Here is a 57,444-nt window from a genome sequence, read left to right on the forward strand (position 1 = left end):
GATCGACTGGCGCCAGCAGCGTCTGCCATTGATTGGCTTCGAGGCGGCGTGTGGCGGTGAGACGCCGTGTGGCGAGCGGGCACGGGTTGTGGTGCTCAATGCCTTGGGCGACACCGGGCTGCGTTACCTGGCGCTGCTGCTGCAGGACATACCGCGCTCGTGCAAGCTCGACAGCCAGCTGAATTATGTGGATGTGGCGCTGGGGCGCCTGGAACTGGCGGCGGTGCAGGTGGGCGAGCAGGTGGCGCGGGTGCCCGACCTGGCCGGGCTGGAAAGGCTGGTGCGTGACGCGGAACTGCAACCTGAGCTTGGGTAGGATGTACGGCAAAGGGCCCTTTCGCGGGCACGCCCGCTCCCACAGGGGCAGTGGATAACCTGTGGGAGCGGGCGTGCCCGCGAAGAGGCCATCAGCATCACATCAGGAACCCAGCCCACCTCAGGAGGTCTGTGTTTGCATGTATTACGGTGAACGCTTCAACGCCTGGACCCACCTGGTTGGTGCTGTCCTGGCCTGCATCGGTGCCATCTGGCTGATCGTGGTCGCAGGCCTGCAAGGCGACCCCTGGAAGATTGTCAGTTTCTCCATCTACGGCAGCACGCTGTTGTTGCTGTACAGCATCTCCACCCTGTACCACAGCACGCGTGGGCGGGCGAAGGTGATCATGCGCAAGCTCGATCACCTGTCGATCTACCTGCTGATCGCGGGCAGCTACACGCCATTCTGCCTGGTCAGCCTGCGCGGCCCCTGGGGCTGGAGCCTGTTCGGTGTGGTCTGGGGGTTGGCGGTTATTGGCATGCTGCAAGAAATCAAGCCGCGCTCCGAGGCGCGAATCCTGTCGATCATCATCTATGCGGTGATGGGCTGGATCGTGCTGGTGGCGGTCAAGCCGTTGCTACAGTCACTCGGTGGCGCCGGCTTTGCCTGGCTGGCTGCCGGCGGAGTGTTCTACACCGTGGGTATCATCTTCTTTGCCTTGGACAGCCGCTTGCGCCACGGGCACGGCATCTGGCACCTGTTTGTGATTGCCGGCAGCCTGCTGCACTTCGTGGCGGTGTCGTTCTATGTGCGCTAGCTAGAAGTCGCCCCACAGTTGCTGTGCCACCGACAGCGCAACCACTGGCGCAGTCTCGGTGCGCAGCACCCTTGGGCCGAGGCGTGCAGCATGGAAGCCGGATGCCTTGGCCTGTTCGACTTCGGCCTCGCTCAGGCCGCCTTCGGGGCCGATCAGGAAGGCCAGGGTGGCAGGCTTTTGGTGGCTGGTGAGCGGCTCGGCTACCGGGTGCAGCACCAGTTTCAGCTCGGCCTTGGTACTGCCCAGCCATTCGGCCAGTGTGACTGGCGGGTGGATGACGGGCAGGGTCGAGCGGCCACATTGTTCGCAAGCGCTGATCGCCACCTGGCGCCAGTGGGCCAGGCGCTTGTCGGCGCGCTCGTCTTTCAGGCGCACTTCGCAGCGTTCGCTGACGATCGGGGTGATTTCGTTGGCGCCCAGTTCGGTAGCCTTCTGGATCGCCCAGTCCATACGCTCGCCACGGGACAGGCCCTGGCCGAGGTGAATGTGCAGGGGGGAGTCGGCCTGGCCGGGCAGGGCCTGGTCGAGGCTGACGCGTACGGTTTTCTTGCCCACTTCAAGCAACTGGCCGAGGTATTCCTGGCCGCTGCCGTCGAACAGCTGCACGGCAGCGCCGGGGGCCATGCGCAGTACGCGGCCGATGTAGTGGGCCTGGGCTTCGGGCAAATCATGCTCGCCAAGGCTCAGGGGGGCGTCGATGAAGAAGCGGGACAGTCTCATGGGTTTGCTCGGTAGAAGAGAGGCGCAGATCCCCTGTGGGAGCGGGCGAGCCAGCGAATCAGGCACCGCGGTGTCTGGCAAGGGCTTCGCCCTTGTTCGCGGGCTCGCCCGCTCCCACAGGGAAAGTGGTGTGGCGGGTTTTCGAGGGTTAGCCCGGGTCGCGGAAGTCGGGGTGGAAGTTGGCCGGCACGGCAACGCTCACGCTGTCCCGGGTAGCAATGTCGATGCCTTCGCTCGCCACCTCGGCCAGGAAGTCGATCTGCTCCGGGGTGATCACATACGGCGGCAGGAAGTACACCACGCTGCCCAACGGGCGCAACAGGGCGCCACGGGTCAGCGCATGCTCGAACACTTTCAGGCCGCGCCGCTCCTGCCACGGGTAGGCAACCTTGCCAGCCCTGTCCTTGACCATCTCGATGGCCAGGGCCATGCCTGTCTGGCGGATCTCGGCCACATGCGCGTGATCGGCCAGGTGCGCGGTGGCACTGGCCATGCGCGTGGCCAGGGCCTTGTTGGCCTCGATCACGTTGTCCTGTTCGAAGATATCCAGGGTCGCCAGCGCTGCAGCGCAGGCCAGCGGGTTGCCGGTGTAGCTGTGCGAATGCAGGAACGCGCGCAGGGTCGGGTAGTCGTCGTAGAACGCCTGGTACACCTTGTTGGTGGTCAGGCAGGCGGCCAGTGGCAGGTAACCGCCGGTCAGGGCCTTGGACAGGCACAGGAAGTCCGGGCGGATGCCGGCCTGTTCGCAGGCGAACATCGTGCCGGTGCGGCCGAAGCCCACGGCGATCTCGTCGTGGATCAGGTGCACGTCGTAGCGGTCGCAGGCTTCGCGCAGCAGCTTGAGGTACACCGGGTGGTACATGCGCATGCCGCCGGCACCCTGGATCAGCGGTTCGACGATCACTGCCGAAATACTTTCATGGTGCTCGGCCAGGGTCTGCTCCATGGCCTGGAACATGTTGCGCGAATGCTCTTCCCAGCCCATGCCTTCCGGGCGCAGGTAGCAGTCCGGGCTGGGCACCTTGATGGTATCGAGCAGCAGCGCCTTGTAGGTTTCGGTGAACAGCGGCACATCGCCGACCGACATCGCGGCGATGGTTTCGCCGTGGTAGCTGTTGGTCAGGGTGACGAAGCGCTTCTTGCCTGGCTTGCCGACGTTCTGCCAGTAGTGGAAGCTCATCTTCAGCGCCACTTCGATGCACGACGAGCCGTTGTCGGCATAGAACACCCGGTCGAGCCCGGCCGGGGTCATGGCCACCAGGCGCTCGGACAGCTCGATCACCGGCTGGTGGCTGAAACCCGCCAGGATCACGTGTTCCAGCTGGTCGACCTGGTCCTTGATGCGCTGGTTGATGCGCGGGTTGGCATGGCCGAACACGTTCACCCACCAGCTGCTCACCGCGTCCAGGTAACGCTTGCCTTCGAAGTCCTCCAGCCACACGCCTTCGCCGCGCCTGATGGGGATCAGCGGCAGCTGCTCGTGGTCTTTCATCTGGGTGCAGGGGTGCCACAGGACCTTGAGGTCACGTTGCATCCACTGATCATTGAGGCCCATGGGCACTTCTCCTGGCTTTGCGGCGTGGTTCGACCGCGTAAGCCTAAGCAATGGCGCAGGGCAGGACAACTGTCGTGGCTCAATGCCGGTTGGTGCCGGTCCATTCGAGGCGGCGAATGTGTACGGTGCCGGCCTGTGAAGTGGAGATGGTCAGGCGCCGAAATGGCCCGTCGATTACCTGATGGTATGGGTATGTAGCGATGGGGCCGGGGCGCAGGTCGCGAAAACCGCTGCCTTCGAGGGTGAGCCAGTAGAAGTTGCGCGGAGTAGGGGCGACCAGGTCGTAATCATGGCTCTCGGTATTGAACAGCATGTGCAGGTCGTCGCAAAGAAAGTCGCTGACCACGTAGTACTCCAGCCGCAAGCATTCGACTTCATGCGCGAAGGTGATCTCCACGTCGCTGTGTTCGCCGATGACCAGTTCGGTGCCGTCTTCACCCTTGAACGCTTCATGAAAGCCGGTCCAGGAAGTGCTGTTGGAGCGGATACTCAGTCCCGAGGCCGTTCTGAGTGTTTGCTTGTGCCACAGGAACTGCCGTTCAACGTGCTGGAAATGCTCCTCGAAGATCATGCGCATGCCCTCCTGGCGGGGCTTATGGCCATCTTCGCCAGCTTCGCCTGCGGCCGTGTGACATGGCTACTGGCAAAAATGTCAGTTGCCAAAAGCACTTGATGTCACTGCGCTGGCAGGGTTGGCGGAGGTGACGTATTCTTAACGCATCTCTCTCGGGGGCATTCCTGCCTCTCCCCGCTTCTGTAACCTCTGACTCGGAGTTCGCCGACATGGCTGCTGCTTGGGTGCGCCTGTGCGCGTTGGTATTGATTGGTGTGTCCAGCGGCGCCGCGCTGGCCAAGGACAAGACACCTTCGGCAATCGTGGTAGGTGGCGGCCTGGCGGGCCTGACGGCAGCCTACGAGTTGCAGGGCAAAGGCTGGCAGGTAACCCTGCTGGAGGCCAAGCCGGGCATGGGCGGTCGGTCGGGGCTGGCGACCAGCGAGTGGATCGGCAACGCCAAGGCGCAGCCGGTGCTCAACCAGTACCTGGACCGTTTCAAGCTTGAAACATTGCCGGCGCCGGAGTTTGTGCGTACCCCCGGGTACCTGATCGACGGCGAGTACTTCAGCGCCTCCGACCTGGCTACCAAACAGCCTGCTACCGCCGAAGCGCTCAAGCGCTACGAAAAAACCCTCGACGACCTGGCCCGTTCGATCGATGACCCGCTGAACCCGCAAGCTACCAGCACGCTGTTCGCCCTCGACCAGATCAACGTCGCCACCTGGCTGGACAAACTGCAACTGCCGGCCACGGCGCGTCAGCTGGTCAACCAGCAGATTCGAACCCGCTACGATGAGCCGTCGCGCCTTTCGTTGCTCTATTTTGCCCAGCAGAACCGCGTGTACCGTGGGGTCAGCGACCGTGACCTGCGTGCCGCGCGCCTGCCTGGCGGCAGCCCGGTGCTGGCCCAGGCCTTTGTCAAACAGCTGAAAACCATCAAGACCAGCTCGCCGGTTACCTCCATCGTTCAGGACAAGGATGGGGTAACGGTGAAAGTCGGCGGCGTGGGCTACCAGGCCGATTACCTGGTCATGGCCGTGCCGCTGCGCGCCCTGGCCAAGATCCAGATGACCCCGGGCCTGGACAACCAGCACCTGGCGGCGCTCAAGGGCACCAACTACGGCTGGCGCGACCAGCTGATGCTCAAGTTCAAGAAGCCTGTGTGGGAAAGCCGTGCGCGCATGTCGGGCGAAATCTTCAGTAACGCCGGCCTCGGCATGCTGTGGATCGAACCGGCACTCAAGGGCGGCGCCAACGTGGTGATCAACCTGTCCGGCGACAACGCCCGCCTGCTGCAGACCTTTGGTGACAAGCAGATGGTCGACCAGGTGCTGATCCGCCTGCATGCGTTCTACCCACAAGCCCGTGGTGCCTTCACCGGTTACGAGGTCAAGCGTTACAGCGTTGACGCCAGCACCGGTGGCGCCTACCTGGCCTACGGGCCGGGGCAGATCAGCAAATACTGGCGCCTGTGGGAGCGCCCGGTGCAACGTATCACCTTTGCCGGTGAGCACACCGACGCCCTGTACCCGGGTACTCTGGAAGGCGCCCTGCGCAGTGGCCAGCGTGCGGCCAGCCAGGTACAGGACCTGTTGGCCGGCAAGTCGTTCGACCCGGCCAAGGCCGCGCCGGTTGCAGCGGCAGCGGCGGCCGGTGCAGTGGCTGCCAAGCAGAGCAAGGGCGGGTTCTTCTCCAACATGTTTGGTGGTTCTTCCGACAAGGCCGACAAGGCGCCGGTGAAAGAGGAGCCGAAGAAGGTCGAAGAGGCCGAGCAGGACAAGCCGGGCTTCTTCAAGCGCCTGTTTGGCGGGGCGGACAAACCTGAAGTAAAAGCCGAGTCGATTGCCAAGGCCGAGGAAGTGGCGCCGGTAGCAGCGCCTGCACCTGCTCCACAAGCCGCCCCTGCCCCGGTTGCGCCTGCACCTGTGGTCAAGGAAGCGGCGGCCAAGCCTGCGGCAACCAAGGCCGCCCCGGCCAAGCATGTGCCGGCGCACAAGCCAGCGCACAAGCCGGCCGAGACCAAGAAGGCGACCGCCAAGTCCGAGCCGGCCAAAAAGCCCGTGGCCAATACCCAGGCCAAGGCGGGTTGATGTATTGACTGTGCCGTCCTCTTCGCGGGCACGCCCGCTCCCACAGGTTTCGCGCAGGTTCGAAGGCCTGCTCAGCACATGTGGGAGCGGGCTTGCCCGCGAAGAGGCCGGCACTGGTAACCTCTGTTTCCCCGGCTATCGTTAATGTTTCCTTAATGGGAAGCTTACAGAATACATATCGGATTTCTCGATAATCCGAAGCAATTTTTTCCGCTTTTCTTCGATACGTTACGCGTTAGTCTGTGCACAGCTTTCACGGGGAATCACGCCAACATGCAACTGCGCAACTCACCTTCTCGCTACGGCGTGGTCAGCATCGTCCTGCACTGGGGCGTGGCGCTGGCAGTCTTCGGCTTGTTCGGCCTGGGCCTGTGGATGGTCGGCCTCGACTACTACAGCCCTTGGCGCAAATCTGGCCCGGACCTGCACAAGAGCATCGGCCTGGTGCTGCTGGCGGTAATGTTGCTGCGGGTCGTCTGGCGGTTCATCAGCCCGCCGCCACCGGCACCGGCCAACCATGGCGCCTTCACCCGCATGGCGGCCAAGCTCGGCCATCTGGCGCTTTACGCAGGGCTGTTTGCCGTGATGGGCGCCGGTTACCTGATTTCAACCGCTGACGGCGTCGGCATCCCGGTGTTCGGCCTGTTCGAAGTGCCGGCCCTGATCAGCGACCTGCCCGACCAGGCAGATGTGGCTGGCGTGATTCATCTGTGGCTGGCCTGGGGCCTGGTAATTTTTGCCGTATTGCATGCCTTGGCGGCACTCAAGCACCATTTCATCGACCGTGACGCGACCCTGACCCGCATGTTGGGCCGCAAAGCTTGACTCTCAACCTCAATTGAATAGGAAGGATATAAGGATGTTGAAAAAGACTTTTGCCGCTCTGGCGCTCGGTACCGCTCTGCTTTCCGCCGGCCAGGCCATGGCGGCCGAGTACAAGATCGACAAGGAAGGCCAGCACGCGTTCGTCGACTGGAAAATCAGCCACCTGGGCTACAGCTTCATCCACGGTACCTTCAAGGACTTCGACGGCAACTTCACCTGGGACAGCGCCAAGCCTGAAGCCAGCAAGATCAATGTCGACCTGAAAACTGCCAGCCTGTGGTCGAACCACGCCGAGCGTGACAAGCACATCGCCAGCGCCGACTTCCTGGACGTGAAGAAATACCCGGATGCCAAATTCGTTTCTACCGCCGTCAAATCGACTGGCGAGAAGACTGCGGACGTGACCGGCGACCTGACCATGCACGGCGTGACCAAGGCGGTCACCTTCAAGGCGACCTTCAACGGTGAAGGCAAGGACCCATGGGGCGGCGAGCGCGCCGGCTTCAATGCCACCACCACGCTGAACCTGAACGACTTCGGCATCAAGGGCCCAGGCCCGACTTCGCAGACTCTTGACCTGGATATCAGTGTTGAGGGTGTGAAGCAGAAGTAAGCATTGCTTTGGCAATAAAAAAACGCCGCCCATTGGGCGGCGTTTTTGTTTCCCTTTGAGGGCCCTATCGCCGGCAAGCCGGGCTCCCACAGGAATATCACAGGCCCTGAGGGCAGTGATTTCCTGTGGGAGCTGGCTTGCCGGCGATAGGGCCGGCACAGGCTGCCCCAGGCTTAGCCTTTTCGGGTCAACAAGGCCGGGCGTTCGCCGCGTGGACGGCTTGGCAGGTCATCCAGTTGCTCTGGTGTCGGGAAACGGTCCAGTTTGGATTCCTTGCGGATGATCACCGGTTGCTTTTCCGGCTGGCGTGGGTTGCGCACGGCCGGCTCTTGCCGGGCTGCATCGTCACGGGCCGGGCGGCCACGGCCAGCGCCGCCGCCATCACGACGGGCACCGCCGCCGTTGTTAGCGCGAGGCTGGCGTTTTTCGCCGCCACCGCCGCTACGCTGCTGGCCGCCATTGCGGGCCTGGCCCTGGCCACCGGCATTGCTGCGCTGGCCGTTACCTTGGCTTTGGCCAGCACCACCACCTGGGCGACGATTGCGGCCCTGGTTCTTGCCTTGGTACGGGCTGACATAGTCGGCACGGTTACCAAAGTTGTCTACGTCGTCATCCAGGAACTCTTCCGGGTCACGGTCGGCGGCTACTTTCGGCGCGCTGCTGCCGGCCTGCTGTTGCGGCTGGCGCGGCTTCTTGTCACGCGGCTTGCGCGGCTGCTGTTGCCTTTCGCCGGTCTTTTCCTTGTCGGCCGGCTTGTCTGCAGCCTGCTGCTTGGCCTTGCCCTTATCCTTGCCTTTGTCCTTGCGGCCACCGTTGCTGTCTTTACCGCCTTCGCCACGGGCCTGCTGGTTGCGACCGCCACGGCCGTTGTTCTGCGGGCGCTCGCGTACTTCAGGCTTCTCGGCTTCCACCTGGCTGGCGTCAAAGCCCATCAGGTCGCCGTCGGCGATCTTCTGCCGGGTTACCCGTTCGATGCTCTTGAGCAACTTCTCTTCATCCGGTGCGACCAGCGAAATGGCCTCACCCGAACGACCGGCACGGCCGGTACGGCCGATGCGGTGCACGTAGTCTTCCTCGACATTCGGCAGCTCGAAGTTGACCACGTGGGGCAGCTGGTCGATGTCCAGGCCGCGGGCGGCGATGTCGGTGGCGACCAGTACGCGCACAGTGTTGGCCTTGAAGTCGGCCAAGGCTTTTGTACGGGCGTTCTGGCTCTTGTTGCCGTGAATCGCGGCGGCAGTCAGGCCTTGCTTTTCCAGGTACTCGGCCAGGCGGTTGGCGCCGTGCTTGGTGCGGGTGAACACCAGCACCTGCTCCCAGGCACCCAGGGTGATCAGGTGTGCCAGCAGGGCGCGCTTGTGGCTGGCAGGCAGGCGATACACGCGCTGCTCGATACGCTCGACGGTGGTGTTTGGCGGCGTGACTTCGATACGCTCCGGGTTGTGCAGGAGCTTGTCGGCGAGGTCGGTGATGTCCTTGGAGAAGGTGGCCGAGAACAGCAGGTTCTGGCGCTTGGCCGGCAGGCGGGCCAGTACTTTCTTGACGTCGTGGATGAAGCCCATGTCGAGCATGCGGTCGGCTTCGTCGAGCACCAGGATTTCCACGTGGGCCAGGTCAACCTTGCCTTGGCCGGCCAGGTCGAGCAGGCGCCCAGGGCAGGCAACCAGCACGTCAACGCCCTTGGCAATGGCCTGCACCTGCGGGTTCATGCCTACGCCGCCGAAAATGCAGGCGCTGACCAGTGGCAGGTCGCGGGCATAGACCTTGAAGCTGTCATGCACCTGGGCTGCCAGCTCACGGGTCGGGGTCAGGACCAGCACGCGCGGTTGGCGCGGGCCGTGACGCTGCGACTTGTCGGGGTGGCCGGCGGGGAACAGGCGCTCGAGAATCGGCAGGGCGAAGCCGCCGGTTTTACCAGTACCTGTCTGTGCGGCAACCATCAGGTCGCGGCCTTGCAACACGGCGGGAATAGCCCGCTGTTGCACGGGGGTCGGCTGGGTATAGCCCGCAGCCTCGATAGCGCGGACAAGAGCCTCGGAGAGACCGAGGGAAGCAAAGGACATGGGCGATCCTGTTCTCGTGTGGGCTGGGCCCGTTGGGATGTTCTGCCTGGCGCGACGGGCATCGGTGGGATGCGATCGCGTCCGGTCCAGCTGGGCTTTCACTGCACATCCGGGAAACGGAGGGTGGACGCGAAGGGGCGTCGGTGCCGATCGGGATGCCTGTTGCGAGGCCGAGCGTCCGGGCGTGAGCCGGGCGGGAAGGCCCGAGTATAACAGAGCTATCGCGCTGTGCTGCTTTCCTGCTGCTCAACGGCATTGAGAATGTTTCCGATGTCGCCTGTGTAGCTCTGGTTGATGTCGGCGAAGGCGCGTTCCTGCTTGAAGCGCTGCAGTTCTTCGGCAAAGGCCAGCGCCAGTGCCTCGCGCCCGGGTTTGCGTACCAGCCCCAGGTATTGCTCCTGGCGGTTGATCACCAGTGGCAGTTGCTCGATCTGCTGCGCCAGGCCCAGTTGCCGGAGCAGGTGGTGGCCCACCTTGCGGTCGGTGATTGCCAGGTCGATACGGCCCAGCAGCAACTTGCCGAAGTTGGCTTCCTGGGTTGGTGCGGCCTCGCGACGAAAATACGTCGCCTCGTTGAACGCGGCGCCATAGGCGTAACCGGGGGAGGTGCCTACCGTGAGCCCGGCCAGGTCGTCAGGCCCGGTCACGGCATGGCGGCGTGCGCGGGCCTGGAACAGCACGAACTCGATTTGCGACAAGGGCTCGGGCGCGTAAACCAGGTAGGCGCGCCGGGATTCGGTCTGGAAGATGTCCAGAATGCCGTCGGCCAAGCCTTGCTCGATCATGGCCAGGCAGCGTTTCCACGGCAGGAACTGCCATTCCACCTCGACACCAAGGCGCTTGAACACCTCGGTGGTCACTTCGTAGTCGATGCCGTGGGGCGTGCCATCTTGCTGATAAATATAGGGCGCCCAGTCATCGGAGACCAGGCGCAAGCGCTCGCCCAAGGCCAACGGGCTCAGGCAGGCGAGCAGCAGGATGCAGAACAGTCGGGCGACGAGTGGCATGGCCGGAGATTACGCGCTCGGCCGGAGCAAGGCCAGTGGGCCTGATATTCAAAGCGGCCGCGATCCTTGTGGGAGCGGGCATGCCCGCGAACACCGGCGCAGCCGGTGCCATGCACCGCGTCGTCTGTTTCGCGGGCATGCCCGCTCGCACAGGGATTGTGCAAGGCTATGGGGTTGCTGGCGCATCAGCCTTGCGAGGTTCTCAGCAGATGTGTCTCGACTTCCTTGCGCCGCTCACCCAGCGACAAGCGCAGCCCTGGGTGGCGCAAGCACTGGCGCAGTTGCTCGGGCCGCATCTGGCCGTAGCGGGCATTGAGGTTTTCCAGCGCCTTGTCCCACCAGGCGGCTGCGCAGGCTCGGTCGAACTCGTTAGTGTAGGGGTAGCAGCCATACAGCAGTTCGCGAGCGAACTGGCGTTCGTGGCTGGGCAGGGTCAGGCTCAGTGCCTTGTAGCCCAGGCGGTGCAGGGCCGGTGGCCGGGGTAGCTGGTCGTTGACCAGCTGGACGTCCGCCAGCGCCGCCGGGCTTAGCGGGTCGTGGCCATGCTTGCCCAGCCAGGCCTGGATCTTGGCGCGAAATTGCGCCTTGCGGCTCCAGTAGTGGTGGATGACATCGGTGCACTCGGCCACCTCCAGCCTGCGGTAAGCCGCCACTGCCAGGCAGAATTCTTCCAGCGTGTAGGCCTCGCGCGCCAGCGGATAGAACTCGTCCATCATGGCGATGGAGCGGTCCAGGGTGTCGGCGTCTTCGGCCATGAGGCCGATCACTCCAGAGTTGAGCAGAGGCATCTGGCAGTCGGCCTGGCTCCGCGCTTGCAGGATGGCCAGCAGGTTCTTGTACAGCAGGCACTTCTGGTTGGCGCCGTAGCGCGGGCCGATGGCGTTGCACAGCAGCTTGCCTGGCGCCACGCGGCTGAACAGCTGCAGTGGCGATGAGCGGAAGAAGGTGTCGGTGTCGATCAGCACTGCCAGCGGGTGCTGTTGCAACACCTGGCGCAACAGCACGTGTTTGCTGCGAAAGTGGTAACCGTGAGGCGCATTCCATGCCTGGCGCGTGGCTTCGTCCAGCAAGTGGACGCTGACGGGCAGTTTGGCATAGGGCTGCGGGTTGTCGGTGTACACCTGGATGTCCATGGCGTCGCCTGCCGCCGTGCCGAGATGAGCAAGGGCGCTGACGATGCTGAAGCAGGCTTCCTGGTGGTAGGTTGCCGGGCCAAAAGCCAGGTAGACAAGCTGTGGGCGCGATGGCTGGGGATGCTGCATGGCTGGCAAGACCTGTGTAACCCATAAATGAATAAGGCTTCAGTCTATGACCAAAGCCTTAATCATTTCTTAAGCAGACTTTGCCAAAAAGTTTCAGCGCGGCAGCTTCAGGTTATTCCAGATCGCCAGGCTCGCCTCGGCCTGGTTCAGGGTGTAGAAGTGCAGGCCTGGCGCGCCGCCTTGCAGCAGCTGTTCGCACATGCGGGTGATCACTTCTTCGCCGAAGGCCTGGATGCTGGCGGTATCGTCGGCATAGGCTTCCAGTTGCTTGCGGATCCAGCGCGGGATCTCGGCGCCACAGGCGTCGGAGAAGCGTGCCAGTTTGCTGTAGTTGGTGATCGGCATGATGCCGGGCACTACCGGGATGTCCACGCCCAGCTTCTGTGCGCGCTCGACAAAGTAGAAGTAGCTGTCGGCGTTGAAGAAGTACTGGGTGATGGCGCTGTCGGCACCGGCTTTGACCTTGTGCACGAAATTGGCCAGGTCGGCCTCGAAGTTGCGCGCCTGTGGGTGCATTTCCGGGTAGGCGGCCACCTCCAGGTGGAAGTGATCAGCGGTTTCCTGGCGGATGAACTCGACCAGGTCGCTGGCGTAGCGCAGCTCGCCACTGGCCATGCCCATGCCGGATGGCAGGTCGCCACGCAGGGCGACGATGCGTTTGATGCCCGCAGCCTTGTACTCGGCCAGCAGGGCGCGCAGGTCGTCTTTGGAGTCGCCCACGCACGACAGGTGCGGCGCGGCAGGTACCTTCACTTCGCTTTCCAGCTGCAGCACGGTGTTCAGCGTGCGGTCGCGGGTGGAGCCGCCTGCGCCGTAGGTGCAGGAGAAGAAGTCCGGGTTGTAGGTGGCCAGCTGCCGGGCAACGCCCATCAGCTTTTCATGACCGGCGTCGGTCTTGGTCGGGAAGAACTCGAAACTGTAGCGGCGTTCTTGTGACATCAGGCGTTCCTCCTAGCAGCAAGTTTCAAGCTTCAAGCTGCAAGTAAAAGCCAGATCGGTGATGGCCGATCTGGCTTGGGCATCATTCAAGATTCCTGCAGGCTTGAGCTACAAGCGGCAACGGCACGGTCTGCCCTTGCTTGCCGCTTGAAGCTTCAAGCTTGCCGCTTAGTAACGGTAGGCGTGCGGCTTGAACGGGCCTTCGACGGTCACGCCGATGTAGTCGGCTTGCTGCTTGGTCAGCTGGGTGACCACGCCGCCGAAGCCGCGGACCATTTCCAGGGCCACTTCTTCGTCGAGTTTCTTCGGCAGCACTTCAACGGTCAGGCGCTCGGCTTTCTTCTCGGCCGACAGGTCGGCGAACTTCTGCTCGAACAGGAAGATCTGCGCCAGTACCTGGTTGGCGAACGAACCGTCCATGATGCGGCTTGGGTGGCCAGTGGCGTTACCCAGGTTGACCAGGCGGCCTTCGGCCAGCAGGATCAGGTAGTCGTCGTTCTGCGGGTCGAAGCTGCCAGCGCCGGTGCGGTGGATCTTGTGCACCTGCGGCTTGACCTCTTCCCAGGCCCAGTTCTTGCGCATGAAGGCAGTGTCGATCTCGTTGTCGAAGTGGCCGATGTTGCAGACCACGGCACGCTTTTTCAGCGCCTTGAGCATGTTGGCGTCGCAGACGTTGACGTTACCGGTGGTGGTCACGATCAGGTCGATCTTGCCCAGCAGGGCCTTGTCGATGCTGGCCTCGGTGCCGTCGTTGATGCCGTCGATGAACGGCGAAACCAGCTCGAAGCCATCCATGCAGGCTTGCATGGCGCAGATCGGGTCCACTTCGGTGACCTTCACGATCATGCCTTCCTGGCGCAGGGACTGGGCCGAACCCTTGCCCACGTCGCCGTAGCCGATCACCAGGGCCTGCTTGCCCGACAGCAGGTGGTCGGTACCGCGCTTGATGGCGTCGTTCAGGCTGTGACGGCAGCCGTACTTGTTGTCGTTCTTGCTCTTGGTAACCGAATCGTTGACGTTGATGGCCGGCACTTTCAGCTCGCCCTTGGCCAGCATGTCCAGCAGGCGGTGCACGCCAGTGGTGGTCTCTTCGGTCACACCGTGCACGCGGTCCAGTACCTGTGGGTACTTCTTGTGCAGCAGTTCGGTCAGGTCGCCACCGTCGTCGAGGATCATGTTGGCGTCCCATGGCTGGCCATCTTTCAGGATGGTCTGCTCCAGGCACCACTCGTACTCTTCTTCGGTTTCACCTTTCCAGGCGAATACCGGGATGCCGGCGGCGGCGATGGACGCGGCGGCCTGGTCCTGGGTGGAGAAGATGTTACAGGACGACCAGCGTACTTCGGCACCCAGGGCAACCAGGGTTTCGATCAGCACGGCAGTCTGGATGGTCATGTGAATGCAGCCCAGGATCTTCGCACCCTTGAGCGGTTGCTCGGTCAGGTACTTGCGACGCAGGCCCATCAGCGCAGGCATTTCCGATTCGGCAATGATGGTTTCGCGACGGCCCCAGGCGGCCAGGGAGATGTCGGCGACTTTGAAATCGGTAAAACCAGCAGGCATGTTTGCAGCGCTCATGAGAGCCTCCATTCGTAGTGTGCGAATGGGCGCCGTTGTGCGTTAAGCGCCCGCGAGAGCGAGCAACGCCCCACCCGAGCCTGACAGGCCTAGCCTGCTGCAGCGCCCCTCGGACAGGTGGCGGGCATGGCACCGCTGTGGGCAGCCATGTGAAACGGCGCAGATTATAGCCGCCCCCGCCAGCTTGCCCAAGGTTTTCTGTCGATTAATCGCGACGATAGTCGATGTTCAATGGAGCGATGGCGGCCGCTCTGCCATCATTGCCCTACGTTAGCCAAGCAGGTCAGGAGTACAGATGAACTTTCACACCCGCAAGTGGGTTAAACCCGAAGACCTCAACCCCAATGGCACCCTGTTCGGTGGCAGCCTGTTGCGCTGGATCGACGAGGAGGCGGCGATCTACGCCATCGTCCAGCTGGGCAACCAGCGCGTGGTGACCAAGTACATGTCGGAAATCAACTTCGTCAGCGCGTCGCGTCAGGGCGACATTATCGAACTGGGCATCACCGCCACCGAGTTCGGCCGCACCTCGATCACCCTCAAGTGCGAAGTGCGCAACAAGATCACCCGCAAGAGCATTCTGACGGTCGACAAGATGGTGTTCGTCAACCTGGGTGAAGACGGCTTGCCGGCGGCGCACGGGCGCACCGAGATCAAGTATGTGCAGGACCAGTTCCCGGATTCTGCGGTGGAATAAGAAGCTGCAAGCCTTAAGCTGCAAGCTACAAGAAAAAGCAGACCGCACGCGGTTCGCTTGCAGCTTGCAGCTTGCAGCTACTGAGGCTGGTCACTAACCTTGCGCACCACTCGCCCAATGCTCAACCCCTGCACCAGGATCGACGACAGCACCACGATGTAGGTGATCGACAGCAGCAGGTCACGCTCCTCGCCCAGTGGCAGCGACAGCGCCAGGGCTACCGATACCCCGCCACGCAAGCCACCCCAGGTCAGTACCCGCACCGTGCCTTTGGGCACCGGGCGCCAGCGGCGCAGCAGCACGATGGCCGGTGCCACGGTCAGCAGCCTCGACAGCAGCACCGCCAGTGCCAGTACCCCGCCGGCCGCCAGGTGCATCCAGTTGAACGGCAGCAGCAACAGTTCCAGGCCGATCAGCGCGAACAGCAGGGCGTTGAGCATGTCATCGATCAACTCCCAGAAACCGTCCATGTAGCGACGGGTCATGTCGTTCATCGCCAGGTTACGCCCCAGGTTACCGATGATCAGGCCGGCCACCACCATGGCGATCGGCGCCGAGACGTGCAGCTCGTAGCACATGGCCGAGCCACCGATGACCAGTGCCAGGGTCAGCATGACTTCCACCTGATACTGCTCGACGCTCTTGATCATGCGGTAAGTGGCGTAGCCGATCAGGCCGCCGAATACCACACCGCCGATGGCCTCGCGGGCAAACAGGATCGCCGTGTCGGTCATGCTCGGCGTTTCCCCCAGCTGGATGATGCCCAGCAACACGGTGAACACCACCACCGCGGTGCCGTCGTTGAACAACGACTCGCCGACGATGGTGGTTTTCAGCGGTTTGGAGGCATTGGCGGTACGCAGCGCGCCCAGCACGGCAATCGGGTCGGTGGGCGAGATCAGTGCACCGAACAGCAGGCAGTAGATCAGCGGCACCTGCCAGCCGAACATGGCGAATACCCAATGCGACAGGTAGCCGATGACCACGGTGGCGATCAGTACGCCAATCGTCGCGAGCAAGCCTATCGGCCATCGATAACTGCGCAAATCGCTGAGGTTCACGTGCAAGGCGCCGGCAAACAGCAGGAACGCCAGCATCCAGTGCATCAGCAGGTCGTTGAAATCGATCTGGTTCATCAGGCCTTCGACGCGTGCTTCCAGGCCAGGGAAGCCAATCAGGCTCAGGCCTTGCAGCATCAGCGAGAACAACAACGCCGTGACCATCACGCCGATGGCGGGGGGCAGGCCGATGAAGCGGTAATTGACGTAGGTAAGGAGGGTGGTGAGGCAGATAAACGCGGCAACTAATTCAAGCATCCCAAATCCTGTAAGAGTGGCTTCCAAGTCGTTACCCGAATGACTCGGGCAGTTCTTTGATGACCTGGCGCGGGGTTCGGGACACAGGGTTTGACCGGATTAGCCAAAATCGTTCCCGTAAACTGGCTGCACTGGGTCCCCTGTGGGAGCGGGCGCGCCCGCGAACACCGGCAAAGCCGGTGCCATACACCGAGTCGCTTTCTTCGCGGGCGTGCCCGCTCCCACAGAGCCCCCCTGCGCGCTGTATATTCACAGCCATAAAAAGCCAAAAGGATAAGAAGGCGTGTTGGCAACATCCCTGGTGCTGGTCGCCGCCCTGCTGCATGCGACCTGGAATACCCTGATCAAATTCAGCGCAGAACGGCTGCTGGTGATCGCCAGCATGGACACGGTGGCACTGGCCTTCGCGGTGGTGGCCGTTCCCTTTGTCGAAGTCCCGCCTGCCACTATCTGGCCTTGGCTGTTGGCCTCGGCGCTCGCCGAGCAGCTGTACCGCTACCTGCTGATCCAGGCGTATCGCGTGGGCGACCTGGGGTTGGTCTATCCTCTGATGCGCGGGCTGTCGCCATTGGTGGTGCTGGGGTTGACCCTGGCCTTTGCCGGGGAGTCGCTGAGCCAGCAGCAGATCGTCGGCATCCTGCTGATCCCCTGTGGCATGGCCTGCCTGCTGTGGCAGGGCGGTGGCGGCGACCGGTTGCCCTGGTCGATGCTGCCGGTGGTCGCCCTGATCGGCTTGTGCATTGGCTGCTACACCTGGTTTGACGGCCAGGCCGTGCGCTTGTGGGGCAAGCCCTGGGACTACCTGGTGTGGCTGACCTTGCTCAGTGCCTGGCAATTCCCGCTGCTGGCCAGTGTGGCGCGGCGAGCACCGTTCGTGCTGTTCTGGCGAACCCAATGGCGCCTGGGGCTGGCGGTAGGCTTCTGCGTATTGTTCAGTTATGCCCTGGTGTTGTGGGCCATGCATCTGGGGTCAGTGGCCGAGGCGGCAGCGTTGCGCGAACTGAGTGTGATCCTTGTGGTGCTGTTCGGCATGCGCTACCTCAAAGAACCTTTTGGCGGGCCGAGACTCCTAGCTTGCGGGCTGGTCCTGGCAGGCATGCTGGTGATGAAGCTCTAACCCATTTTCGAACAAGGAGTCCTGCGCATGACCGTTGCCCTGTGGTGCATTTTGATCGCGCTGCTGTTGAACCCGCTTTGTGCCTTGATCGCCAAGCTCAGCAGCGGCCGCTTCGGCCTGAAGGACAATCATGACCCGCGGGCATTTCTTGATACCTTGTCGGGCTTGCCAAGGCGTGCGCATGCTGCGCAGCAGAACGGCTACGAAGCGTTTCCGGCGTTCGCCGCCGCGGTGCTGGTGGCGGATATCGTCGGCAATGCCGAGCAGGTGACGCAGGATGTTCTGGGGGTGATGTACATCACCAGCCGGCTGCTTTACATCATCTGCTACCTGGCCGATTGGGCCGCCCTGCGCTCGCTGGTGTGGTTTGCCGGGTTGGCGCTGATCGTGTCGCTCTTTGTGGTTTCCATCTGAAACCGAGTCGCCTGCTTCGCGGGCTTGCCCGCTCCCACAGGTACAAACGCAGCATTCAAGGGCTGTGGTGTACCTGTGGGAGCGGGCGAGCCCGCGAAGAATCCAGCGCCGATCAAGGCACTTTAGGCACTTCAGGCAGTGGCTGGCCCTTGGGCCACAGCATCCAGATTTGCCCTTGCTGCTTCATGTTCCCTGCCAGTTCGCCGGCCTCCGGCCCGGTACCCCAGAACAGGTCGGCACGCACTTCACCGGCAATCGCCCCGCCAGTGTCCTGCGCCCCCACCGGGCGCACCACGGGCGAGCCGTCCGGGCGGGTTGTGGACAGCCACAACAGGCTGCCCAGCGGAATCACCTTGCGGTCTATCGCCACACTGTAGCCAGCGGTAAGCGGCACGTTCAGCGACCCGCGCGGGCCTTCGTTGCTGTCTGGGCGGGTGCTGAAAAACACGTAGCTGGGGTTGCTGGCCAGCAGCTCCGGCACGCGCTGCGGGTTGGCCTCGGCCCAGGCATGAATGGCACCCATGCTCACTTCTTCTTTTTTCAGCTGGCCCTGCTCCACCAGCCAGCGCCCGATTGGCCGGTAAGGGTGGCCGTTCTGGTCGGCATAGCCCAGGCGCAGTTGCCGGCCATCCTCCAGCTGGACGCGGCCAGAACCCTGGATTTGCAGGAACTGCAGGTCCATCGGGTCGGTCAGCCAGGCCAGCACCGGGGCCTTGACGCCGTTACGATTGATCACCTCGGCAGTGTCATAAGGCTTGAGCACTCGGCCATCGAGACGACCGCGCAGGCGTTTGCCTTTCAACTCGGGGTACACGCTGGCCAGATCGACCACGATCATGTCTTCAGGGGGGCCATAAACCGCCACATGGTTGGTCGCCGACTGCTTCAGGCTGCCGGGATAGACCGGTTCGTAGTAACCGGTAATCAGGCCGTTGGCATTGTTCTCGGCAGAGCGCAGGCCGTACACCGCCAGGTTCTGCTCCAGGAAGGTACGCACCTGGGCGGCACTCGCCGTGGCGCTGCCGGCCGCTTCGCAAGTGGCGGCCCAGACGGGGTCCCGCTTGAGCTTCTCGCAGCCACTGCGCCAGGCGTAGAAACCGGCCAGCAGGTCTTCATCGCTGACTGCCGGCAGGTCTTTCCAGGTGGCCGGGGCGTAGGTGGCGATGGCGTGGGGTTCGGGCTTGGCGTTCTCGCCGCCATTGCAACCGGCCAGCAAGGCCAGTACCGGCAGTGTCCAGGCCAGGTGGCGCAGGGCAGATTTCATGAGTGTGTTCCTGTCATGGGCGAACATGAAGATTCGCCCCTGTAATTTATGTGGCTATTGGTCTTTGGCGCTTGGGCAGCGATACTGGCCGCCCATTTGCGTAGGCCGAAGTGAGCGTGATGTTGAAGCGATTGACCGTTGTTCTGCTGGCAGCACTGGCGCTGGGGGGGTGTGACCGGGTTGACCCGAACTCGCCGCTGGGCAAGCGCAAGGTGATCTTCAAGGACATGCTCAAGACCAGCGAAGACCTGGGCGGCATGCTGCGTGGCCGGTTGCCGTTCGACGGAGTGAAATTTGCCGACGGTGCACTGAAACTGGACGGCCTGGCACATCAGCCCTGGCAGCACTTTCCACAGGTACGCGATGGCGGGGACAGCGCTGCGCGCGCAGAGGTATGGGAGCGCCAGGCACGCTTTCATGACCTGGCCCGGCAACTGGAGGGCGTTACCGGTGACCTGGTCGGTGTAACCCGTAGCCAGCCACTGGATATCGCGCAGTTGAAAGGGCCGATGGACAAGGTGGAAGCAGCGTGCAAGGCCTGTCATACCGAGTTTCGTAATCACTGAGCACTTCATCGCTATCACAGGCCAGCACGTAACCACTTGATTGGCAGCGAACCTGTGGGAGCGGGCTTGCCCGCGAACACCGGCGAAGCCGGTGCCATACATCGCGTCGGCTTCTTCGCGGGCAAGCCCGCTCCCACAGGGTCAGGCGGTGGTTGATCAAGCGCTGTTCGTAATGTCAGCGGTCCAGGTCGTCCACCGCTTCCTGCAATTCCTTACGCGATTCGGCCAGCTTGTCCTTGCGCTTGTTGATCTTCTCGGCGTCGCCTTTCTTCTCGGCTTTTTTCAAGTCCTTTTCCCGCTGAGCCACTTCGTGACGTGCGTCGAGCACCTTTTGTTCACGCTCTTTACGCAGGCTTGCATCGGTGCAGTTGTCCACTCCCCGCAGTGCTTCTTCCAGCCCTGCTACCTGGTCGCTGTTGCCGTGGTCGCGGGCAATCTGCAGCTGGTTTTCGATGGCGCTGCGCTTGGCGGCGCAACCGGTCAGGCCTTGGTCCGGCTGGGCTGCTTGCACGGCACCCGCAGCCAGACCCAGTGATGCGAGCAGGAAAAGAGTCGAAATACGTTTCATGAAAAGCCTCCTGAACGGGGCGGGGCAGCAAAAGTTGGGGGAAATCCTGCCTTGGTTTTGCCCATTTAGGAACCCTTGGTGAAGTTTTCCGGCCGAATCTCGGGTTTTTCCTGCAAGTAAATTGGTAAAAAATCATTGCTCAATGGGCTGACGCGTGGCGAGGAAGCCTTCAATGCCGGTTTCCGCCAACTGTTCGGCAATTGCTTGTACCTCTGCGGCCGCGAAAAAATCCACAAGTTGACGCGAGCGTTTTGCGCCGATGCCGGGCACGGCCTGCCATTGCTCGGCACTGCGTGCGGCCAGCTCTGGCCAGTCGCCCGTCAGTTGCAGCTGTTTGCTGATGGGCGCGCCAATACCGCGTAGCCATTGCTCAAAGGGGCGTGAGCGGGCTTTGTCGAAACTGCCCAGCAATTGCGCTGCCGTGATGTCGCTTATGCCGGGTACTTTCAGCAGGCGCCCGGCATCGAGATGCAGCCAGTCGGTCATCGACGTTACCAGGCCGGCTTCGACCAGCCGCCGCCATGTGCCCGCCCCGGTGCGCGGCAAGGCCAGCCCCTGTTTGCCGCCAAGCCAGGTGAGCCGGGCAATGAACTGTTCCTCACAGCCCGCGCTGGCTTGCCAGCAGCTGTGGGCATGATGCTGGTCGGGTGCGGGCGCGGCCAGTTGATGGCGCTGCACCGCGCGGTGCACGACGTGCTCGAGGCGCGGAATGGTCAACCCGGCAAGGCTGATGGCAACCTGGTCGCCGGGGCCAATGTCCAGGGCCTTCCAGCGCGCCAGCGAGCCAAGGCTTACCTGGGTAATGCGCCGGTCATCGAGCGTAACCGGCTGTACGTGCACAATGGGCGTGACCCTGCCGGTGCGGCCAACCCGAAAGCGCACGTCGCGTACTTCGGCCAAGGCTTGCACATAGGGGTATTTCCAGGCCGCGATCCAGTACGGTGCCTTGGCCTGCCAGCGCTCGGCTGGCGGCCGGGCCCCTTGGCGCAGGATCACGCCGTCGCTGGCGAAGGGCAGGGGCGAGCGGTACCAGTGCTCACGCCAGTGGGCAGCATCCTCCGCCGTGTCGATCGCAATGCTGTAATGCAGGCTATCCGGAAAACCCAGTTGTGCCAGCTGTGCGAGGCGTTCGGTCTGTTGGTCGGGGCCCTGCGGCCAGCCCCACACGAACAGGCCGATGGCGCTTGCTTGCCCGACGGTGAGTCGCTTGCGTGCCAGCAGCCCAGCCACGGTGCCGCGAGCGTTGGCGCTGCCTGCCTGGGCTTGCACATGCTGGTCCTGACGCAGGTAAAGCTCACCCTGCAATTGCAGGTCGATTGCCTGAGGCAATGTTCGGGTGATGCTGCCGAGTTGGGGGATGTGTCGGCTCCAGTCGTGGCCTTGCACGCCGTCGCCACGGCTTATCAGTTGTACCAGGTGGCCCTGCCGATAGATCAGCGAAACAGCAACGCCGTCGACTTTGGGTTGCACCCATATTCCTGTCTTGCCGGCCATCCACCGTTGCACCGCCTGGCGATCAGGCAGTTTTTCGACCCCGGTGTGCGGCACCGGGTGAGCGAGCGGGCCGCCAGCGTTGGCCAAGGGAGACGCGCTGGCCGCCAGACCAAAGCATTGCCGAAGCTGGCCCAGGCGCTGGCGGCTCTGGTCGTACAGTTCGTCGGCCACCAGCGCGATACCCTGGCGATGGTAATGGTCATCCCAGCGGGCAAGGGTGGCGCGCAGTTGTGCGACTTCGGCATCGACCTGCGCTGGCGTCCAGTCGGGGCACTGTTGTGCCCAGGCCAATGGCGCCCGCAGCAACAGCAGCAGCGTGAACAGCAGTGGGTAAAGCATGGCCAGCATCCTTGCGTGGCGGGTGGGAACACCCATCCTAGGCAGGTTCGCAGGTGCTTGCCGCCGCGCGATTGTCAGCCGATATGTCACAAAAAAGCCCCTGCCGATAACTCGGCAGGGGCTTTCGCCTGGTGCTGTAGGAAACTACAGGCCGGCAGCGTCACGCAGCGACTGGGCGCGGTCGGTGCGCTCCCAGGTGAAGGTGGTGAAGGTGTCGTCGCCGACAGTCTTCTGCTGCGGCTCACGGCCGAAGTGGCCGTAGGCGGCAGTTTCCTGGTACATCGGGTGCAGCAGATCGAGCATGGTGGTGATGGCGTACGGACGCAGGTCGAAGCACTCGCGCACCAGCTGGATGATCTTGTCGTCGGAAACCTTGCCGGTGCCGAAGGTGTTGATCGAGATGGAGGTCGGCTGGGCCACGCCAATGGCGTAGGACACCTGGATCTCGCAGCGTTCGGCCAGGCCGGCGGCAACGATGTTCTTGGCCACGTAGCGGCCGGCGTAGGCAGCGGAACGGTCGACCTTGGACGGGTCCTTGCCGGAGAACGCGCCACCGCCGTGGCGGGCCATGCCGCCGTAGGAGTCGACGATGATCTTGCGCCCGGTCAGGCCGCAGTCACCCACCGGGCCACCGATGATGAAGTTGCCGGTCGGGTTGATGTGGTACTGGGTACCTTTGTGCAGCAACTCGGCAGGCAGGGTGTGCTTGACGATCAGTTCCATCACGGCTTCTTGCAGGTCTTTCTGCGAAACCTCAGGGTTGTGCTGGGTCGACAGCACAACGGCGTCGATACCGACTACCTTGCCGTTTTCGTAGCGGCAGGTGACCTGCGACTTGGCATCCGGGCGCAGCCATGGCAGCAGGCCGGACTTGCGCGCTTCGGCCTGGCGCTCGACCAGGCGGTGCGAGAAGCAGATCGGCGCCGGCATCAGCACTTCGGTTTCGTTGCTGGCATAGCCGAACATCAGACCCTGGTCACCGGCGCCCTGGTCTTCCGGCTTGGAGCGGTCCACGCCCTGGGCGATGTCCACCGACTGCTTGCCGATGATGTTCATCACGGCGCAGGTGGCGCCGTCGAAGCCGACGTCGGAGCTGTTGTAGCCGATGTCGATGATGACCTTGCGCACCAGGTCTTCCAGGTCGACCCAGGCCGAAGTGGTGACTTCGCCGGCGATGATGGCGACACCGGTCTTGACCAGGGTTTCGCAGGCTACGCGGGCGTATTTGTCCTGGGCGATGATGGCATCAAGGACGGCGTCCGAAATCTGGTCGGCGATCTTGTCCGGATGCCCTTCGGACACGGACTCGGAGGTGAAAAGGGAGTATTCGCTCATCTCGAAGGTTCCTGAAATTTACCGATGGTGTATGTCGCCAGCCGTCCGCTGGAAATGGCGGACCTGGATCTGGAAACCGTTACGCAAGCCTACGTACAGGCTGTCCGCATGGGCCAGCCCGGCAGCGTTGGCCCAGCGGGCCAGGTCGTCCTGTTCAAAGCCAAGCCACAGGTCGCCGCAGGCATCCCGCGCCCACCCCTGGTCATGGCTGCACAATTCGGTGACCAGCAGGCTGCCACCTGCTTTCACCCGCTTGGCCAGCTGGCGCAAGGCCAGGGCCGGGTCGCTGAAATGGTGCAGCACCATGTTCAGCACTACGCAGTCGGCGGCCACATCCGTTGCACCCAGTGCATCAGCCAACTGCAGGTGGACGTTGTCGAGCCCTTCGCGCTGGCACACCTGGCGCGCCAGCTCGAGCATGGTCGGGCTGTTGTCCAGGGCGGTTACCTGAGCAAAGCGCCGGGCCAGGTCGGGCAGGAAACCGCCGTCACCGGGGCCGACCTCCAGGGCGCTGGCGGCCGGGTCGAAATGCAGCTTGTCGAGCAGCGCCAGCAGGCTTTCGCGGTACTGCGGCAGGCCGGCGATCAGGTCTTGCTGGGCGCGAAACTTCTCTTCCACGCGCAGGAAGAAGTCCTGGCTGGTGGCGGCGCGGCGCTGCTGTACCTGGGCTATGCGTGCCTGCACGGCGGGCGGCAGGGCCAAATCGTCGACTTCTTCAAGCAACGCCGCATGCAGCCGGCCACCCAGGCGCAGGCTGTCAGGCAGGGCACGGCGGTAGAAGATGGCGTTGCCTTCGCGGCGGGTGGCTACCAGTTCGGCCTGGGCGAGCACCTTCAGGTGGTGGCTCATGCCCGACTGGCCGATGTCGAAGATCTGCGCCAGTTCCAGCACGCCGAACGAGTCGTTGGCCAGGGCGCGCAATACGTTCAGGCGCAGCGCGTCGCCACTGGCCTTGCACAGGGCGGCCAATGCTTCGCGTTGCTCGGGGATCGATTGCGCACGGAGGTTCATGGGCCGGCAGTCTAGACAGGCATCAGTGCCCTAGCAAGGCCAATATCAAAAAGTTTTGATATTGGCGATGAGCTGCAAGCCGAAAGCTTCTAGCTACAAGCTTTAGAGCGGTCCGCGTCGGGCTCTGCCCTTTACTTGCAGCTTAAAGCTTGCCGCTTGGCGCTTAAATGTTTGCCCCAAGCCCCCCCAGTGGGCGAAAATGGTCGCCTTTTTCGTGTCACCACCTATTCAAGCCCCCAGGAGATCAGCGATGCCCAGCCGTCGTGAACGTGCCAACGCCATTCGTGCCCTCAGCATGGATGCCGTGCAAAAGGCCAACAGCGGCCACCCAGGTGCCCCCATGGGCATGGCGGATATCGCCGAAGTGCTTTGGCGCGACTATCTGAAGCACAACCCGAGCAACCCGAGCTTCGCCGACCGTGACCGCTTCGTGCTGTCCAACGGCCACGGCTCGATGCTGATCTACTCGCTGCTGCACCTGACCGGCTACGACGTCACCATCGATGACCTCAAGTCGTTCCGCCAGCTGCACAGCCGTACCCCGGGCCACCCGGAGTTTGGCTATACCCCGGGCGTAGAGACCACCACCGGTCCGTTGGGCCAGGGCCTGGCCAACGCCGTGGGCTTTGCCCTGGCTGAAAAAGTGCTGGGCGCCCAGTTCAACCGTGAAGGCCACAACGTCGTCGACCACAACACCTACGTGTTCCTGGGCGACGGCTGCATGATGGAAGGCATCTCCCACGAAGTCGCTTCGCTGGCCGGTACCCTGGGCCTGAACAAGCTGGTTGCCTTCTATGACGACAACGGCATCTCCATCGACGGTGAAGTGGAAGGCTGGTTCACCGACGACACGCCGAAGCGTTTCGAGTCCTACAACTGGCTGGTGATCCGCAACGTCAATGGCCACGACGCCGACGAGATTCGTACCGCCATCGAGACCGCCCGCAAGAGCGACCGTCCGACCCTGATCTGCTGCAAGACCATCATCGGTTTCGGCTCGCCAAACAAGCAGGGCAAGGAAGACTGCCACGGCGCGCCACTGGGCAACGACGAGATCGCCCTGGCCCGCAAGGAACTGAACTGGAACCACGGTCCGTTCGAAGTCCCTGCCGATATCTATGCCGAGTGGGATGCCAAGCAGGCCGGTGCCAAGGCCGAAGCTGAATGGAACACGCGTTTCGACGCCTATGCCGCAGCCTTCCCGGAACTGGCCAGCGAGCTCAAGCGCCGCCTGAGCGGTGAGCTGCCAGCCGACTTCGCGGAAAAAGCCGCTGCCTATATTGCAGAAGTCGCTGCCAAGGGCGAGACCATTGCCAGCCGCAAGGCCAGCCAGAACACCCTGAACGCGTTCGGCCCGCTGCTGCCGGAACTGCTGGGTGGCTCGGCCGACCTGGCCGGCTCCAACCTGACCCTGTGGAAAGGTTGCAAGGGCGTCAGCCATGAAGATGCCAATGGCAACTACATGTACTACGGCGTGCGCGAGTTCGGCATGACCGCCATCATGAACGGCGTTGCCCTGCACGGTGGCCTGGTGCCTTACGGCGCGACCTTCCTGATGTTCATGGAATACGCCCGCAACGCCGTGCGCATGTCCGCACTGATGAAGCAGCGCGTGATCCACGTCTACACCCACGACTCCATCGGCCTGGGCGAAGACGGCCCGACTCACCAGCCGATCGAGCAGCTGGCCAGCCTGCGCAGCACGCCGAACCTGGACACCTGGCGCCCGGCCGACGCGGTGGAATCCGCGGTGTCCTGGAAGCACGCCCTGGAGCGCAAGGACGGCCCGTCGGCGCTGATCTTCTCGCGCCAGAACCTGCAACACCAGGACCGCGACGCCCAGCAGATCGCCGATATCGCCCGTGGCGGTTACGTGCTCAAGGACTGCGCTGGCGAGCCTGAGCTGATCCTGATTGCCACCGGTTCCGAAGTGGGCCTGGCTGTTCAGGCCTTCGACAAACTGACCGAGCAAGGCCGCAAGGTACGTATCGTGTCGATGCCGAGCACCAGCGTGTTCGACGCCCAGGACGCTGCCTACAAGCAGTCGGTACTGCCGCTGGAAGTGGGTGCGCGCATCGCCATCGAAGCTGCCCACGCCGACTTCTGGTACAAGTACGTCGGCCTGGAAGGCCGTATCATCGGCATGACCACCTACGGTGAGTCGGCGCCGGCTTCGGCACTGTTCGAAGAATTCGGCTTCACCCTGGAGAACATCCTCGGTACTGCCGAAGAGCTGCTGGAAGACTGATGTAAAGATCTGCGGGCGGTGTCGCCTGCATTCGCGGGCAAGCCCGCTCCCACAGGGGTCGTATGTATCCCTGTGGGAGCGGGCTTGCCCGCGAATGCCTCACCGCAAATCCCGCAGGCTGACGAATATAAAATTGTCTCGTGAGCCCCGAATGCCCCACCTGCGTCCCTACAAAGTTGCACTCAACGGTTATGGCCGTATCGGCCGCTGTGTCCTGCGCGCGCTGTTTGAGCGGGGGGCCAGGGCCGGTTTCGAGATCGTCGCGCTGAACGACCTGGCCGACCAGGCCAGCCTGGAATACCTGACCCGCTTCGACTCCACCCACGGGCGTTTCCCCGGTGAGGTGAAGGTCGACGGTGATTGCCTGCATATCAATGGCGACTGCGTGAAGGTAATGCGCAGTGCCACCCCTGAAGGCATCGACTGGGCCGCGCTGGGCATCGATCTGGTGCTGGAGTGTTCCGGTGCCTATAACACCCGTGCCGATGGCCAACGCTTTCTCGATGCCGGCGCACCGCGCGTGCTGTTCTCGCAGCCGATGGCCAGTGAGGCCGATGTCGATGCCACGGTGGTCTACGGCATCAACCAGGGTTGCCTGACCGGCAGCGAGCGCCTGGTGTCCAACGCCTCGTGTACCACCAACTGCGGCGTGCCGCTGCTGCGTGTGCTGGACCAGGCGTTCGGCATCGAATACGTGCAGATCACCACCATTCACTCGGCGATGAACGACCAGCCGGTGATCGACGCCTATCACCACGAAGACCTGCGCCGCACGCGCTCGGCCTTCCAGTCGGTGATCCCGGTGTCCACTGGTCTTGCGCGTGGCATCGAGCGCCTGCTCCCGGAACTTGCCGGGCGAATCCAGGCCAAAGCGGTACGTGTGCCTACCGTCAACGTCTCGTGCCTGGACATCACCCTGCAGACCGCCCGCGACACCAGCGCGGCCGAGGTCAACCGGGTATTGCGCGAGGCGGCGCTGGACGGCCCGCTGAAAGGCTTGCTGGCCTACACCGAGCTGCCGCACGCCAGCTGTGATTTCAACCATGACCCGCATTCGGCCATCGTCGATGCCAGCCAGACCCGTGTTTCCGGCCCCCGCCTGGTGAACCTGCTGGCCTGGTTCGACAACGAATGGGGTTTTGCCAACCGTATGCTCGACGTTGCCGAACACTTTCTGCACGTCGTTCACCCAACCCGCAACAAACAGCCCTGAAGGACTGCATTCATGACCGTGTTGAAGATGACCGACCTCGACCTGCAAGGTAAGCGCGTACTGATCCGCGAAGACCTCAACGTGCCTGTGAAGGACGGTGTGGTAGCCAGCGACGCGCGTATCCTGGCAGCGCTGCCGACCATCAAGCTGGCCCTGGAGAAGGGCGCAGCGGTAATGGTCTGCTCGCACCTGGGCCGCCCGACCGAAGGCGAGTTCTCTGCCGATAACAGCCTCAAGCCGGTTGCCGACTACCTGAGCAAGGCCCTGGGCCGTGACGTGCCACTGGTTGCCGACTACCTGGACGGTGTCGCGGTACAGGCCGGCGAGCTGGTGCTGTTCGAGAACGTGCGCTTCAACAAGGGCGAGAAAAAGAACGCCGACGAGCTGGCGCAGAAGTACGCTGCCCTGTGCGATGTGTTCGTCATGGACGCGTTCGGCACTGCTCACCGCGCCGAAGGTTCGACCCACGGTGTGGCCAAGTTCGCCAAGGTCGCCGCTGCCGGCCCGCTGCTGGCCGCCGAGCTGGACGCCTTGGGCAAGGCCCTGAAGGCCCCGGCCAAGCCGATGGCGGCCATTGTTGCCGGCTCCAAGGTGTCCACCAAGCTGGACGTGCTGAACAGCCTGAGCGCCGTGTGTGACCTGCTGATCGTCGGTGGCGGCATCGCCAACACCTTCCTGGCGGCTGCCGGCCACCCGGTGGGCAAGTCGCTGTACGAGCCTGACCTGGTCGAGACCGCCAAGGCCATCGCCGCCAAGGTCAACGTGCCGCTGCCAGTCGACGTGGTGGTTGCCAAGGAGTTCGCCGAAACTGCCGAAGCCACCGTCAAGGCCATCGCTGACGTTGCCGCTGACGACATGATCCTGGACATCGGCCCGCAAACCGCAGCCAACTTCGCCGAGTTGCTGAAGTCGTCGCAGACCATCCTGTGGAACGGCCCTGTCGGCGTGTTCGAATTCGACCAGTTCGGCAACGGCACCAAGGTACTGGCCAAGGCCATCGCTGACAGCGCCGCGTTCTCCATCGCCGGTGGCGGTGACACCCTGGCAGCCATCGACAAATATGGCGTCAGCGAGCAAATCTCCTACATTTCTACCGGTGGTGGTGCTTTCCTCGAGTTCGTCGAGGGCAAGGTCCTGCCAGCGGTGGCAATCCTGGAAGAGCGGGCCAAGGCCTGATGACGTCGGCGCTTGGCAAAGGGAGTGGCCTGATGGTCAAGCAATTGCCTGTGATGTTGCTGGCTGGGCTGCTGGGCGCCTGCTCTGGCAGCCCGTCTTCGAGTGCCGACGACCCGGCGCAGCCGCCCAAGGGCGGTTGCTACCAGTCCGAGTGGCAGGCCGAGACCGTGCCGGTGATCAGCAAGCGCGTGGGCCCGGAAGGCCTGGAAAAGTACGACGAAGACCACCAGCGCAAGGCGCCGGGTTGCCCTTGATCGGGTGACAGGCAACCTGAGGACTGATTTGTGGTCTTCAAAGGGGGCCGCTGTGCGGCCCTTCGCGGGCTCGCCCGCTCCCACAGGTACAGCGCCAGCTGCAACGATGTGCGGTCTGTGTGGGAGCGGGCATGCCCGCGAAGGGCTGCAAAGCAGCCCCAAATCGAGGAAACTGAATGAAAGCGCTTTTGGCCGTGACGGCCCTGGCGACACTGGCAGGATGCTCACTGCTGCAGCCGGCGCAACCCGCCCCGGCAGACAACTGGACCCGTTGGGTCTGTGACACCCAGGCCGAAGTGCTGTGGCGCTTTGCCGATGCACAACGCGACCAGGTTGACGTGCGCCTTGGCGGCGGCGACCAGGTCTACCGGCTCAAGGCCGAGCCGGGTGCCTCGGGTGCGCTGTACAGCGATGGCATGCTGGCCTTCCACACCAAGGGCGAAGAAGGCCTGGTGTACTGGGTGGCAACCAACGATCTGATTGGGCGGGGCTGCAAGGCACCGTGACTGGCCGGGCCGCGTGGGTGGCCCACACTACTTGAACAGCAACCGCCCCTGCGGCAGGCTTGCACGAAACAAACGACGCTTGTCGGGAGAGAGATACACAATGGCACTCATTAGCATGCGCCAGATGCTGGACCACGCCGCCGAGTTCGGTTACGGCGTACCAGCTTTCAACGTCAACAACCTCGAGCAGATGCGCGCCATCATGGAAGCGGCCGACAAGACCGACTCCCCAGTGATCGTCCAGGCTTCGGCCGGTGCCCGCAAATACGCTGGCGCCCCGTTCCTGCGTCACCTGATCCTGGCTGCCATCGAAGAGTTCCCGCACATCCCGGTGTGCATGCACCAGGACCACGGCACCAGCCCTGACGTCTGCCAGCGCTCGATCCAGCTGGGCTTCAGCTCGGTGATGATGGACGGCTCGCTGGGTGAAGACGGCAAGACCCCGACCGACTACGAGTACAACGTCCGCGTTACCCAGCAGACCGTTGCCATGGCGCACGCTTGCGGCGTTTCGGTAGAAGGCGAGCTGGGCTGCCTGGGTTCGCTGGAAACCGGCATGGCCGGTGAAGAAGACGGTATCGGCGCCGAAGGCGTGCTGGACCACAGCCAGATGCTGACCGACCCGGAAGAAGCGGCCGATTTCGTCAAAAAGACCCAGGTCGATGCCCTGGCGATCGCCATCGGTACCAGCCACGGTGCCTACAAGTTCACCAAGCCACCTACCGGTGACGTGCTGGCCATCGACCGCATCAAGGAAATCCACAAGCGCATCCCCAACACCCACCTGGTGATGCACGGTTCTTCCTCGGTACCGCAAGAGTGGCTGGCGATCATCAACCAGTACGGCGGCGACATCAAGGAAACCTACGGTGTGCCGGTCGAAGAGATCGTTGAAGGCATCAAGTACGGTGTGCGCAAGGTCAACATCGACACCGACCTGCGTCTGGCATCCACCGGTGCAATGCGTCGCCTGATGGCGACCAACCCAAGCGAGTTCGACCCACGCAAGTTCTTTGGCGAAACCGTCAAGGCCATGCGTGACGTGTGCATCGCCCGTTACGAAGCCTTCGGCACTGCCGGTAATGCCTCGAAGATCAAGCCGATCTCCCTCGAAGGCATGTACCAGCGCTACCTGAAAGGTGAGCTGGCCGCCAAGGTCAACTGATCGAGAGTTCAAACATTGTTAAAAGCCCGCAGAAATGCGGGCTTTTTATTTGGTAAGGGGGAAGCGATTCCAGTGAATAAAATTAAGTTGCAAGTGCTCGTATTTCTGCGAGGTGTGCGAACTTTGTAAGTTGCGTTAGTTTGTTGTCTCCACCTATAACGAGGGAGTCAACAGTAGTGAGCAGGATTGATGCAACAACAGGCGATACATTCGCACTGCAGGAACTTGACGTTCCAACTGAACGGCGAGAACGTACGGAGCCCGCACTGACAGACGCGGCTGCTTGCAGGTGTGAGCACGGTTGTGAAGAGGTTTGTCAGCACCGCACGCGAGGTGAGCAGTAATGGCCGGCTGGTGTCCTAATGGAAGCTGGGCCGGCGGTATTTGCAAACCGGCTAACAACAACAGGAGCAACTGGATGGAACGCTATTCAGGTGCGCGTGTATTGCCCATAGGCGAGGCTATTTTACTGGGTACGCACAACTCAGGCTACGACAAACAAGCGCAGTGGGCACCGTCCATGGAAACCTGCCAGGATGTTCCCGTTTATGACCAGTTAACGTGGGGGATTCGGGTGCTTGACCTGCGTGTGCAGTTTTACAGTGGCTATTCTGATGCACGCCGTTTTTCCATTTTTCATAATACTTCCAACGGTAGAACGGTTGAAGGCGATGTGCTGCAAGCGTTGCTCAGGTATCGACGGGATAAACGGGCGGATAAGGAAATCGTTATACTGAATTTCCACCGGTTCAAGGATTTCACGGATGCCGTTCATGTTGAGTTTAGTGCGATGCTGAAGCGAGTGCTTGGCAACTCGATAATTCCGCCCTCCTGCAAGGAAGCCGCGATCGTACAACTGTGGGAATTGAACAAGAACACTGTTGTTTCCTACAATAGCGGCGTGAGAGACAGGATGTTTTGGCCTGGCGTGACTCAGCGGTGGATTGGGCAGAATCAGCCCAGGCTGCAACTGCTGAAAGAGTTTATAGAACGAGTGGGGCGCGAGCCTAAGGCGTTTGGTGACTTACGCTCAGTTCAGGCAGCGCGTTATCGGGACCCGAGTTTTGTGCCCCATGATCTGTCGGGTGAGGTGATGGGGTGGTTTGCAGCAAAGCCTGACGGTGGGCCGATTGCTTCTCACTACATCATTAATACCGACTGGTCGCTGCGTTGCAGGATGGTTGACAACGTCATCTATGCCAACGGTGTCCGTGCCAGGCAGCGTGGCGCGCATGTGATCCAGTCTTCGCCCGACAAAGTAGGACCACAGGTGCAGACTCAGTCATATGGTATCTACAACATGGGCAATGGTTACTGGGCACCCTCACTTGAGTTCGCGCCCAATAACTCGGGTTATCCGTCCATTCAGGTAATCACGAGTGATGCAGACTACCCCAGCGAAATCAAGTACGGATCACGTACGCAGTCGATTCGCAAAGGTGACCGCCTACTGTTCAAGGCAGAGTCGGGGAAAATACCGTCATTTGTGGCCCGTTTTAACGATGCCTAGCCTTGATGCCTGGGGTTGAGTCTACAGATCCCCAGGCGTCAATTTCACGGCTGTTTTGCAAAGCTACCGTTAGTCGACTAACGTCTCCATCCATGGCGTATTGCCATACCTTGCATTGCGTCCTCCGTATCCAAAGCTAGAGTTAAATTCGGATCCAATAGCAAGTCGAAGCTGGACATACGAGAGAAGCAGCATGGATGGCGCTCACCCTCAACCACAGGCAGTGGATGGCAGTTCGGTTCTACTGGTGGTAGACGATTACCCCGAAAACCTCATCAGCATGCGGGCCTTGCTGGCCCGGCAGGATTGGCAAGTGTTGACGGCAAGCTCGGGGATGGAAGCCCTGAGTGCGTTGCTCGAACACGATGTCGACCTGGTCTTGCTGGATGTACAGATGCCGGAAATGGACGGCTTCGAAGTGGCCCGGCTGATGCGCGGCAGCCAGCGTACCCGGCTGACCCCGATCATATTCCTCACTGCCAACGAACAGTCCGAAGCGGCCGTGCTCAAAGGCTACGCCAGCGGCGCCGTGGACTACATGTTCAAACCGTTCGACCCGCAGATTCTCAAGCCCAAGGTCCAGGCGCTGCTCGAGCAGCAGCGCAACCGGCGCATGCTGCAACGCCTGAGTCGCGAGCTGGAAGCCGCCAGGGCGTTCAACGCATCGATCCTGGAGAACGCCGCCGAGGGCATCCTGGTGGTGGATGCCCAAGGCATCATCAGCTTTGCCAACCCGGCCATTTCACGCTTGCTGTCTGCCCCCGTGCAGCAGTTCCAGGGTGCCCACCTGCTTGACCTGATACAGCTGGCCACCGCCTGCCTGTGGAATGAGTCGGACTTCTACCAGGCCTATCTGGGGCGGCGGATATTCCGTGTGCACGATGCCCAACTGCGCACCCTGGGTGGTGAACTGGTGCCCGTGGCGTTGTCCTGTGCACCGCTGCCGGCCGACCAGCAAGCCATGGTGGTGACGGTGCTGGACATGTCAGTGGTGCGCAACCTGCACCAGCAACTGGAATACCAGGCCGTCACCGACCCGCTCACCGGGTTGCTCAATCGACGTGGCTTCTACCAGGCGGCAGAGGGGGCGCTGCTGCGCAACGAGCGTTCGGACAAGGCGCAGGCGCTGATGTACATGGACCTGGACGGCTTCAAGCGCATCAACGACTCGTTGGGCCACGAAACCGGAGACCGCGTGCTGCGCTGGGTTGGCGAGCAGCTGAAAGACTGCCTGGGCAGTGAGGCCTTGCTGGCGCGGATGGGCGGTGATGAGTTCACCGCATTGTTCGACAGCCTGCCTTACCCCGAGCAGGCGGGGCGTTACGCCGAAAAATTGCTTGAGCGTATTTCGATCAGCCATCAGATCGAAGGGCTTGATGTAACCCTTGGGGTCAGCATTGGCATCGCCACCTACCCGGACTGCGGGGCCAATGTCGAAGGCCTGCTGCGCGCAGCCGATGCAGCGATGTATGCCGCCAAGCAGGCCGGTCGCCAGCAGTACCGGTTCTACGACCAGGAGCTCAACGGCCGGGCACGCTCACGGCTGATGCTGGAAGATGGCGTGCGTACCGCCATCGAGCAGCAGGACTTCACCCTGGTGTACCAGCCGCAGGTGTCGTTCATTGATGGCCGTCTGCGGGGTTTCGAGGCCTTGCTGCGTTGGCAGCACCCCAGCGTTGGCGACGTACCGCCGGGGCTGTTCATACCGTTGCTGGAAGAAGCGCGCCTGATCAACCGCCTGGCCAGCTGGATCTATCGTCAGGGCGCGGCCCAGCGCCAGGCCTGGTACGAACGCTTTCCCGCAGACCTTGTGCTTGGCATCAGCCTGAGCCGTGCGCAGTTCGTCATGCCTGGCCTGGTCGAGGAACTGCAGCGGGTGATCGAGCTTTACCAGCTTGTTCCGGCGCAGCTGGAGGTAGAGGTCGCGGAAACTTCGCTGATGTACAACATCGACGCGGCCGTCAAACAGATACACCGCTTGCGCGAGCTGGGGGTGCGGGTGGCCCTGGATGACTTTGGTGCGGGCGACTGTTCGTTGCGCATGCTGCGCGACCTGCCAATCGATACCCTCAAACTCGACCGCCACCTGGTGGCACGCCTGCCCGATTCGGCGGTGGATGCTGCGCTGGTACGCAGCGTCATCGGCCTGTGTGCCGACTACCGCATCACGGTTATTGCCGAAGGCGTGGAAACCCCGACCCAGGCCGCGTGGCTGAAGGCCAATGGTTGCGAATACGTGCAGGGCTTTTTGGTGGCTTACCCAATGACGGCGGCGGACGCCAGCGGCTTCCCGGCGATTTTCTCCTGGCCAGGGCCGTGATTGGCTAGAATCGGCATTCGTTACGCCGAATGCAGCGCCATGACCGTACTACGTTATTTGCAAGCCTACCCCCCGCACCTGCAGCAGCAGGTGCAGCAGATGATCGACAGCGACCGCCTGGGCGAGTACCTGCAGCGCCGTTACGCCGAGCGCCACGATGTGCAAAGCGACAAGGCGTTGTACGGTTATGCCCAGGATTTGCGCCAGCAGTACCTGCGCAGTGCGCCGACCCTGGACAAGGTGCTGTTCGACAACCGCCTCGACCTGACCCATCGGGCCCTGGGCCTGAACACGGCGGTGTCGCGGGTGCAGGGCGGCAAGCTCAAGGCGAAGAAGGAAATCCGCATTGCCTCGCTGTTCAAGGAAGCGGCGCCGCAGTTCCTGCGCATGATCGTGGTGCACGAATTGGCGCACCTGCGCGAGCGCGATCACAACAAGGCGTTCTACCAGCTCTGCCAGCACATGGAGCCGGACTACCACCAACTGGAATTTGACCTGCGCGTCTACCTGACCTATCGGGAGTTGCCGGGCAACTGTTAAGGACCACGCAGCATGGAAGTGAGCAAGACCAAGAGCAGCTTCTACCGCCGGCTGTACGTGGCCTGGCTGATCGACAGCCAGACCGCGACCAGCGTACCGGCCCTGATGGAAGCGACTGGCATGCCGCGGCGCACCGCCCAGGACACCATCGCGGCCCTGGCCGACCTGGACATCGTCTGCGAGTTTGAACAGCAGGAGGGCGCCCGCAATCACGCCGGGCATTACCGCATTCATGACTGGGGCGCGATCGACAAGCAGTGGATCATCCAGCACCTGCGGCAGATCCGGGAAGTGCTCGGGTATCCCTGAACGGCCAAAATAGAGGCAAATTGACACTATTGGCCGCTGCCCCCGGAAACAGCTTTGTGTAATCTCATCGCCAGTGTGTCCCTCCATTGCGAAAGGACGTGAGCATGCGGCCACTGCTTTGTGTTCTGGGTTTACTGGCAATGATGCTGGCAACACCCGCGCCGGGTCACGCCAGGCTACGCCTGGTGGCCGATAACTGGCCACCGTTCACCGATGCCAGCATGCCGGGCGGTGGCCTGGCGACCAGCATTGTCACCACTGCTCTGGCCCGCGCAGGCTACGCCGCCAGTGTCGAAGAGGCACCTTGGGCGCGGGCGCTGCTGGGGGTGAGTGAAGGGCGGTACGACGTGCTGATCAATGCCTGGCAGAACGATGCGCGCGCCCTTGTCGGGCAGTTCTCCAGCGCCTACCTGACCAACCGCATTCGCTTGCTGCAGCGCTCGGGTGAGGTGTTCCGCTACCAGCGTCAGTCGGACTTGTACCCTTACAGCATTGCCGTGGTGCGTGATTACGCCTACTCACCTGCGTTTGACGGCGATACCCGGTTGAACAAGGTGTCGGTGCGCAACTTTTCGTCGGCGGTGCGCATGCTGGCGGCCGGGCGGGTGAACCTGGCGGTGGAGGACGAGTATGTGGCGCGTTACAACCTGCAGCGTGAGCCGCAGGACGTGCGCGATGGGGTGATGCTGGTGGAGCCGCCGTTGGGGGAGAACACCTTGCATATATTGGTCAGCCTGAAGCACCCGGAGCACGCGCGGATTGTCGAGCGGTTCGAGCGGGCGATCGTGGCGATGAAGGCCGACGGCAGCTATGCCCGGCTGTTGCGTCAGCATGGCTTCTGATCCCGGTTGCCTGTAGCGGCCCTTTCGCGGGCACGCCCGCTCCCACAGGATTCATACACACCGCGAGACCTGCGCGGTCCCTGTGGGAGCGGGCGTGCCCGCGAAAGGGCCGGCACAGGCAACGCAAGGCTCAGGCCGGCGCGCCTTCCTTGATCAGGTGCGCCGCCAAGGTCCGCAATGGCCCCAACTGCCGGCAGATCAACGCCAACTGCGTCTGCACCAACCGCTGGTGCTCATCCAGTTCTTCCGGCATCTGCTCCAGGGCATCGGCCAGTGCCTCTTCGGCATCACTATGAATGGCCACCGGGAGCCGCGCCGCGAGGCCGTTGGCAATCTCGTCCAGGCTACTGGCCAGGCTTTGCCCCGCACCTTCGATCAACTGCTCCTGCACCTCCGCCGGCAAGGCCGTATCGCGGTGCGCGCCCAACCCCGAGAGGTAGCTGAGCAAGGTGTGCGACAGCACCAGGAAGCGGAAGCCCACATCCGCCTCTTTACGGAAATGCCCGGGCTCCATCAGCATGTTGGCCAAGGTGGTGGACAGCGCCGCATCGGCGTTGTGGGCATTGCGCCGGGCCAGGCGGTAGGCCAGGTCGTCGCGCTTGCCATGGGCATACTGCTGCATGATCTGGCGCAGGTACACGCTGGCACAGGCCAGGGTATTGGCCAGCGCTTTGTTCAGCCGCCGCCCTTGCCAGTCAGGCAGGAACAGGAACACCGCCAGGATGGCGATCAGGCTGCCCACCAGGGTATCGAACAGGCGCGGCAGGAACAGCCCGTAGCCATCGCCGATCTGGTTGAAGCAGAACAGCACCATCAGGGTAATCGCAGCTGTAGCCAGGGCGTAGCGGGTGGTCCGGTTGACGAAGAACACCACCCCGGCGACCACGGCGAACAGCGACTGGATAACCGGGTTGGGGAACAGGTCGAACAACGCCCAACCCACCGTCAGGCCAACCGCCGTGCCAAAGATGCGCTGCACCAGTTTGCGCCGGGTAGCACCGTAGTTGGGCTGGCACACGAACAGCGTGGTGAGGATGATCCAGTAGCCCTGGGTCGGGTGTATCAAGTGCACCATGCCGTAGCCGATCGACAGCGCCAGCGGCAGGCGCAGGGCGTGGCGGAACAACAGCGAGGTCGGCGTAAGCTGGGTGCGCAGGCGTGTCCACACGTCTTTCAGCGAGCGTGGCGAGCGGTCGAGCAGGCTGCTGTCGCTGGCATCGGCCAGGCTGTCCGGGTTGCTGGCGGCACTCAGCAGGCGGTCCAGCGTGGCCAGGTTGGCCGCCAGTGCCCGCAGCGAGCGCAACAGGCCACGCCAGGCCGGGTTGCTCTGGATGCGCAGGTGCTCCAGCGAGGCGTTGAGGTCTTCAAGGGCTTCGGGGTAACCGCTGGCCAGCACGAACGGCTGGCGCAGGCGGATCGAGCGTGCCAGCTCCTGGCAGGATGAACCCTGCTTGCGCAGCAGGCGCTGGCAGCGGAACATCACGTCGCTGTGGAAAAACGCATCGGTCAGGGCGTTGTAAGGGTAGTGCGAGGCACTGACCCGCTCGTGAATGTCCTGGGCCAGGAAGTACAGCTTCAGGTAACGGCTGACTTTGGAGTTCGGCTGGCTGTTGCCCACGCGGTGCAGGATGATTTCCTTGGCCGCGTTGAGCGCCGCCACCACCTTGCCGTTCTGCTGGGCCAGTTCCAGGCGTCGGGCTTCGACGTCGAGGGTGCGGATGGGCTCGAACAGGCTCGCCTTGAGCTTGAGGTAACTGCCCAGTTCGAAGAACAGCTTGGCCAGGCTTTGCTGCACCGGCTGGTTGGAAAACAGCGCTTGCCACAGCACCGACAGCAGCCCGTACCAGGCCGCACCCGCCACCAACAGTAGCGGCTCGTGCCAGAAGTCCGTCACCTCGCCGCCGCGCTGGTCCACCCCGATCATGGTGTAGACCGCCGTGATCAGTGTTGCCGAGGCAATTGCCCCATAGCGTTCGCCCAGTGCACCGAGCATGGTCAGGCCGAATGCGGCCAAGGCCAGGGCAACGACGAATATCCAGGGGTAGGGGAACAGCAGCTCCACCGCCAGCGCGGCGATGGCAAAACACACCAGGGTAACGGCCAGGGCGCTGAGGCGGCCCTGCCAGCTGTCGTCGGTTTCGGCCAGGGCGCTGGCGATGATGCCGAGGAACAGGGGGATCAGCAGGGCCATCTCGTTCTGGTACCAGCACAGGGCCAGGCTGCCGGTGAGGGCGATGGTGACCCGGATGCTGTAGCTGAACTTGTCTTGGCCCCACAGGCGACGCAGTGACTGACGGAACGAGCTCGATGACATGATGGCCTGCTAGGCAGTGATCAGAGGAATACCTTTCAGAGCCGGTTACTGGGGCCGCTTTGCGGCCCTTCGCGGGCGCGCCCGCTCCCACAGGTTATACAGAAAACCCTGTGGGAGCGGGCATGCCCGCGAAGGGGCGCGAAGCGGCCCAGATTCCGGCGCTGAGCACGGGCCAGCAAGAAGCGTTCCGTGCTGCTGAATGGATTCTACTCTACACGAACTGCGCTGCGGCGTTGGCCGATGCCCAGGCCCACTGGAAGTTGAAACCGCCCAGGTGGCCGGTAACGTCGAGCACTTCGCCGATGAAGTACAGCCCGGGGCTTTTCAGCGACTCCATGGTCTTGGACGACACTTCGCGGGTATCCACGCCGCCCAGGGTCACTTCGGCGGTGCGGTAGCCCTCGGTGCCGGCCGGCACCACTTGCCAGTTGGCCAGCTTCTCGGCGATCTGTGCCAGTTCGGCCGGGGTGTACTGCTTCATGGGCCTGGACTCGAACCACTGCTCGGCCAGCAGGTTGGCCAGCTTGCGGGTGAACACCTCGCCCAGCACGGTCTTCAGTTCGGCGTTGGCGCGCTCGCTCTGCATCTGTTGCAACCAGGTCAGCGCATCGCGGTCGGGCAGCAGGTTGATTTCCACCGTGTCACCGGCTTCCCAGAACGAGGAAATCTGCAAGATCGCCGGGCCGCTCAGGCCGCGGTGGGTGAACAGCAGGTTCTCGCGGAAGCTGGTGCCATTGCAGCTGGCGGTGCAGTCCAGCGAGGTGCCGGACAACTCGGTGCACAGTGCCTTGAGTTGGGGCTCGGTGATGGTGAACGGCACCAACCCGGCGCGGGTCGGCAGCAGGGTGTGGCCAAACTGGCGCGCCACCTGGTAGCCGAAGCCGGTGGCACCCAGGGTCGGGATCGACAGGCCGCCGGTGGCGATCACCAGCGACTGGCAGGCGAACTGGCCGCCGCTGGTCTGCAACAGGTAGCCGGTTTCGGTCTTCTCGATCTGTTCGATGCTGGTGTGCATGCGGATCTCGGCGCCGGCCTCGTCGCACTCGGCCAGCAGCATGTCGAGGATGTCGCTGGCCTTGTTGTCGCAGAACAGCTGGCCGAGCTTCTTCTCGTGGTAAGCCACGCCGTGCTTGCACACCAGCTCGATGAAGTCCCACTGGGTGTAGCGGGCCAGGGCCGACTTGCAGAAGTGCGCGTTGTGCGACAGGAAGTTGGCCGGCTCGGTGTACATGTTGGTGAAGTTGCAGCGCCCGCCGCCAGACATGAGGATCTTCTTGCCCGGCTTGTTGGCGTGGTCGAGCAGCAGCACCCGGCGGCCACGGCGGGCGCTGAGCTGGGCGCACATCAGGCCGGCGGCGCCGGCGCCGAGGATGATCACGTCGGTGGAGTGCACAGTGTTACCTCATGGATAGCCGGGGCCGCTTTGCGGCCCATCGCAGGCAAGCCAGCTCCCACAGGTACTGCACAAGCCTGAAGGCCTGTGGTGATCCTGTGGGAGCTGGCTTGCCTGCGATGGGCTGCAAAGCAGCCCCAAAAAATGTCAGACGATGCGGACTTTCAGGGCGCGGCCCTTGATCTTGCCGCTGTTCAGCCGCTGCATGGCCTGCTTGGCCAGTGCCCGCTCCACGGCAACAAACGCCTGGAAATCGAAGATGGCAATCTTGCCCACCTGCTTGCCCGGGATCCCGGCGTCACCGGTCAGTGCGCCAAGAATGTCACCCGGGCGCAGTTTGTCCTTGCGCCCGGCAGCGATGCACAGGGTGCTCATCACCGGCAGCAGCGGCTCGCCACCTTTGTTCTTGAGGCTGTCCAGCGAGTCCCAACGCAGCGGGCTTTTCTGCAAGTCTTCGATGGCCTGGGCGCGGTGGCCTTCGGCCGGTGCCACCAGGCTTACCGCAATACCTTTCTCGCCAGCCCGGCCAGTGCGCCCCACGCGGTGTACGTGGATTTCCGCGTCGCGCGCCAGCTCCACGTTGATGACCATGTCCAGGCCATCGATGTCCAGCCCGCGCGCGGCCACGTCGGTGGCTACCAGCACCGAGCTGCTGCGGTTGGCGAACATGGTCAGCACCTGGTCGCGGTCACGCTGTTCCAGGTCGCCGTGCAGGGCCTGGGCAACGATACCCTTGGCGGTCAGGTGGGCAACCACGTCCTCGCACTGCTGCTTGGTAAAGCAGAACGCCACGCACGACACCGGGCGGTAGTGGCCAAGCACGCGTGTGACGGCTTCCAGGCGCTGCTGCGGGTCGATCTCGATGAAGCGCTGTTCGATCTGGTTGTCGGTGTGCAGGCTCTCGACCTTCACCTGCTGCGGGTTGCGCATGAAGTCGGCGGCCAGTTGCTTGATGCCGGCCGGGTAGGTGGCCGAGAACAGCAAGGTCTGGCGACGCGACGGGGTCTTGCCGATGATGCTGGCAATGGCGTCGAAGAAGCCCATGTCGAGCATGCGGTCGGCTTCGTCCAGTACCAGCGTGTTCAGGCCATCGAGCACCAGCGTGCCCTTGTCCAGGTGCTGCTGGATGCGCCCCGGGGTGCCGACGATGATGTGCGCACCGTGCTCCAGCGAAGCGATCTGCGGGCCCAGCGAAACGCCGCCGCACAGGGTCAGGATCTTGATATTGTCCTCGGCGCGGGCCAGGCGGCGCAGCTCCTTGGCCACCTGGTCGGCAAGTTCACGGGTGGGGCACAGTACCAGTGCCTGGCAGCCGAAATAGCGCGGGTTGATCGGGTTCAGCAGGCCGATGCCGAAGGCGGCGGTCTTGCCGCTGCCGGTCTTGGCCTGGGCGATCAGGTCCTGGCCCTTGAGGATGACCGGCAGGCTCTGCGCCTGGATCGGCGTCATCGAGGCATAGCCGAGGGCGTCCAGGTTGGCCAGCATGGCAGTGGACAGCGGCAAGGTGGCAAAGGCGGTGGATTCGGTGGTCACGAGGCGGGCCTGCGGTGCGAAGCTAAAAATGCCGCACAGTCTACCAGCCTCATGGCCATTCGCCCTAAGACTCTACGTGCTCTTCCGGACGACGGGCACGCCTTCCGTCCGTCGGCGCCAGTTGCAGGAAGATTGCCGCCGCCAACATGGCCATCACCCCGATGGTGACAAACGTCAGCTGGAAGGCACCCAAGGTAGATTCCACACCTTCGGCGCTGCCGGCAGCGGTGAAACCACCCAGCAGTGCACCGGCACAGGCCACGCCCAGGCTCAGGGCCAGTTGCGCGACCACCGACAGCAGGCTGTTGCCGCTGCTGGCGCTGGCGTCGTCGAGGTCGATCAGGGTCACGGTGTTCATCGCGGTGAACTGCATCGAGTTGACCGCACCCAGCAAGCCCAGCTGGATCAGCAGTACGGGGTAGGGCGTCTGCTCATCGACCAGGCCGAGGCTGGCCAGCAGCAAGCCCAGCAGCAAGGTATTGCCGGTGAGGATGATGCGGTAACCGAAGCGCTCGATCAGTGGCCGGGCGACAGACTTGGCCAGCATGGCCGCCGCTGCCAGCGGGATCATGCTCATGCCAGCCTGGGCCGGCGAGTAGCCCAGTGCGACTTGCAGCAGCAACGGCACCAGGAACGGCAGGGCACCGCTACCCAAACGGGCGAACAGGTTGCCGAGGATGCCGATGGCGAAGGTGCGCACGCGGAACAGGCTGGGCGAGAACAGCGGCTCCGGGTCACGGCCTGCACGCAGCCAGTAGGCGGCCAGGCAGGCCATGCCGGCGAACAGCAGCAACATCACCCGCAGGTGCGGCAGGTGCAACTCGCCCAGGCCTTCCATGGCGATGGTGATCAGTACCATCGCAGCGCCAAACAGCAGGAAACCGGGCCCGTCGAACGTGGTGCGCTCGGCGCCGCGCAAGTCCGGGATGAACTTCCAGACGGCAAAGCAGCCGATCAGGCCGACGGGCAGGTTGAGCAGGAAGATCCAGTGCCAGCTGAGGATTTCCACCAGCCAGCCACCCACTGTCGGGCCCAGCAGCGGGCCGAGCAGGCCGGGGATGGTGATGAAACTCATGATTCGCACCAACTCGCTGCGCGGGTAGGCGCGCAGCACCACCAGCCGCCCGACTGGCAGCATCAAGGCACCGCCCAGACCCTGCACGACCCGGGCGAAGATCAGAAAGCCCAGGCTATTGGCTGCCGCGCACAGCAGCGAGCCGAAGCTGAACAGCAGGATGGCGCTGAAGAAGATGCGCTTGGTGCCGAAGCGGTCGGCGATCCAGCCCGAGGCGGGGATCAGCAGGGCCACGGTGAGCATGTAGGCGATGATCACGCCCTGCATGCGCAGCGGGTCTTCGGCCAGCGAACGGGCCATGGCCGGCAGCGCGGTGTTGAGGATGGTGCCGTCCAGGGACTGCATGAAGAAGGCGATGGCCACCACCCAGGGGATCCAGCGGGCGGTGACGGGGTCTAGCGGTGGGCGTTCGGGCATGACTTCCTCGTTTGTCAGTGCCGGCCCTTTCGCGGGCACGCCCGCTCCCACAAAGGTTACGCGTACCCTGTGGGAGCGGGCGTGCCCGCGAAGAGGCCGGTAATGCCTATCACAATGTCAGGGTCAGGCCTTTGACCAGCGCCCCCGGCAAATGACTCGACCCGGTACTGCGCTGTCCATAGGTGCTGGTCGACAGGATCATTTCGCGCTCCCGGGTCAGGTCCTCCAGCTGGCTGCCGAGCAAGCTGTACAGGCTGTCATCGAAGCGCATGGTGCTCACCGGCCCCTGAATCTGCCCGTTCTCCACCCAGAAGGTGGCAAACCGGGTCAGCCCGGTCATGCGCGCTGCTGGCAGGTCCGAGTAGTTCAGGTACCACAGGTTGCTGATGTACAGCCCGGTACCCAGCCGCTCAAGCACCTGCTCGCTGGCCAGGTTACCCGGCGCCAGGCTCAGCGCACACGGCGATTCGTAACTGTCGGCACCATTGGCGATCAACGCGAACTCGGCTGCACTGCGCGCACTGATCAGCCGCTGCAGCGCCTCGCCTTGCCGGATCAAGGGCACATCCAGGCGCGGTGCACCCTCATCGGAAAACGCCGGGCTAAGCGAACCGCTGACTTGCTCGGTGAAACTCACCAGTGGGCTTAGCCGGGCATCGCCGTTGTACAAACGCTGCAAGGCGCTGTTGCCGGTGGCCAGGGCCTGTGCGGAAAAACCGCCCCAGCACAGCATGCCGGCAATTTCATCCATGGCTGCCGGGGCCAGGTAGGCGCGGTAGCTGCCGGGCTTGAGGGTGACCACCGGGCGACCGAGAAAGCCCAGCTGTTCCCGCGCCTGGCGCAGGCGTGCGGTGAAGTCGTCGGTGTTCCACACCTGGCCGGCATAGTTGGCTTTTACCGCTTGGCCGTTTTCATGGAACAGGCTCCAGTCGAAGTTGAAGCTGTTGGCCTGGTGCCAGCCAAAGGCGCCGAACGAACTGGCAAAGCCCCGGCAGATCGGGCCGCCAGCGTAGATACCGACCAGGTCCAGCGCGCCGGCTTCGCGGTCGAGCAGGGCCAGTACGTCGCCCAGCTCGGGCAGGGGGTGTTCCTGCAAGCTGTGGCTGTGCCAGGCGCTTTCGTCCAGGCGCAGATAAGGGTCGACAGCCAACAGCGGCAAAGTCTGGCGCAGTTGCGTCAGGGCATCGGCAAGGCGCTGGCGGTCCAGTTGCACGTCACCACTCAAGGTCATCTGTTGTTCCGCCTGGCGCCCATCGCGGACCAGCCGCAACTGTGCGCTGGCCTGGCTCACTTCACCGGCCTGGCGCACCTTGGCGTGGTTGAAGCGCACAAATTGCGACTGTTCGGCGCTGTAGCCGAGGGTGAACTGCTCGCCTGCTTGCAGGGCGGCGCGCACATCCCCGACCAAGGCTTCAAAAGTGTGTTTCATCAGGCGTCCCCCCCGAATACGTCGATCTGGCGGAATACGCAGGCCGGCGAGGCATGCCCGACCCGCACCACCTGGTTAGGTTCGCCCTTGCCACAGTTGGGCGTGCCCAATACCTGGAAGGTGCTGCGGTCGCCGACTGCCGACAGGTTGCGCCAGAACTGTGCGGAGATGCCGCGATAGTTGGGGTTCTTGACGATGCCCGTGAGCTCGCCGTTTTCGATCAGTTGGCCCCATTCGCAGCCGAACTGGAACTTGTTGCGTGCATCGTCGATGGACCAGGAGCGGTTGGTGCGCATCAGGATGCCATGCTCGATGCCCTTCACCAGTTGCTCAAGGCTCTGGTCGCCTGGCTCGATGTTCAGGTTGGCCATGCGGTCGATCGGCGCACGGTTCCAGCCGCAGGCACGGCTGTTGGCCACGCCGTCCAGGCCGGAGCGGAACTGCGACAGCGCGCCGCCCAGCGGGCGCAGCAGCAGGCCGTCGCGGATCAGGAACTGCTTGCTGGCCGGGGTGCCGTCGTCGTCAAAGCTGTAGCTGGCCAGCTCTTCGCCGATGGTCGGGTCGAAGGTCACGTTGAGCAGGCTGGAGCCGTATTGCAGGTGGCCGAAGTCGCTGGCCTTCACGAAGCTGGTGCCGGCGTAATTGCGCTCGTCACCGAGGATGCGGTCCATTTCCAGCGGGTGGCCGATGGACTCGTGGATCTGCAGCATCATCTGGTCAGGCATCAGCAGCAGGTCGCGCTGGCCGCTTGGGGTGTTGGGGGCCAGCAGCAGTTGCAGCGCCTCGTCGGCGACCTGCCGGCCGGCACCCACCAGCCCGCAGCGTTCGATGATCTCGAAGCCGCCCTGCTGGCCGAAGTTGTCGCGGCCCAGGCTGCGGCTCTGGCTGTCCTGGCCGTCGCTGGCGGTCACGCCCAGGCCCGGGAACAGGAAGCGCTGGGCGTGGCGCAACTCGGCGCCTGCCGAGTTCAGGTAGGTTTGTTCTACCAGCGCCAGGCCCAGGCTGGCCTGCCAGTCCACCAGGCGCTTGTCCGCCGGCACGCTGGCCGATTCGGCGGCAAGCAGGCCAAGGCAGTCGGCGAGGGAGGGCACGGGTTGATCGAAGTTGGGTGAGACATGGTCGTGACGGGCAGTGGTCACGGGCTGGTCGCGCAGGTCGAGCAGGCTGTGCGGGGCGATCTGCCGGGCCAGGGCCTCGGCTTGTTCCAGCGCGCGTTGCAGGCCCGCCTGGGACAGGTCGGCGGTGGCTGCATAAGCCTCCACGCCATTGACCCGCACGGTGAGCATGGCGCCTTCGTCCTGGCTGAAGCAGGGTGGCTCGGCAACGTTGCGGCGAACCGACAGCGCCTGGTGCGACTGTTTCACATGGCGCAGGGAAAACAACTCGGCCGTGCTGCGCAGAGCGGCAAAGCGCTGGCGCAGCAGGGCGCTGGTATCGAACATGTGGAAGCCTCCGTGTACACGGTGGCTCCCCCTTAGAACCACTCGTCCTGCATGGTGAGGCAAGTGTCGTCGCGCGCCTCCAGCAATGCCAGCTCATTATGGCAGCCCGGTACTTCCCAGGTCAGGAAATAACGTGCGGCCTGCAGCTTGCCGAGGTAGAAGTTACGGTCGCTGGCGTTGCCCTTGAGCAGGCCAAGCTCGGCGTGAATGGCCTGCTCCAGCCAACGCCAGCCGATCACGCAGTGGCCGAAGGCTTTGAGGTACAGGGCCGAATTGGCCAGGGTGCCCGCCACTTTGCCCTGGGCCAGGTCGCCGAGCAGGGCGAGGGTCACGCTTTGCAGGCGGTTGACCAGTTGTTCCAGCGGCTGGCGCAGCGGGTCGAGGTTCGGGTGATGGCTGGCGCGTTCGCCTGTGCTGGCGATCAGGCGGATCAGTTGCTTGAGGCCGGCGCCACTGTTCTGCGCCAGCTTGCGCCCAAGCAGGTCGAGCGACTGGATGCCCTCGGTGCCTTCGTGAATCGGATTCAGGCGGTTGTCGCGGTAGTACTGTTCTACCGGGTATTCGCGGGTGTAGCCGTGGCCGCCGAGAATCTGGATGGCCAGTTCGTTGGCCTTGAGGCAGAAGGCCGAAGGCCAGGATTTGACGATAGGCGTCAGCAGGTCGAGCAGCTCCTGAGCCTGCTTGCGGGTGCTTTCGTCGCTGGCGGTCTGGGTGTCGTCGAACAGGCGCGCGGCGTACAGACCCAGGTCGAATGCACCTTCAACGTAAGCCTTCTGTGCCAGCAGCATGCGCTTCACATCGCTGTGTTCGATGATCGGTACCGCCGGGCTGTGCGGATCCTTGTTGTCTGGCAGCCGGCCCTGCGGGCGCTGGCGGGCGTATTCCAGCGAATACAGGTAGCCGGCATAACCGAGCATCACCGCGCCCATGCCGACGCCGATGCGCGCCTCGTTCATCATCTGGAACATGCAGGCCAGGCCTTGATGAGGCTGGCCGACCAGGTAGCCGACGCACTGGCCGTTGTCGCCGAAGTTAAGCGCCGTGGAGGTGGTGCCGCGCCAGCCCATCTTGTGGAACAGCCCGGCTAGCAGCACATCGTTGCGCGGGCCACGGCTGCCGTCCGGGTTGACGTTGTACTTGGGCACGATGAACAGCGAAATGCCTTTTACCCCGGGCGGGGCGTCCGGCAGCTTGGCCAGCACCATGTGCACGATGTTTTCCGACAGTTCGTGATCACCGCCGGAAATGAAGATCTTGTTACCCTTTAGCCGGTAGCTGCCGTCGCCTGCCGGCTCTGCGCGGGTGCGGATATCGGCCAGTGAAGAGCCTGCATGGGGTTCGGTCAGCGCCATGGTGCCGAAGTAGCGGCCTTCGATCATCGGTTGCAGGAACAGGCGCTTTTGCTCTTCAGTGCCGAAGCTTTCGATCAGGTTGGCCGCGCCCATGGTCAGGAACGGGTAGGCCGTGGTGCCGGCGTTGGCGGCCTGGAAGTGGGCGAAGCAGGCCTGCGAGACCAAGCTGGGCAGTTGCATGCCACCCACTTCGAAATCGCGGTTGGCGTTGAGGAAACCGGCTTCGAGGAAGGCATCGACGGCGGGTTTCACCTCGGGGATCAGTTCGGCACGGCCGTCCACGTAGCGCGGTTCGTTTTCATCGGCCTTGCGGTTGTGTGGGGCGAAGAACTTTTCGGCGATGGTGCGCGCGGTGGTCAGCGCGGCGTCGAAGGTTTCGCGGCTGTGCTCGGCGAAGCGCGGGCGCTGGGTCAGGGCTTCGGCGTCGAGGACTTCGTAGAGCTCGAAGGCGAGGTTGCGGGGGCTGAGCAGGGTCTCGGGCATGGTGGCGGTCCTGAGGCGGGATGCTGCGAGTGTAGGGGGTTGGGTGTGGGGGGGGGAGGTTAATAGGTTTGGGTGATATGGGTTGAGAAGGGGTGGGGTATACGGGTGCTTGCCTTGATTATTTTTGCGCCTATGAGATCGAGCGCCGCCCGCGCGGCGCTTCGCGGGGCAAGTCGGATCGCCGCACCGCCGCTCCCACATTTGTTGCAACGTGGCCATGCCTGTGGAAGCGGCGTTGCCCGCCTTGGTGCATGTCTCAAGACAGGTGGAGCGGCGGATGCGCCAGTCAAGAAGTCCAGTCAGGGCAACAAGGCTGACAACCATGGCCTGACAGGTTCGGCACGTTGCAACAAATGTGGGAGCGGGCTTGCCCCGCGAAGCGCCGCGCGGGCGGCGCTCGATCTCACAGGCGCTGAAACTGCTGCGGCGAACACCTGTCAGCCCAACCCCAATCTCAAGACAAACACCCATAAAAAAAGAAGAGCCGAAGCTCTCCCTTTTCTTCAACAACCCTCAGCCTCAGCCAATGGTCATCAAGCTGGCGTTACCACCGGCAGCCGCAGTGTTCACACTCACCGCCCGCTCAATCACCAACCGCTCCAGCGCAATCTGGTGATCGCCGCTGGACAGCCCGTGCACACCCACGATCGCACCGGCACGCTTGGCCACCTGCTGGCAAACGCCCCGCAACTGGTCCGAGTCACCATGGTGGATCACGGCGTCGAACGCCACTTCATCCTTGTTCCAGTCTGCCACCAGCTTCACCTTGGCCTGCAGCTCACGCGGCAGGCGATTGCGCAGGGCCTTGCCCGGCTCGCCGTCAGCCCATACCGCCGAGCTGCCCACTGCCAGCACGGCTGCAAACTGCGCCAGCAGGTCGGCTTCGTTGTCGGCCAGGCACAGCACGTGCTCGCGCGGCAGGATGGTGTAGCTGTTGCGCTCGCCGGTCGGGCCTGGCAGCAGGCGGGCGATGCCGCTCTGCGACTGGCTGGCGAACTGGCTGCACAGCGCGGCGAGGTCGGCCAGCTGGTTGCTCTCTGCCCAGGCCTTCAGGCCGTGCAGCGGCTTGATCAACTGCTCGTGCAGGGTACGGTCCGGCTTGCCTTCGCCATCCTGCTGCTGGAAGTGGCGGCCGATTGCGTCGGCCGGGCGGGTCGACAGCAGGCGGTACAGGTACAGCGGGCCGCCGGCTTTCGGGCCGGTGCCAGACAAGCCTTCACCACCGAACGGCTGCACACCTACTACCGCACCGACGATGTTGCGGTTGACGTACATGTTGCCGGCGTTGGCGGTTTCCACCACCTTGGCGATGGTCTCGTCGATGCGGGTGTGCACACCGAGGGTCAGGCCGTAGCCGGAGTTGTTGATCTGTTCGATCAGCTGGTCCAGGTTGCGGCGGTTGTAACGCACCACGTGCAGCACCGGGCCGAAGATCTCGCGCTTCAGTTCGTCGAAGCTGTCCAGCTCGATCAGCGTTGGCATCACGAAGGTGCCGCGCTTGATTTCGGTGGCATCGGCGATTGCCACTTGATAGACCGAGCGGCCTTTCTCGCGCATGCCCTGGATGTGCTTCTCGATGCCGGCCTTGGCTTCGGCGTCGATCACCGGGCCAATGTCCACGGCCAAGCGGTCCGGGCAGCCCAGGCGGCTTTCAGCCATGGCGCCCTTGAGCATCTCGATCACACGGTCGGCGGAGTCTTCTTGCAGGCACAGTACGCGCAATGCCGAGCAACGCTGGCCGGCGCTGTCGAAGGCCGACGACACCACGTCGATCACCACCTGCTCGGTCAGGGCCGAGGAGTCGACGATCATGGCGTTCTGGCCGCCGGTTTCGGCAATCAGCGGGATCGGTCGGCCCTGGTTGTCCAGGCGACCGGCGACGTTACGTTGCAGCAGGCGGGCCACTTCGGTGGAACCGGTGAACATCACGCCCTTGACGCGCTCATCACCCACCAGGCCGGCACCGACGGTTTCGCCGCGGCCTGGCAGCAGTTGCAGCACGCCTTCAGGAATGCCGGCTTCCAGCAGCAGGCGCACGGCCTGGGCGGCGATCAGCGGGGTTTGCTCGGCGGGCTTGGCCAGCACCGGGTTACCGGCAGCCAGGGCTGCGGCCACCTGGCCGGTGAAGATCGCCAGCGGGAAGTTCCACGGGCTGATGCACACTACCGGGCCCAGCGGGCGGTGGGCGTCGTTGCTGAAATCGTTGCGCGCCTGCACGGCGTAGTAGCGCAGGAAGTCCACGGCCTCACGCACTTCGGCGATGGCGTTGGCGAAGGTCTTGCCAGCTTCGCGGATGAGCAGGCCCATCAGCGGCTGGATCTCGGCCTCCATCAGGTCGGCGGTACGTTCCAGGATGGCGGCACGCTCGGCTGGCGGGGTGGCCTGCCAGATCGGTGCGGCGTTCAGTGCGCACTGGATGGCGTTGTCGACGTCGGCAACGGTGGCTTCCTGTACATGGCCTACCACATCGCGAAGATCAGCCGGGTTGAGCACCGGTGCGGCAGCGCTTTCGCTGGCGGCGCAGGCCAGCAGCGGGGCGGCTTTCCAGTCGTTATGGGCGGTGGCCAGCATGGCGCAGGACAGCGACGCCAGGCGGTGTTCGTTGGCCATGTCGATACCGGCCGAGTTGGCCCGCTCGCTGCCATACAGGTCACGCGGCAGCGGGATGCGTGGGTGCGGCAGGCCGATGTTGCCTTCCTGGGTGCCCATGCGCTCGATGCTGGCGACCGGGTCGGCAACCAGTTCCTGGATGGAGATCGAATGGTCGGCGATGCGGTTGACGAACGAGGTGTTGGCGCCGTTTTCCAGCAGGCGGCGTACCAGGTAGGCCAGCAGCGTTTCGTGGGTGCCGACCGGTGCATACACGCGGCACGGGCGGTTCAGCTTGCCGTCGGCAACCTTGCCGACCACTTGCTCGTACAGCGGCTCGCCCATGCCGTGCAGGCACTGGAACTCGTACTGGCCCGGGTAATAGTTCTGCCCGGCAATGTGGTAGATGGCCGATAGGGTATGGGCGTTGTGCGTAGCGAACTGCGGGTAGATGGCTTCCGGTACGGCCAGCAGCTTGCGGGCGCAGGCAACGTAGGACACGTCGGTGTACACCTTGCGGGTGTACACCGGGTAGCCTTCCAGGCCTTCGACCTGGGCGCGCTTGATCTCGCTGTCCCAGTAGGCGCCTTTTACCAGGCGGATCATCAGGCGGTGGCGGCTGCGCTTGGCCAGGTCGATGACATAGTCGATCACGTACGGGCAGCGCTTCTGGTAGGCCTGAATGACAAAGCCGATACCGTTCCAGCCGGCCAGCGACGGTTCGAAGCACAGGCGCTCGAGCAGGTCGAGCGACAGCTCCAGGCGGTCGGCTTCTTCGGCGTCGATGTTCAGGCCGATGTCGTACTGCTTGGCCAGCTGGGTCAGCGACAGCAGGCGCGGGTACAGCTCTTCCATCACGCGCTCGTACTGGGCGCGGCTGTAGCGCGGGTGCAGCGCCGACAGCTTGATGGAGATACCCGGGCCTTCATAGATGCCGCGGCCGTGGGAGGCCTTGCCGATCGAGTGGATGGCTTGCTCGTAGGAGGCCAGGTACTTCTGTGCATCATGCTCGGTCAGCGCCGCTTCGCCGAGCATGTCGTAGGAATAGCGGAAGCCCTTGGCCTCGAAGCGGCTGGCGTTGGCCAAGGCTTCGGCAATGGTTTCACCGGTTACGAACTGCTCGCCCATCAGGCGCATGGCCATGTCGACGCCCTTGCGGATCATCGGCTCGCCGCTTTTACCAATAATGCGGGTGAGCGAGGAGGTAAGGCCGGATTCGTTGTGGGTGCTGACCAGCTTGCCGGTCAGCAGCAGGCCCCAGGTGGCGGCGTTGACGAACAGCGACGGGCTGTTGCCCAGGTGTGGCTGCCAGTTGCCGGTGCTGATCTTGTCGCGGATCAGTGCATCGCGGGTGCCCTTGTCGGGGATACGCAGCAGGGCTTCGGCCAGGCACATCAGCGCCACGCCTTCCTGGGACGACAGGGAGAATTCCTGCAGCAAACCCTGGACGATACCGGCACGGCCGCCGGCGCTCTTCTGGTTGCGCAGTTTTTCGGCGATGCCGGCCGCCAGCTTGTTGGTGGCCTCTGCCAGCGGGGCGCTCAGGCGGGCCTGCTCCAGCAGCATGGGCACCACTTCCTGCTCGGGGCGACGGTAGGCGGCGGTGATCGCCGAGCGCAGTACCGATTGCGGCAGGATGCTCTCGGCAAATTCGAGGAAGCACTGGTGGCTGTGGTCGGCCTGGACTTCGCCGGCGTCATCGGCCAGGTTGCTGACATGACCGTTGAGTTCGGTCAGGGTGGCACCACCCTCGAGCTTCTCCAGGTAGTTGAAGATCGCTTGCTTGATCAACCAGTGCGGCGTGCGGTCAATCGACTGCGCTGCTGCCTTGAGTCGCTCACGGGTTGGGTCATCGAGTTTGACCCCAAGGGTGGTCGTCGCCATTTCTTATCCTCGTTATTGCCACGGCTGTGGCCTAAGCTGACGCCAAGATTAGCCTGTAGGACAATTCGGGTGCAACCAGGTGCAACCCGAATTTTTCAGGAACAAGGTGCAACTCGTCTGACAGACATTTCCACACCAGGCGAGGGGTCGTTTTCGGCATGGTTTTGTCTTAAAAACGACGTTTATGCTCCAAAAAGGAGCAAAAAAGCGGCTTTATCGAAAAATGCACCGGCAGGTGCAACTTGCAAATGAAAAATGGTTGCACCTGCTTTGCGTTGTTGCATAGGATTCGCCGCCTGGGTGCAACCGCCATGGCTGCGGTTGTGCATGAGATAAAAACAAACGCCAGGGCACACGCATGGGCAATCCACTAACGATCACCTTCGTGATCTACATCGCGGCAATGGTGCTGATCGGCTTCGCCGCCTATCGCTCCACCAACAACCTTTCCGATTACATTCTGGGCGGTCGCAGCCTGGGTAGCGTGGTTACCGCGCTGTCTGCCGGTGCTTCCGACATGAGTGGCTGGCTGCTGATGGGCCTGCCGGGCGCCATCTACTTCTCCGGCCTGTCCGAAGCCTGGATCGCCATTGGCCTCACCGTCGGTGCCTACCTGAACTGGCTGTTCGTGGCCGGCCGCCTGCGGGTGCAGACCGAGCACAACGGTGACGCACTGACCCTGCCGGATTACTTCTCCAGCCGCTTCGAAGACAACAGCGGCCTGCTGCGAATCATTTCGGCGATCGTTATCCTGGTGTTCTTCACCATCTATTGCGCCTCCGGCATTGTTGCCGGTGCCCGTCTGTTTGAAAGCACCTTCGGCATGCCGTACGAAACCGCCCTGTGGGCTGGTGCTGCGGCCACCATCGCCTACACCTTTGTCGGTGGTTTCCTGGCGGTTAGCTGGACCGACACCGTGCAGGCTTCGCTGATGATCTTTGCGTTGATCCTGACGCCGATCATCGTGCTGATCTCCACCGGCGGCTTCGACACCACGTTCCTGGCCATCGAAGCGGTCAACCCGGCCAACTTCGACATGCTCAAGGGTGCAACCTTCATCGGTATCATCTCGCTGATGGGCTGGGGCCTGGGTTACTTCGGCCAGCCGCACATCCTGGCGCGCTTCATGGCGGCCGATTCGGTGAAGTCGATCGCCAACGCCCGCCGCATCTCCATGACCTGGATGATCCTGTGCCTGGCCGGGACCTGCGCCGTGGGCTTCTTCGGCATCGCCTACTTCTCGGCTAACCCTGACCTTGCTGGCCCGGTTACCGAGAACCGCGAGCGCGTGTTCATCGAGCTGGCGAAGATCCTGTTCAACCCATGGATCGCCGGCGTGCTGTTGTCAGCCATCCTGGCGGCGGTAATGAGCACCCTGAGCTGCCAGTTGCTGGTGTGCTCCAGCGCCCTGACCGAAGACTTCTACAAGGCCTTCCTGCGCAAGAACGCTTCGCAGCTTGAGCTGGTATGGGTCGGCCGCCTGATGGTCCTGGCCGTCGCCCTGATTGCCATCGCCATGGCTGCCAACCCGGAAAACCGCGTGCTGGGCCTGGTGGCCTACGCCTGGGCCGGCTTCGGTGCTGCCTTTGGTCCGGTGGTGCTGATTTCGGTGCTGTGGAAAGGCATGACCCGTAACGGCGCGCTGGCCGGTATCGTGGTCGGTGCGCTGACCGTGATCCTGTGGAAGCAGATTGATGTCTGGGGCCTGTACGAAATCATCCCGGGCTTCTTGCTGGCGAGCATTGCCATCTTCGTGGTGAGCAAGCTGGGCAGCCCTTCGCAGGCGATGGTGCAGCGCTTTGAAACGGCTGATGCGGCGTATCACGCTGACAAGTAATACCCGTTGAATCGGCGGCGCCTGCTTCGCGGGCTCGCCCGCTCCCACAGGATTTGCACTGGGCCTGAAACCAGTGCGGTCCCTGTGGGAGCGGGCAAGTCCGCGAAGAAGCCACCGCCGATCGACAGCCAGGCCTGACTCCGCCTGCAAGGCAAGGTAAACTTGCCGCCTTCGCAGGAGTTGCCATGAACTATCGTCACGCCTTCCACGCCGGCAACCACGCCGACGTCCTCAAACACATCGTGCTGACCCGCCTCATCGCCCTGATGTCGCGCAAGGAACAGCCGTTCGCCTACATCGATACCCATGCAGGGCTTGGTCTGTACGACCTGCAAGGCGACCAGGCAACCCGCACCGGCGAGTACCTGGAAGGCGTCGCCCGCCTGTGGAATCGCGATGACCTGCCAGCCATGGCGGCTGATTACCTGCGTGTCATCAAGCGCCTGAACGCCGACGGCGAGCTGCGCTACTACCCCGGCTCGCCAGAGCTGGCTCGCCGCCTGATGCGCCAGCAGGACCGCGCCCTGCTCAACGAGAAGCACCCTGAAGACGGGCCGCTGCTCAAAGAGAACATGAAGAAAGACCCGCGCGTGACCGTGCACCTGGGCGAAGGCTGGCATGTGCCGCGGGCCTTGCTGCCGGTGCAGGAAAAGCGCGCAATCATGCTGATCGACCCGCCGTTCGAGCAGGCCGACGAGCTCAAGCGCTGCACCACTGCCATGAAAGAGGCGATTGGCCGCATGCGCCAGACCGTCGCGGCCATTTGGTACCCGATCAAGGACCAGCGCTCGCTGACCCGCTATTACCAGGACCTGACCAGCACCGGTGCGCCGAAACTGCTGCGGGTCGAGCTGTACGTGCACCACCAGGACAGCCCGCAGGGGCTTAATGGTTCGGGCCTGGCCATTGCCAACCCGCCGTGGGGGCTGGAGGAAGAACTCAAGGAACTGCTGCCATGGCTGGCCAATGAACTGGCGCAGACGGCCGGTAGCTACCGCATGGACTGGCTGATCGCCGAGTAAACCACTGCCTTGGAAACCCTGTGGGAGCGGGCGTGCCCGCGAATCAGGCGCTGCGGTGCATGGCACCGGCGTTGTCGGTGTTCGCGGGCGCGCCCGCTCCCACAGGTTAAGCAGTGCCTCCACTGATGTTTGCGTTATAATCCCGCCCTTTAGCCGCCACCCGCCCAAGAGGCCGCTGGCGCATTTTTACCGAATGAAGAGGCTAATCCCTTGGCATTGACGATTCTTGGCCTGTCCGGCGCCCTTAGCCATGACCCTTCCGCGGCCCTGTACATCGACGGCAAGCTGATTGCCGCCGCCGAAGAAGAGCGCTTCGTGCGTGACAAGCATGCGAAGAACCGCATGCCCTACGAGTCGGCGAAGTTCTGCCTGGAGCAGGCAGGCATCAAGCCGTCCGACGTCGACGTGGTTGCCATCCCGTTCGCCCCGATCAGCCTGTTCGGCAAGGCGCGCTGGCACTATGCCAAGCGTTACTGGTACGCCCCGGATCGCGCCCTCGACGCCATCCTGATGGGCAACCGTCGCTACAAGCGCTACCGCAAGAAGATCGTCTGGTGCCTGGAGCAGCTGGGCTTCGACCCGAAAAAAGTCAAGATCGAGCCGGTCGAGCACCACCTGGCCCACGCCTCCAGTGCCTACCACTGCTCGGGCTTCAAGGAAAAAACCGCAATCCTGGGCATCGACGGTAAAGGCGAATACGCCACCACCTTCTTTGGCTACGGCGAAAACGGCAAGATCCACAAGATCAAGGAATTCTTCGACCCGGATTCCCTGGGTGGCCTGTACGGCGCGATTACCGAGTTCCTCGGTTTCGAGATGCTCGACGGCGAGTTCAAGGTCATGGGCATGGCGCCGTATGGCGACGCCAGCAAGTACGACTTCTCGCGCCTGGCCAGCTTTGAAAACGGCGAACTGGTGATCAACACCGAGTACGCCAACGTCATCGGCCTGCGCCGCTATAAAGAGAAGGGCAAGGGCTTCTACTTCTCGCCGAAACTGATCGAATGGCTGGGCCCCAAGCGCGAAGGCGATATCGCCGACGAGCCATACATCCATTATGCGGCCAGCATGCAAGCGCTGTTCGAGAAGCTGGCGCTGCAGATGATCGACCACTACCTGGGCGACACCCTGCGTGAAACCGGCAAGCTGGCCTTTGCCGGCGGCTGTGCGCTGAACGTGAAGCTCAACCAGAAGATCATCGCCCGGCCGGACGTGAAAGAGCTGTTCGTCCAGCCGGCTTCCGGCGACGCCGGCACTGCCGTGGGTGCCGCGGCCTATGTTTCCCACGCCCGTGGCGTGCCGGTCGAGAAGATGGAGCACGTTTACCTCGGCCCGTCGTACTCCAACGAAGACGTGATCGCTGCTTGCGCCCGTCACCCGGACGCGCCGAAGTGGCGCAAGCTCGACAACATGCCAGAGCAAATCGCCAGGATCATGGTCGACGGCAACCCGGTGGCCTGGTTCCAGGGCCGCATGGAGTTTGGTCCGCGTGCCCTGGGTGGCCGTTCGATCATCGGCTGCCCGAGCGTTGAAGGCGTGGCTGACCGCATCAACCACCAGATCAAGTTCCGCGAACGCTGGAGACCTTTCTGCCCGTCGATGCTCGACACCGTCGCCCCACAGATGATCAAGGTCGACCACCCGGCGCCGTTCATGACCTTCACCTTCGAAGTGGCTGAAGAGTGGAAAACCCGCGTGCCGGAAGTGGTGCACGAGGACGGCACGTCCCGTGCCCAGGTGCTCAAGCGCGAGTACAACCCGCGCTACTACGACATGATGAAGGCGCTGGAAGACCTGACCGGCAACGGCGTGTCGCTGAACACGTCGTTGAACCGCCGCGGTGAGCCGATGATCTGCTCGCCGACCGACGCCCTGAACATGTTCTTCGGCTCAGACCTGCAGTACCTGATCATGGAAGACATCCTGGTCGTGAAGGACGGCGCCGCCGCCTATGACCAGCCGCTCTGAACCGCGCATCCTGCAGTTCTGCCATGGCTATGACGGGCCTTTCCTGGACTGCGCCCGTCAGTACGCCAGCCTGTTCCAGGGGCGTGGCTACCAGGTCACCACGGTGTTCCTCACCGGCGCCGCCGACCCGCAGGTAGCGGCCGGCTGCGCCTCGGACGAGGTACTGTTCCTGGGGTTCAGCTCCAAGGCCGTGCGCGGCCTGAAGCTTGGGGCGATCCGCG

General features: G+C 63.2%; 46 protein-coding genes and 1 riboswitch (2 of these 47 running past the window's edge). Of the genes, 24 read left to right on the plus strand and 22 right to left on the minus strand.

Annotation, left to right across the window (positions count from 1 at the left end; genetic code table 11):
• Together ACIQUI_RS08900 and ACIQUI_RS08905 are read left to right on the plus strand one after the other, a co-directional pair.
• A protein-coding gene (locus ACIQUI_RS08900) for a chemotaxis protein CheW (RefSeq protein ID WP_403197235.1) crosses the window boundary here: on the plus strand, positions 1 to 316 show its 3' portion. Its footprint begins 158 nt before the window's first position; the window shows 316 of its 474 coding nt (coding positions 159-474); the start codon falls outside the window, past its left edge; its stop codon occupies positions 314 to 316.
• A gap of 139 nt (positions 317 to 455) precedes the next feature.
• On the plus strand, positions 456 to 1,073 hold the full coding sequence (locus ACIQUI_RS08905; RefSeq protein ID WP_403197238.1) for a hemolysin III family protein: 618 nt from the start codon (positions 456 to 458) through the stop codon (positions 1,071 to 1,073).
• On the opposite strand, the gene ACIQUI_RS08910 is transcribed toward ACIQUI_RS08905, so the two are convergent.
• The 3 genes from ACIQUI_RS08910 to ACIQUI_RS08920 all read right to left on the minus strand — a co-directional run bounded on the left by ACIQUI_RS08910 (position 1,074) and on the right by ACIQUI_RS08920 (position 3,919).
• A complete protein-coding gene (locus ACIQUI_RS08910) occupies positions 1,074 to 1,793 on the minus strand; it encodes a 16S rRNA (uracil(1498)-N(3))-methyltransferase (RefSeq protein ID WP_403197239.1) in 720 nt (239 codons plus the stop codon).
• A 148-nt stretch (positions 1,794 to 1,941) separates the two neighbouring features.
• Complete coding sequence (locus ACIQUI_RS08915) at positions 1,942 to 3,348, minus strand: adenosylmethionine--8-amino-7-oxononanoate transaminase (RefSeq protein WP_403197241.1); 1,407 nt, start codon at positions 3,346 to 3,348, stop codon at positions 1,942 to 1,944.
• A 79-nt stretch (positions 3,349 to 3,427) separates the two neighbouring features.
• On the minus strand, positions 3,428 to 3,919 hold the full coding sequence (locus ACIQUI_RS08920) for a hypothetical protein (protein WP_403197548.1): 492 nt from the start codon (positions 3,917 to 3,919) through the stop codon (positions 3,428 to 3,430).
• A 212-nt stretch (positions 3,920 to 4,131) separates the two neighbouring features.
• Between ACIQUI_RS08920 and ACIQUI_RS08925 the strand changes: the two genes are divergently transcribed.
• The 3 genes from ACIQUI_RS08925 to ACIQUI_RS08935 all read left to right on the plus strand — a co-directional run bounded on the left by ACIQUI_RS08925 (position 4,132) and on the right by ACIQUI_RS08935 (position 7,432).
• On the plus strand, positions 4,132 to 5,994 hold the full coding sequence (locus ACIQUI_RS08925; RefSeq protein ID WP_403197243.1) for a flavin monoamine oxidase family protein: 1,863 nt from the start codon (positions 4,132 to 4,134) through the stop codon (positions 5,992 to 5,994).
• A gap of 273 nt (positions 5,995 to 6,267) precedes the next feature.
• On the plus strand, positions 6,268 to 6,819 hold the full coding sequence (locus ACIQUI_RS08930) for a cytochrome b (RefSeq protein WP_403197244.1): 552 nt from the start codon (positions 6,268 to 6,270) through the stop codon (positions 6,817 to 6,819).
• A gap of 34 nt (positions 6,820 to 6,853) precedes the next feature.
• Positions 6,854 to 7,432, plus strand: coding sequence for a YceI family protein (locus tag ACIQUI_RS08935; protein ID WP_403197247.1), 579 nt, complete (start codon positions 6,854 to 6,856; stop codon positions 7,430 to 7,432).
• A gap of 173 nt (positions 7,433 to 7,605) precedes the next feature.
• Here ACIQUI_RS08935 and ACIQUI_RS08940 read toward each other — a convergent pair whose 3' ends face one another.
• The 5 genes from ACIQUI_RS08940 to ahcY all read right to left on the minus strand — a co-directional run bounded on the left by ACIQUI_RS08940 (position 7,606) and on the right by ahcY (position 14,281).
• Positions 7,606 to 9,495 (minus strand): DEAD/DEAH box helicase, encoded by a 1,890-nt coding sequence (locus ACIQUI_RS08940; RefSeq protein WP_403197249.1) that lies wholly within the window; start codon positions 9,493 to 9,495, stop codon positions 7,606 to 7,608.
• Between the two features lie 218 nt (positions 9,496 to 9,713).
• A complete protein-coding gene (locus ACIQUI_RS08945) occupies positions 9,714 to 10,502 on the minus strand; it encodes a substrate-binding periplasmic protein (protein WP_403197251.1) in 789 nt (262 codons plus the stop codon).
• 185 nt (positions 10,503 to 10,687) lie between these two features.
• On the minus strand, positions 10,688 to 11,764 hold the full coding sequence (locus ACIQUI_RS08950) for a hypothetical protein (RefSeq protein WP_403197254.1): 1,077 nt from the start codon (positions 11,762 to 11,764) through the stop codon (positions 10,688 to 10,690).
• 93 nt (positions 11,765 to 11,857) lie between these two features.
• The gene (gene metF, locus ACIQUI_RS08955; RefSeq protein ID WP_403197257.1) at positions 11,858 to 12,703 is read right to left on the minus strand and encodes a methylenetetrahydrofolate reductase [NAD(P)H]; all 846 of its coding nucleotides are present in this window, start codon (positions 12,701 to 12,703) and stop codon (positions 11,858 to 11,860) included.
• A gap of 168 nt (positions 12,704 to 12,871) precedes the next feature.
• Positions 12,872 to 14,281 (minus strand): adenosylhomocysteinase, encoded by a 1,410-nt coding sequence (ahcY, locus tag ACIQUI_RS08960; RefSeq protein WP_172228723.1) that lies wholly within the window; start codon positions 14,279 to 14,281, stop codon positions 12,872 to 12,874.
• A gap of 20 nt (positions 14,282 to 14,301) precedes the next feature.
• A riboswitch (S-adenosyl-L-homocysteine riboswitch) is annotated at positions 14,302 to 14,398 on the minus strand.
• Positions 14,399 to 14,576: 178 nt separating this feature from the next.
• Between ahcY and ACIQUI_RS08965 the strand changes: the two genes are divergently transcribed.
• Complete coding sequence (locus ACIQUI_RS08965; protein WP_012274534.1) at positions 14,577 to 14,978, plus strand: acyl-CoA thioesterase; 402 nt, start codon at positions 14,577 to 14,579, stop codon at positions 14,976 to 14,978.
• Positions 14,979 to 15,055: 77 nt separating this feature from the next.
• On the opposite strand, the gene ACIQUI_RS08970 is transcribed toward ACIQUI_RS08965, so the two are convergent.
• Positions 15,056 to 16,294 carry a cation:proton antiporter gene (locus ACIQUI_RS08970; RefSeq protein WP_403197262.1) on the minus strand — a complete coding sequence of 413 codons (1,239 nt, stop codon included), beginning with the start codon at positions 16,292 to 16,294 and terminating at the stop codon, positions 15,056 to 15,058.
• A gap of 283 nt (positions 16,295 to 16,577) precedes the next feature.
• Here ACIQUI_RS08970 and ACIQUI_RS08975 point away from each other — a divergent pair, with 283 nt between their 5' ends.
• Entirely contained in the window at positions 16,578 to 17,411 is an 834-nt protein-coding gene (locus tag ACIQUI_RS08975; protein WP_403197264.1) for an EamA family transporter, read from the plus strand.
• A 27-nt stretch (positions 17,412 to 17,438) separates the two neighbouring features.
• Positions 17,439 to 17,825: an MAPEG family protein gene (locus tag ACIQUI_RS08980; RefSeq protein ID WP_403197267.1), complete on the plus strand. Its 387-nt coding sequence runs from the start codon at positions 17,439 to 17,441 to the stop codon at positions 17,823 to 17,825.
• 112 nt (positions 17,826 to 17,937) lie between these two features.
• Here ACIQUI_RS08980 and ACIQUI_RS08985 read toward each other — a convergent pair whose 3' ends face one another.
• Entirely contained in the window at positions 17,938 to 19,089 is a 1,152-nt protein-coding gene (locus ACIQUI_RS08985; protein WP_403197270.1) for a murein transglycosylase A, read from the minus strand.
• 119 nt (positions 19,090 to 19,208) lie between these two features.
• Between ACIQUI_RS08985 and ACIQUI_RS08990 the strand changes: the two genes are divergently transcribed.
• Positions 19,209 to 19,655 carry a c-type cytochrome gene (locus ACIQUI_RS08990; RefSeq protein ID WP_403197273.1) on the plus strand — a complete coding sequence of 149 codons (447 nt, stop codon included), beginning with the start codon at positions 19,209 to 19,211 and terminating at the stop codon, positions 19,653 to 19,655.
• 175 nt (positions 19,656 to 19,830) lie between these two features.
• Here the strand turns inward: ACIQUI_RS08990 and ACIQUI_RS08995 are convergent, their stop codons facing one another.
• The 4 genes from ACIQUI_RS08995 to ACIQUI_RS09010 form a co-directional block, all read right to left on the minus strand.
• Positions 19,831 to 20,223: a DUF1090 domain-containing protein gene (locus ACIQUI_RS08995; RefSeq protein ID WP_403197276.1), complete on the minus strand. Its 393-nt coding sequence runs from the start codon at positions 20,221 to 20,223 to the stop codon at positions 19,831 to 19,833.
• A 132-nt stretch (positions 20,224 to 20,355) separates the two neighbouring features.
• Complete coding sequence (gene ligB / locus ACIQUI_RS09000) at positions 20,356 to 22,056, minus strand: NAD-dependent DNA ligase LigB (protein WP_403197278.1); 1,701 nt, start codon at positions 22,054 to 22,056, stop codon at positions 20,356 to 20,358.
• 144 nt (positions 22,057 to 22,200) lie between these two features.
• Positions 22,201 to 23,391 (minus strand): methionine adenosyltransferase, encoded by a 1,191-nt coding sequence (gene metK, locus ACIQUI_RS09005; RefSeq protein ID WP_016489516.1) that lies wholly within the window; start codon positions 23,389 to 23,391, stop codon positions 22,201 to 22,203.
• 18 nt (positions 23,392 to 23,409) lie between these two features.
• The gene (locus ACIQUI_RS09010) at positions 23,410 to 24,402 is read right to left on the minus strand and encodes an ArsR/SmtB family transcription factor (protein ID WP_403197281.1); all 993 of its coding nucleotides are present in this window, start codon (positions 24,400 to 24,402) and stop codon (positions 23,410 to 23,412) included.
• A 250-nt stretch (positions 24,403 to 24,652) separates the two neighbouring features.
• On the opposite strand from ACIQUI_RS09010, the gene tkt reads away from it, so the two are divergent.
• The 11 genes from tkt to ACIQUI_RS09065 all read left to right on the plus strand — a co-directional run bounded on the left by tkt (position 24,653) and on the right by ACIQUI_RS09065 (position 36,485).
• Positions 24,653 to 26,650, plus strand: coding sequence for a transketolase (gene tkt, locus ACIQUI_RS09015; protein ID WP_403197284.1), 1,998 nt, complete (start codon positions 24,653 to 24,655; stop codon positions 26,648 to 26,650).
• A gap of 151 nt (positions 26,651 to 26,801) precedes the next feature.
• The gene (epd, locus tag ACIQUI_RS09020) at positions 26,802 to 27,863 is read left to right on the plus strand and encodes an erythrose-4-phosphate dehydrogenase (protein ID WP_403197287.1); all 1,062 of its coding nucleotides are present in this window, start codon (positions 26,802 to 26,804) and stop codon (positions 27,861 to 27,863) included.
• A 12-nt stretch (positions 27,864 to 27,875) separates the two neighbouring features.
• Positions 27,876 to 29,039, plus strand: coding sequence for a phosphoglycerate kinase (locus ACIQUI_RS09025; protein WP_403197290.1), 1,164 nt, complete (start codon positions 27,876 to 27,878; stop codon positions 29,037 to 29,039).
• Complete coding sequence (locus tag ACIQUI_RS09030) at positions 29,039 to 29,293, plus strand: hypothetical protein (protein ID WP_403197293.1); 255 nt, start codon at positions 29,039 to 29,041, stop codon at positions 29,291 to 29,293. Before ACIQUI_RS09025 ends, ACIQUI_RS09030 begins: the two co-directional genes overlap by 1 nt.
• A gap of 176 nt (positions 29,294 to 29,469) precedes the next feature.
• Positions 29,470 to 29,799 carry an MliC family protein gene (locus tag ACIQUI_RS09035; protein ID WP_004576614.1) on the plus strand — a complete coding sequence of 110 codons (330 nt, stop codon included), beginning with the start codon at positions 29,470 to 29,472 and terminating at the stop codon, positions 29,797 to 29,799.
• Positions 29,800 to 29,899: 100 nt separating this feature from the next.
• A complete protein-coding gene (fba, locus tag ACIQUI_RS09040) occupies positions 29,900 to 30,964 on the plus strand; it encodes a class II fructose-bisphosphate aldolase (RefSeq protein WP_012274520.1) in 1,065 nt (354 codons plus the stop codon).
• Positions 30,965 to 31,382: 418 nt separating this feature from the next.
• Positions 31,383 to 32,474, plus strand: a complete 1,092-nt coding sequence (locus ACIQUI_RS09045; protein WP_403197295.1) for a hypothetical protein — start codon at positions 31,383 to 31,385, stop codon at positions 32,472 to 32,474.
• Positions 32,475 to 32,667: 193 nt separating this feature from the next.
• Positions 32,668 to 34,794 (plus strand): putative bifunctional diguanylate cyclase/phosphodiesterase, encoded by a 2,127-nt coding sequence (locus ACIQUI_RS09050; RefSeq protein ID WP_403197298.1) that lies wholly within the window; start codon positions 32,668 to 32,670, stop codon positions 34,792 to 34,794.
• A 39-nt stretch (positions 34,795 to 34,833) separates the two neighbouring features.
• A complete protein-coding gene (locus ACIQUI_RS09055; RefSeq protein ID WP_403197301.1) occupies positions 34,834 to 35,334 on the plus strand; it encodes a M48 family metallopeptidase in 501 nt (166 codons plus the stop codon).
• Positions 35,335 to 35,346: 12 nt separating this feature from the next.
• Entirely contained in the window at positions 35,347 to 35,643 is a 297-nt protein-coding gene (locus tag ACIQUI_RS09060) for a helix-turn-helix domain-containing protein (RefSeq protein WP_016395304.1), read from the plus strand.
• 104 nt (positions 35,644 to 35,747) lie between these two features.
• On the plus strand, positions 35,748 to 36,485 hold the full coding sequence (locus tag ACIQUI_RS09065; RefSeq protein WP_403197303.1) for a substrate-binding periplasmic protein: 738 nt from the start codon (positions 35,748 to 35,750) through the stop codon (positions 36,483 to 36,485).
• A 130-nt stretch (positions 36,486 to 36,615) separates the two neighbouring features.
• Here ACIQUI_RS09065 and yccS read toward each other — a convergent pair whose 3' ends face one another.
• From yccS to putA, 8 genes are all read right to left on the minus strand, one after another.
• Positions 36,616 to 38,799 carry a YccS family putative transporter gene (yccS, locus tag ACIQUI_RS09070; protein ID WP_403197306.1) on the minus strand — a complete coding sequence of 728 codons (2,184 nt, stop codon included), beginning with the start codon at positions 38,797 to 38,799 and terminating at the stop codon, positions 36,616 to 36,618.
• Positions 38,800 to 39,010: 211 nt separating this feature from the next.
• On the minus strand, positions 39,011 to 40,192 hold the full coding sequence (locus ACIQUI_RS09075; protein ID WP_403197308.1) for an NAD(P)/FAD-dependent oxidoreductase: 1,182 nt from the start codon (positions 40,190 to 40,192) through the stop codon (positions 39,011 to 39,013).
• 147 nt (positions 40,193 to 40,339) lie between these two features.
• A complete protein-coding gene (gene dbpA, locus ACIQUI_RS09080) occupies positions 40,340 to 41,677 on the minus strand; it encodes an ATP-dependent RNA helicase DbpA (RefSeq protein WP_391126650.1) in 1,338 nt (445 codons plus the stop codon).
• Between the two features lie 112 nt (positions 41,678 to 41,789).
• Positions 41,790 to 43,217 (minus strand): multidrug transporter subunit MdtD, encoded by a 1,428-nt coding sequence (gene mdtD, locus ACIQUI_RS09085; protein WP_403197311.1) that lies wholly within the window; start codon positions 43,215 to 43,217, stop codon positions 41,790 to 41,792.
• Between the two features lie 109 nt (positions 43,218 to 43,326).
• Positions 43,327 to 44,646: a TldD/PmbA family protein gene (locus ACIQUI_RS09090; RefSeq protein WP_403197313.1), complete on the minus strand. Its 1,320-nt coding sequence runs from the start codon at positions 44,644 to 44,646 to the stop codon at positions 43,327 to 43,329.
• Complete coding sequence (locus ACIQUI_RS09095) at positions 44,646 to 46,088, minus strand: TldD/PmbA family protein (protein ID WP_403197316.1); 1,443 nt, start codon at positions 46,086 to 46,088, stop codon at positions 44,646 to 44,648. Before ACIQUI_RS09095 ends, ACIQUI_RS09090 begins: the two co-directional genes overlap by 1 nt.
• 32 nt (positions 46,089 to 46,120) lie before the next feature.
• Positions 46,121 to 47,923: an acyl-CoA dehydrogenase gene (locus tag ACIQUI_RS09100; protein WP_403197319.1), complete on the minus strand. Its 1,803-nt coding sequence runs from the start codon at positions 47,921 to 47,923 to the stop codon at positions 46,121 to 46,123.
• Positions 47,924 to 48,442: 519 nt separating this feature from the next.
• On the minus strand, positions 48,443 to 52,396 hold the full coding sequence (gene putA, locus ACIQUI_RS09105; protein WP_403197322.1) for a trifunctional transcriptional regulator/proline dehydrogenase/L-glutamate gamma-semialdehyde dehydrogenase: 3,954 nt from the start codon (positions 52,394 to 52,396) through the stop codon (positions 48,443 to 48,445).
• A gap of 358 nt (positions 52,397 to 52,754) precedes the next feature.
• On the opposite strand from putA, the gene putP reads away from it, so the two are divergent.
• The 4 genes from putP to ACIQUI_RS09125 all read left to right on the plus strand — a co-directional run.
• Positions 52,755 to 54,233 (plus strand): sodium/proline symporter PutP, encoded by a 1,479-nt coding sequence (gene putP, locus ACIQUI_RS09110; RefSeq protein ID WP_391129610.1) that lies wholly within the window; start codon positions 52,755 to 52,757, stop codon positions 54,231 to 54,233.
• 185 nt (positions 54,234 to 54,418) lie between these two features.
• On the plus strand, positions 54,419 to 55,255 hold the full coding sequence (locus ACIQUI_RS09115; RefSeq protein WP_403197325.1) for a 23S rRNA (adenine(2030)-N(6))-methyltransferase RlmJ: 837 nt from the start codon (positions 54,419 to 54,421) through the stop codon (positions 55,253 to 55,255).
• Positions 55,256 to 55,465: 210 nt separating this feature from the next.
• Positions 55,466 to 57,223 carry a carbamoyltransferase gene (locus ACIQUI_RS09120; protein WP_403197328.1) on the plus strand — a complete coding sequence of 586 codons (1,758 nt, stop codon included), beginning with the start codon at positions 55,466 to 55,468 and terminating at the stop codon, positions 57,221 to 57,223.
• Positions 57,207 to 57,444: the start of a glycosyltransferase gene (locus ACIQUI_RS09125; protein ID WP_403197330.1), read on the plus strand. 893 nt of this gene lie beyond the right edge of the window; 238 of the gene's 1,131 nt are visible here — the first part of the coding sequence; the start codon lies at positions 57,207 to 57,209; its stop codon lies beyond the right edge, outside the window. The genes ACIQUI_RS09120 and ACIQUI_RS09125 overlap by 17 nt, the downstream gene beginning before the upstream one ends.

The sequence above is a fragment of the Pseudomonas sp. NPDC090592 genome (genome assembly GCF_044769185.1).
Classification (GTDB): domain Bacteria; phylum Pseudomonadota; class Gammaproteobacteria; order Pseudomonadales; family Pseudomonadaceae; genus Aquipseudomonas.

Bases quoted from the DNA above. Each gene is read 5' to 3' on its own strand.
- ACIQUI_RS08950 (WP_403197254.1), bottom strand. From the start codon at position 11,764: ATGCAGCATCCCCAGCCATCGCGCCCACAGCTTGTCTACCTGGCTTTT.
- yccS (WP_403197306.1), bottom strand. From the start codon at position 38,799: ATGTCATCGAGCTCGTTCCGTCAGTCACTGCGTCGCCTGTGGGGCCAA.
- ACIQUI_RS08905 (WP_403197238.1), top strand. From the start codon at position 456: ATGTATTACGGTGAACGCTTCAACGCCTGGACCCACCTGGTTGGTGCT.
- ACIQUI_RS08925 (WP_403197243.1), top strand. From the start codon at position 4,132: ATGGCTGCTGCTTGGGTGCGCCTGTGCGCGTTGGTATTGATTGGTGTG.
- dbpA (WP_391126650.1), bottom strand. From the start codon at position 41,677: ATGCTGGCCAACCTGGACGCCCTCGGCTATGCCTCGATGACGCCGATC.
- ACIQUI_RS08980 (WP_403197267.1), top strand. From the start codon at position 17,439: ATGACCGTTGCCCTGTGGTGCATTTTGATCGCGCTGCTGTTGAACCCG.
- epd (WP_403197287.1), top strand. From the start codon at position 26,802: ATGCCCCACCTGCGTCCCTACAAAGTTGCACTCAACGGTTATGGCCGT.
- ACIQUI_RS09030 (WP_403197293.1), top strand. From the start codon at position 29,039: ATGACGTCGGCGCTTGGCAAAGGGAGTGGCCTGATGGTCAAGCAATTG.
- ACIQUI_RS08990 (WP_403197273.1), top strand. From the start codon at position 19,209: ATGTTGAAGCGATTGACCGTTGTTCTGCTGGCAGCACTGGCGCTGGGG.
- ACIQUI_RS08915 (WP_403197241.1), bottom strand. From the start codon at position 3,348: ATGGGCCTCAATGATCAGTGGATGCAACGTGACCTCAAGGTCCTGTGG.
- putP (WP_391129610.1), top strand. From the start codon at position 52,755: ATGGGCAATCCACTAACGATCACCTTCGTGATCTACATCGCGGCAATG.
- ACIQUI_RS09060 (WP_016395304.1), top strand. From the start codon at position 35,347: ATGGAAGTGAGCAAGACCAAGAGCAGCTTCTACCGCCGGCTGTACGTG.
- ACIQUI_RS09035 (WP_004576614.1), top strand. From the start codon at position 29,470: ATGAAAGCGCTTTTGGCCGTGACGGCCCTGGCGACACTGGCAGGATGC.
- ACIQUI_RS08940 (WP_403197249.1), bottom strand. From the start codon at position 9,495: ATGTCCTTTGCTTCCCTCGGTCTCTCCGAGGCTCTTGTCCGCGCTATC.
- ACIQUI_RS09095 (WP_403197316.1), bottom strand. From the start codon at position 46,088: ATGTTCGATACCAGCGCCCTGCTGCGCCAGCGCTTTGCCGCTCTGCGC.
- ACIQUI_RS09055 (WP_403197301.1), top strand. From the start codon at position 34,834: ATGACCGTACTACGTTATTTGCAAGCCTACCCCCCGCACCTGCAGCAG.
- ACIQUI_RS08985 (WP_403197270.1), bottom strand. From the start codon at position 19,089: ATGAAATCTGCCCTGCGCCACCTGGCCTGGACACTGCCGGTACTGGCC.
- ACIQUI_RS09100 (WP_403197319.1), bottom strand. From the start codon at position 47,923: ATGCCCGAGACCCTGCTCAGCCCCCGCAACCTCGCCTTCGAGCTCTAC.
- ACIQUI_RS09010 (WP_403197281.1), bottom strand. From the start codon at position 24,402: ATGAACCTCCGTGCGCAATCGATCCCCGAGCAACGCGAAGCATTGGCC.
- ACIQUI_RS09065 (WP_403197303.1), top strand. From the start codon at position 35,748: ATGCGGCCACTGCTTTGTGTTCTGGGTTTACTGGCAATGATGCTGGCA.
- putA (WP_403197322.1), bottom strand. From the start codon at position 52,396: ATGGCGACGACCACCCTTGGGGTCAAACTCGATGACCCAACCCGTGAG.
- ahcY (WP_172228723.1), bottom strand. From the start codon at position 14,281: ATGAGCGCTGCAAACATGCCTGCTGGTTTTACCGATTTCAAAGTCGCC.
- ACIQUI_RS08965 (WP_012274534.1), top strand. From the start codon at position 14,577: ATGAACTTTCACACCCGCAAGTGGGTTAAACCCGAAGACCTCAACCCC.
- ACIQUI_RS08920 (WP_403197548.1), bottom strand. From the start codon at position 3,919: ATGATCTTCGAGGAGCATTTCCAGCACGTTGAACGGCAGTTCCTGTGG.
- mdtD (WP_403197311.1), bottom strand. From the start codon at position 43,217: ATGCCCGAACGCCCACCGCTAGACCCCGTCACCGCCCGCTGGATCCCC.
- ACIQUI_RS08995 (WP_403197276.1), bottom strand. From the start codon at position 20,223: ATGAAACGTATTTCGACTCTTTTCCTGCTCGCATCACTGGGTCTGGCT.
- ligB (WP_403197278.1), bottom strand. From the start codon at position 22,056: ATGCTTTACCCACTGCTGTTCACGCTGCTGCTGTTGCTGCGGGCGCCA.
- metK (WP_016489516.1), bottom strand. From the start codon at position 23,391: ATGAGCGAATACTCCCTTTTCACCTCCGAGTCCGTGTCCGAAGGGCAT.
- ACIQUI_RS08910 (WP_403197239.1), bottom strand. From the start codon at position 1,793: ATGAGACTGTCCCGCTTCTTCATCGACGCCCCCCTGAGCCTTGGCGAG.
- ACIQUI_RS09045 (WP_403197295.1), top strand. From the start codon at position 31,383: ATGGAACGCTATTCAGGTGCGCGTGTATTGCCCATAGGCGAGGCTATT.
- fba (WP_012274520.1), top strand. From the start codon at position 29,900: ATGGCACTCATTAGCATGCGCCAGATGCTGGACCACGCCGCCGAGTTC.
- tkt (WP_403197284.1), top strand. From the start codon at position 24,653: ATGCCCAGCCGTCGTGAACGTGCCAACGCCATTCGTGCCCTCAGCATG.
- ACIQUI_RS09115 (WP_403197325.1), top strand. From the start codon at position 54,419: ATGAACTATCGTCACGCCTTCCACGCCGGCAACCACGCCGACGTCCTC.
- ACIQUI_RS09050 (WP_403197298.1), top strand. From the start codon at position 32,668: ATGGATGGCGCTCACCCTCAACCACAGGCAGTGGATGGCAGTTCGGTT.
- ACIQUI_RS08945 (WP_403197251.1), bottom strand. From the start codon at position 10,502: ATGCCACTCGTCGCCCGACTGTTCTGCATCCTGCTGCTCGCCTGCCTG.
- ACIQUI_RS08970 (WP_403197262.1), bottom strand. From the start codon at position 16,294: ATGCTTGAATTAGTTGCCGCGTTTATCTGCCTCACCACCCTCCTTACC.
- metF (WP_403197257.1), bottom strand. From the start codon at position 12,703: ATGTCACAAGAACGCCGCTACAGTTTCGAGTTCTTCCCGACCAAGACC.
- ACIQUI_RS09090 (WP_403197313.1), bottom strand. From the start codon at position 44,646: ATGAAACACACTTTTGAAGCCTTGGTCGGGGATGTGCGCGCCGCCCTG.
- ACIQUI_RS08935 (WP_403197247.1), top strand. From the start codon at position 6,854: ATGTTGAAAAAGACTTTTGCCGCTCTGGCGCTCGGTACCGCTCTGCTT.
- ACIQUI_RS09025 (WP_403197290.1), top strand. From the start codon at position 27,876: ATGACCGTGTTGAAGATGACCGACCTCGACCTGCAAGGTAAGCGCGTA.
- ACIQUI_RS08930 (WP_403197244.1), top strand. From the start codon at position 6,268: ATGCAACTGCGCAACTCACCTTCTCGCTACGGCGTGGTCAGCATCGTC.